Genomic DNA, 57671 nt, shown 5'->3' with positions numbered 1-57671 from the left:
GCCGAACTCATGAGAAGCTTTTAAATTCCAGACTAATGTTACCCAAATGTTACCCTTGACGATATAAAATAATACAAACTCCTTATTTATAAGGCATTAAATACTTTTTACGTATACCTGCCATATATCCGTTACAAATACCAAGCCCAACACAATAAAAATCCTGACTGCATCCGCGATGATCATCAGCTTCTTGCGCTCTACTCTGTCGGCCAGCATTCCTGCCAGAGGACCACCCACCAGCATGGGCAGCATGGAACACAACATGATCATCGTAATCTGCCAAGGGGTTGCATGCCATTTCAGCCCGACCATCATTAAGAGCGCCAATAAATGCAGCCAATCCCCTAAATTGGATATAAGTTGCGAAGCCATCAAAGACATATAAGCACGGTTGTGCAGAAGTCCCTTCTTCTCCTGTGCGATATTCAAAGCCGCCATTCATCTCACCTGCCCATTTCGAAATTGTTGTCTGATTCAGAGCACCTATTGTGCAACAACAGTTGCCTTATAGCATCCATGCGTTCACGAACTTTTTCTACGACTCATATTAATACTTAAGGCATTTATATCCATCCGCCTCCAGAATGATATTGATCGCCAACTGAGGAAGGATTTTTGATGAGGTCCCAGGGAGGACAAACGGGGCAAAAACACAATTTTAAAAATAAATACCGAAAATTGTGATAAATTATATTTTTTTTAATATAGGCTTGATCTAAGATAACATTATTCCAAACAATTTTTAGCTCATTAAAATAATAGAACAAGGCGGGATGATAAATGTTGAAAACCGAGGAACGCGGAACCGATTTGTCACTGCATCTTTATCGCGTATTTTCGAAGTCCTTCAAGAGCGTCAACGAGCATGCCGTAACAGGAAGTAAAATTCAGGGCTTTAACCCTACAGCCTTCGCTGTTATGGAAGTCCTTTATTACAAAGGCCCGCAACCGATCCAACAAATAGGTGCCAAGCTGCTGCTTCAAAGCGGCAATGTTACTTATGTCATCGATAAACTGGAATCTGCCGGTTATTTGCACCGGAGCCCTTGTCCACGGGATCGTCGCGTAATTTTTGCCGAGTTGACTCCTTTGGGCAAAGAGCTGATGGATCGGTTGTACCCTGACTTCTCTGATCGAATCGATCATGCGCTAAGCGGTTTAAGCGAGGAAGAGAAGCAGACTATGATTGAATTGTTGAAAAAAATGGGACGTGAAGCGGAGAAATTAGCGCCTTTGGCACGCAAATAGTTGTTCCTCATTTCACATATTCATCACAAAGAAAGGCTGTCCGCTTCAGGACAGCCTTCTTTGCCTTACATTAATGTGATGGATCCATATCCGTCTCTTTATGGTGGTTGTGTACATCCCGGTGACGGCGGTCATTCGCTTTTTGCTGCGTCTGCTGCGCACTATGGCTGTTCACCGCTGATTGCTGCAGATCATCAGCCACGTTGCCGAGATTTTTGTCCCGACCATTGCCTTTAGCCATCTTACATGCCTCGCTTTCCTCAAGATGGATTCGTGATCCGGTGCAGAGCTTGCGCACATTCATGAAGATGGCGCACATAGTCGCCGGTCAGCTCCTGAAGACGTTCATTTTGCTCATTCACCGTCTGTCCGTCCTTCTCTACATCGACCAGTTCCACCTTGACTTCCCGGGGGTCCATATAAGAACAATAAAAATCGAAGGAATAGAACTGGTGGCCCGCTGCATTAATATGAACCCTAAGTCCTTGAGGGTTACTCTCATCAGCGAGCACCTCAGCCGAATCACCTGGCTCCAGAAATTCCGGAAGCTGCTCTTGCCAGGCATGGACTAATGTATTCTGATCTACATTGAATTCCTCTAACATCCATAACACCTCCCCTTACCATATAAGGTGCGGAGAAGGGCGAGGTTTTATTCCTCTTTGGCCTCAGGCGCCTGGCTGCGAAGCCCCAAGACCGAGAAGACACCAATTACAGCGATAACAGCCATTACGATGAACAAAATATGCAGACTGTCGCCCAGCACATGCTTCAGCTCACTCCACAATTGCTGCGGCAGAAGATGAACCTTCTCCGGCGAGAGCAAGTTGTTAATATCCTCCTGTGTGACCTCTGCCCCCGAAGTCGTACCTTTGGCCGTACGAGCGGCAATTTGCAAGTTAATCAATACGCCAAAGACAGCAACGCCAATCGTCTGACCAATCGATTTCACAAATGAGTTCAGAGCGGTCGACGCTCCTCGCAGATTGTAACCTACCGAGGACTGCGCTATGATCGTAAATACGGTAAAAGAAAAGCCGAAGCCTATTCCATACAGCGCATTAAATATTAACATCATAAACATGGGTGTTCCTTCGTGAACAAAGGCCAAACCGATGGCTCCTGCCGCGATAATCAGCATACCGATCAGCGAGGTGCTGCGTATTCCTCGGCTAATGATCCAACGGCTGCCCAGCACCGAGCCAAGCATCCAGCCGATCGACATCGGCGCAAGCACAAGCCCGGAGATCGTAGCATTCTTGCCAAGTACACCTTGTACATAAAGCGGCAGATAAGAAGTCAAGCCAATCAGCAGAGCACTCCCGAGCACACTCGCGATGTTGGAGTAAGCGATGTCCTTGATCTTGAACAGCTTGAGCGGAAGCAGCGGCTCCTCCACTTTTTGCTCCACAATAAAGAAAATAACCAGCGATATAACCGATACCGCAAAAATACCGAGCAAGAGCGGCGAGGTCCATTCCCATTGCTGTCCTCCGGTCGCCAGACCAAACAGCAGCGCAGTTACCCCGATGGTAAACGTAATCGCTCCGGCATAGTCGATCTTCACATCCCGCCGCTTGACCTCTTCTTTAAAATAGCGAATGATCATAAATAAAGAAATCAGCCCAAATGGCAAATTAAAATAAAAGATCCAGCGCCAATTCAGAGAATCTACGACATATCCGCCGAGCAGCGGACCAACGAGCGACGAGATGCCCCAGACCGAGCTGATCATCCCCTGAACCTTGGCACGCTCCTCTATAGAATAGATATCCCCGATGATGGTAAAGGTAACCGGAAGCAGCCCACCGGCGCCGATCCCTTGGATTGCCCGAAAAATAATAAGCTGCTCCATACCTGAAGCAAAGCCGGACAACATCGATCCGGCCAGAAACAGAACCGATCCGATAACAAATACGAGCTTACGCCCATATAAATCACTGATTTTCCCGAAAATTGGAGTCGCTACTGACATCGTCAGCAAATAAGCGGTAAATACCCAGCTCAGCAGCTCCACACCACCGATATCTCCGACAATTCTCGGCCCTGCCGGACCGATAACCGTCCCTTCAATCGCAGCCAGAAATGTAGATAATAACAGCCCGGCCAGTATATAATTGCGTTTTAATGTTGCGCTCACTCTCTTTCTTCCTCTCTCTCTGTCTAGACATGCATCATTAAATTATAAATGACCCCCTATTAAAAGAAAAGACGAACAAGCAGAATTATATAGGCATAGTTTGCCACATCTGCTTGTTCGCTGATTCATTCTTCTACTTTGACTTCATTTAAAAAAATGAAGCTGGTCTTCCGTCTCCAGACTTCCCTGATTCATCCGCCAAGTCGCTGCCTGCTCCCCTGCGAACAATTCCGGCTCGTGGGTAATCATGACCAGCGCTGCTCCGGAGGCCACAGCCTCCCTGCAGAGAGCGGCCAGCCTGGCTGCTCCGTGCAAATCTGTGCCCGCTGTCGGCTCATCGAGAATATACAGCTTCTTAGGCACGATCATAGCTGCGGCTACGCTCAGCAGCCGCTTCTCCCCTCCGCTAAGCATATAAGGAGACAGGCGTTCCTTGCCTCGAAGTCCTGCAATGGCAAGCAGGGCCTGAGCCCGCTCCAACATCGGCTCCGGCGTCCGTTCGCGAGGAGCGAGCCCATGAACCGCACGGGGACCAAAGAGAAGTTCTTCCAGCACCGTATTAGCCACGAACTGATGCTCCGGCTGTTGAAAGACATAACCGATATCCTGGGCCATATCCGATAAGGATAAGCGCGCAATATCCTGTCCCCGCCACCATACTTTCCCTTTTGGGGGATCAAGCAGGCCCATGAATAGGCGCGACAATGTCGTCTTGCCCGATCCATTCTCCCCGCATAAGAGCTTCCACTCCCCTGCGTACAGAGACAGACTGATATTCTTCAGAACATTCCCCTTGTTCAAATCATAAGCATAGGACAAATTATTGATTTCCATTAATAGCTTATTGGAAGGGGCCTTTTGCGTATGAACTTCAGCTTCAGCCTCAATCTCAATCTCAACTTCAAACTCGGCTTCTGCTTTTAGCATTGACGAAGCTCTTCGCTCAAGCCCAGGCTGCATTCGATCAGACAGGAGGCCCAGCTTGACCAGATTTATTCTCTCCTGCTCCAGCAGGCGCTCGCTGGGCCCATCCAGGGCAATGTTCCCATGCTCCAGCACGATCAATCTTCCCGCCGCTACGGCGAATTCATCGATCCTTCCGCTAAGGGTCACAATGGTGCGACCTTGCTGCTGCAGCTTGTCCAGCAGCAGGAGCAGACGTTCCTTCGCTGCAGCATCCAGACTCGCCGCAGGCTCATCAAGCACGAGTATGGGCGTCTCCATGGACAGCACGGCGGCGATGGCCGCGCGTTGACGCTGGCCCCCAGACAAATTATGCACATTATCCATGCGGTAATTGCTAAGCTCAACCGCAGCCAGTGATTCCACAATCCTTCGTTCGATTTCGGACAGTTCACAGCACATATTTTCCGGCCCAAAGGCGACCTCATCTTCTACGCGCCCTTGTACCAGCTGGGCATCCGGATCCTGAAATACGACACCGATTCGCTCGGCGACCTCACGTATTGCTCCTTCTCCAGCCGGATCTACTCCGTGGACAGATAGCTCTCCACTGCGGATTCCGCCTCCCGTTCGGGGCAAATAGCCGCAGAGCAGCTGGGCCAGAGTAGATTTGCCACTGCCGCTGTCTCCCGTGATATGAACCCATTCACCAGATGCAGCGAAGAGCGAAATCGCTTGTAATGCCGGCTTGGCATCCTCCGCATAGGAATAAGCAACATTACGCAGTTTAAGCGGATAAATCGATGCTTCTGCAGAAGAACTCATTAATTTGCTCTTCTACCACTGTTGACTGCAAACCGCCGCAGCAGACCGCTACGGCTCAGCACATCGCCCAGCAGCTTGGTCAGTATCCCGCACATCACGATGCCGCTTAGAATACGAACTCCAAGAGCCATGAGCAGCACATCCGTTCCCCATGCCATATAGCCGAACATCCTGGCTGCGAAGAAGAACCAGATCGGAACCATCGCTCCCCCAACCAGCATAAGTACAGGCAGATTCCATTTCTTGTACCGAACCGCAGCGAATATAAGCTCGGCAATCACCATATAACATGCTGCAGCTACGAAGCAGGAAGCGATTCCGTATGCCGATCCCATAAAGGACTGAACGACCGCTCCAATACCATAGGTAATGACCGCCGTTCCCGGTTTGCGGATAATGTAATACGCAAGCAGGCCATAAATCATATATAAACCAGTAATCGTAGACGTCGCTATTGGTCCGCCCAGTCCATTCAAGGCCTGATTGAGCGGTGAGAGATAAATCGTTATTACCCCATTGGCCGCCGCCAACATCGCCATAAGTACAATTTCAATCGTTGTAAATGCTTTGAATACTCCATTACCTGAAGATTGATTCATTTGTTTCGTCATCCTCTCTCTAATTGTTAACCAATAATTTAAATTTAGGTTAACAATTAGAACGCGTCAAGTCTTTTTTTTAAATGAACCATAAACAGGCCGTCACTCCAACACTTATCACCATCAGAACATATCCGGCAATCCCAATCTCCACGCCCCTGAGGAAAGTGCGCACCGGGTAAGCGCCGAAGCCCTTGGACTCCATTGAGCCGGCCGTCTGCTCCACACGTCTTATAGCCCCGGTGAATATAGCCGCAAGATTGCCGCGCCACATCCGCAATCTCTCACCCATGCCGCGAGGCTTCCTGCCGAATCGCAGCTGGCGCGCTTGCCTTGCTACCCGACCTTCCGATTCAAGCAACGGTAGAAAGGTTAACGCCATGGATATGCCAAAGACGAAGCGATAAGGAAGCTTCAGGCGTGTAGTCAAAACGGTAACGAAATCCTTGGGATTTGTGGACTCGATGTAAAGGATTGAAGATAAAAACAGACAGAACATGCGCAGTGTAATCGCCGCTGCATATTCGGTGCCTTCGATTGTAATCTGTAGAGGCCCCCAGCTGGCAAATGCTTCCCCCGCTGGAGCCGCGATGCTGGTGATGATGAACAAGGGCAAGCCAAAGACGGCAATAAACCGCAATCTGCGCATTAGGCGCAACCAGCTCATTCCCGCACCATAACGGGCCAATCCGACGAACAAGGCCAGCATGATCAGCAGCGGTATCGGCTTGTCCCAATGCATCGCCAGAAGCGCAGCACAGAACAAAGCGACCAGCTTGCTGAGCGGATCTATAGATTTCAGCCCGAAGCCCCGCCTGAGTGAATAATCTGGATGTAACTGGTTCACAAGTATTTCCCCCCTGAATCATAGTCTCTACGCAGCAAAGAACAAATAATCAGATCAACGAAGCCCTCCTCGGTTCGCTGGTACTCCCGCAGCAGCCCCTCCTCATGGAAGGCAAAAGATTGCAATATGCTGCGAGAGGCACTGTTCCGTGGATCGACCAGGGCTTCAATCCGGTTCAGTCCCATCGTCATGAAGCCGTAATTCAGTATTAAACGAAGCGCCTCTGTCATATAACCCTGTCGCCAGTAATCACGCCCTATATCGTAGCCGATTTCCCCGCGATAGGCCCCGGACAGCTCCCACGTATTAAAGCCGCAGCTTCCAATCAGCCTTTGCTCCTGCACCAGCTCGATTCCCCAGCGCATCGTATCCTCCGTCTCGGACAAGCCGTTGAGGAAATCGATCATCTCCGCTGTCTCTCCCACAGAGGTAAACACGGGGACATTCATATATTTAACGACCAGCGGATCACTCCAATAGCGGAACAGATCTGCGGAATCCGCCTGCTCCATCCTTCTTAGGCGTATCCTCTCGCCTTCCAGCACCGGAATCTTGCCACCGCATTTAAACACAAGCCTCATCTCCTAACCTGCGCAATCAGTTGTTTTTATATAAGCACAGAACAGGAGCCGGAGTCAAAGCGAAAAAATAAGCCCGGCACTTGTCCGGACTTTATCCTATCAGGAGTATTGTATTTTCAGTTCATAGCTTGCTCATTGCAAGCCCACGATACATTTTTGCAAAGTCTCACGGATGGCAGCCCGCACATCGTCCTTCCTGTACTGCAATACTGGCATCGTATCCTCTGGATCAAGATATGCGTCGCGATTCTGAATCTCCATCGTATCCGCCAAATGAATACCATGCTCTCTTCCAGCCGCCAGTTCTGCCGCATCCATCTGTTCCATCGCCGATTTCATCGTCTCTAATGGAACTACAATGACCTTCGTCTCCGTCTGCCCCAGCATATCAACAATCATCTGATTGAATTCAGTAAATTTCATATTGGTGTCACTAATCGCATAACAGCTGCGATGAGTCCCGTGTTCAATTGCGCCTGCAGCCGCTTCAGCCACTTGCTGTACGGTCACCATAGCAGTGCCCCCGTCCAGTACGGGTACGGTGTCTTTGCCTTTTACCTGTTCCACGAACATCGTCCACAGAGGCATACGTCCAGGCATCACTCCGAAAATATAAGGCAAGCGCAGCGACATCACATCCATCGTCCCTTCACCTTCCATAAATGCAACTTCTTCCTGAAGCAGACGTGTCCGAGGATAGCCATTGTTCCGCTTTAAATCCAGATCCGTCCAAACCTCGGCAAAATGGGAAAAATACGAGCCGAAGACCACAAATTTCTTCACGCCGGCCTGCTTGGCAAGACGAGCCATGCGTTGAGTCGGCAAGACATTAGCTTCATAGAAAAATTTCATCGCAGGTGGCGCCGGAACGACACGTTCATCTGCACCAGCCGCATATATAAACGCATATTTGCCTTCCAGCATTTTTACAACCTGTTCATCCGTCATCTCATTGATATTAGCCAATGTGCATTGAACTTCAGAGGGTAGTAAATCCTCTGCAGGCATGGGTGGAAGCGCCACTGTTGAGACGCGGTAACCTCTCTTTAGCAGTTCTTTGGTTGTATAAAAGCCCAGAAACCCCGTGCCGCCAAGTACAAATACTTCTTTCATTTACTACATCTCCTTTGCACCCATAATAAAATGATAGTGTCACTATCAATAATAGTATTTTGCTATATTTGTACATGTGAATGAAATCACAATATTAAGCGATATAAGGCGTTTTTTCATAAATTATTTTTAGTTAATCCCCAACCGCCCAAATTCACAATATAATGCAGCATATTCATCCGGCGGATCGGCAGATAATATAAACCACATTCTCTGGATGTTCCACCAAAGTCCGACAGTTAAGGAGGTTCACTCGCATGACAATTTATTTGATGATTACTCTGTTGGCCATCGCTGCGATTGGATCAGGAATTGTCGCCTTCGCCTTCCAGCAGCTGACTCACATGAAATTGCAATCCACTTATCATCTGTTTCAATATTTGGAGAAATCCGGCGTCTACAGCCGGGAGCGTTTCGACTGTCTGAAGAAGCAGGAAGTTGATATTCTCTCTGAGGACGGTTTGCGCTTGTGCGGCTATGTCATAGAAACCGACCCATCGTCCAAACAATGGGTAATTATCGTCCATGGCTATACCGTCTCTATGCTCATCTCCACCCAATATATTGATCTTTTCCAGCGCGAAGGCTTCAATATTCTGCTCATTGACCAGCGCCGCCACGGAAATAGTCAAGGGAAATATACAACCTACGGCTTCTATGAAAAATACGATGTTGCTGCATGGGTCAGATGGCTCTTACATAACTACGGTACCGATTGCAGCATCGGCCTTCATGGCCAGTCACTCGGCGGAGCGACCGTGCTTGAGTATTTGAGCATCGCCCATTCCAACATCAAATTTGTAATCGCAGACTGCCCGTTCTCCGATTTGACACAGCTTCTGCATCATCAAGCGAGAACGATCTATAAGCTTCCACCTTACCCGCTCTTGCCTATCGTCAATAAGCTTCTGAAACGCAAAGCCGGATTCACCATGGAACAGGTTAGCCCACTACAGGCGGTAGAACACTGCCATCTCCCCGTTCTTTTCATCCATGGGACGAAGGACAACTATGTACCCACCTATATGAGCGAACAGCTGTACAAGCGCAAGCCCGGACAGAGAAGCCTGCTCCTGGTAGATGGCGCGATCCACGGCAATGCCTATGCTGTAGCCCCCAAAGAATATAGCGAAGCAGTCCGCATATTAATACATCAAGCGCTCAAGGAGGAAGCGGTGCCAGCCCTCACCACCATCCCCATCGAATTCACCACGTCTACTGAGCCTGCCGTATTGCCACTATCCACCTGAGTGGCTCTGCTTTATACGGCCAGGCATTCATAATATAATAAGGCGTAATAGTTCGTGAACAACCTCTAAACAGATAAAAGGGAGATGGGCATATGTTCCATACAATCAGCTACACGGGTTCCCGTGAAGAACAGCATAATCAAGTCGTATCGCAATTAAAATCACTAATCTACGAGGAGCCAGACAGAATTGCCAATCTAGCCAACGCTTCTGCTCTATTAAACTTCTATCTATCGGACATTAACTGGGTGGGCTTCTATATGTTCGATGGCAAGGAGCTTGTGCTCGGCCCGTTCCAGGGACTGCCGGCTTGCATCCGCATCCCGCTTGGCAAAGGCGTATGTGGGACAAGCGCAAAAGAACGCCGTTCCCTACGAGTAGATAATGTACATGCTTTTCCAGGTCATATTGCCTGTGATGCCGCATCGAACAGCGAGATTGTCATTCCAATGATCAAGAATGGCGAGCTGATCGGTGTACTCGATATGGATAGCCCGCTGAAATCCCGCTTCGACGAGTTGGATCAAGCTTTTCTGGAGCAATTCGTCCAGGTTCTAACGGAGCATCTCTAGTTCTATAATCGATATAAATCCCATACAATAATCTTCCGGTAACTTTTCAGAACGTGAACAATTCCACTGCTTTCTAATTACCGGTCTGGCATCATAGATATGTGAAGGGTCTGAAAAATGCCAATTTAAAGCAAAAAACAAAGTGGAGAAGCGGTTTAATCCCTTTTAATGCCATTTACTGTTAAATAAGAGAAATTGAACGATTTCCTTCTTCCCCTTATTTCAGTTATGATATTAAAAGTGTATGTTCAAGAATTCGCTTACTCCACTATTTATGAAAGGAAGGGTCGCACCATGTCAGCGTTTCAACGAATCCGGCCTGGGAATCTCAAGCCGTTCGTATTCTTTACCGTGATTATGATCCTGAAAAGCTACCTTGCCTGGATCACGATATTCGATCAAATGCCGGTCTGGGGACCGTTGATCAAGGAGCTCCCGTTTATCCTGATTCTGTTCTGTCTAATCGAGGTCTTCTCCTCCAGGAGAAAATTCGGAATTTATCTGAGCGTCAACCTGATTGTTACTGCCGTCTTCTTTGCAGCTATTATGTATCATAAATATTATGGCGTTATCGTCACCTATCATGCGCTTCAGCAGGTTAATCAGGTGACCGCAGTTAAGAACAGCGTATTCTCTCTGCTCGCTCCATATTATCTGCTTATTTTCCTTGATATTGTTGTCATCGGCTTCTGGCTAATGCGCAGGAAGAGAGCGGAGAAATTCAAGAGATTATTTAATTTGAACCGAGTCAGCAAGACCTTTGTAGGCGTTGTACTCGGAATTTCACTCGCTCTTTGCATATTCAATATTTGGCCGAATCGGGCCAGCATGAATGAGATCAAGCAAGCCGAGCAAATGGGGATTCTGAGCTATGAGACCTATACCATTCTATCGAACAAAGAGGAAGATCTCGTAGACAAAGATGAGATTTCCCAAGCTAAAATCGACAAGATCAAAGGGATTAATAAGCAGGACAATCCGCAATTCTTTGGCGCAGCCAAAGGCAAGAATCTGATTATTATCCAGTTAGAGTCATTCCAGAACTTCCTGGTCGATCTGGAGATTGATGGTCAGGAGATTACTCCCGTCATGAATTCGCTTGTTAAAGATAATTTCTATTTTAAGAATTTCTATCAAATGGTAGGGCAAGGGAATACATCGGATGCCGAGTTCGTAGTAAATACATCATTCTATATTCCTTATAACGAAGCGGCAACGCAGAATTATCCGAATAAAGAGCTGCCTAGCCTGCCTAAACTATTAAAATCAAATGGCTACGATACGGCTACCTTCCACACCAATGTGGTAGATTTCTGGAATCGCGGCGAATTGTACAAAGCGATCGGATGGGACCGCTATTACGACCAAAAGTTCTTCGGTCAAGAGGATACCGTATTCTTCGGACCTACGGACGAAGTGCTATACAAGAAAACGGCTGAAGAATTGGGTAAAATGCAAGCGACAGGTCTCCCATTCTATTCACAGGTTATTTCAATGACCGCGCATCATCCATTTACCATTCCACACGAATTGGACCGGATTACGCTGCCGGAGCGTTACGAGAACAATATGGTCGGCGATTACCTTCGCTCGCAAAATTATGCGGATTATGCCCTTGGCTTATTCATTGATGATCTGAAGCAGCGCGGAATTTGGGACAACAGTGTGGTTGTCGTCTATGGCGACCATCTGGGACTGCCGAAATTTTCGCTCGATAAGCATGGCCTGGAACTTATGAGCGAAATTTACGGTCGCGACTACAGCTACCGTGATATGTTGAACATCCCGCTTGTCATCTCGATTCCAGGACAATCGGAACCAAAAGTTTTGGAGAATGTCGGCGGACAGGTGGATATTCTGCCGACCGTCGCCAACCTGCTGGGTGTTTCGATGAACGATCAGATCCATTTTGGTGAAGATATACTGAATCATAACTATAATTTATTGCCACAGCGTTACTATTTGCCTTCAGGTTCGTTCATTAACGACAAAGCCGTGTTCATGCCGGGAACCTGGTATGAGGATGGGACCCAGTTCCCGTTGGCCAAGGACAGTGTTAGTCAGGCCCTCACTACGGAGGATGAATATAACCGGGCGCTTGATCTGCTGCGCTTATCTGACAGCTATGTACAACAGCTCCCGGATCGTGAGAAGGATCAAGAGTAAATCTGCTTTACAAAAAAACCAGGCTGCCTCAATATTAGGCTGCCTGGTTTTTGCTATATTATATGTGCTTCCTCTATCCAACCCATCGGTTTAGTTCTGCAGCACACCTGGTCTTGGTGTCACACCAAAAGCTTGAGCCAAATCAAGCAGCTCTCGATCCGAGATTGTCTGCTGCTTGCCGCCTTGTGCACATACTATCGTATAGACCTGCGCAGCCTTCTCCGCGGTCTCGATCAATCCAAAGGCCTCATCCATCGTCGTACCTGCTCCGAACACGCCATGATGCGGCCACATCACAATTCGCACACCCTTCATGCGCTCTGCGGTTGCTTCGCCAATCGCATCTGTACCTGGCACCATCCACGGAATAATTCCAACGCCTTCCGGGAACACAACCAGACATTCTGTACACATCTCCCATAGAGTTTTCGTAAATTCAATCTCATCCAGGTTATGTGTAAAGGTCATGCCAATCAGATGGGTTGCATGGCAATGCATAATGACTCGGTGCTTAGGATCTACTACTAACCGCTGCATATGATTCATCAGGTGAGTTGGCAGCTCGCTCGTAGCCACTCCCCCATCGGCAAACCCCCATAAAATCTCATAGCTATGCCCATCCTGGCCTATCCGGATCACTCCAAGGTTCACTGCCGGGTCCTTGATAACATTCTTGAAGTATTTGCCCGATCCCGTGACAATGAAGTACTTCCCTGCCAATTCAGCGGCATCAAAGCTCATCGGCACAGTGCGCTCTACTTGCGAAATATCCAGATAATCGCTTACTTCCTCCTCTGCGATTAGATAGCTAATATTTCCTCCATTGCGTTCGTCCCATCCCAAACGGTACAAATTGGCCGTAGTATCGCACATTTCCCGAAGAAACGGTGCAGTCCGTATATCCTGAAGCATGCTCTTCACCCTACCCTTGCTGTTAATATAAATAAATGACTTTTCCAATAAATTATCCATTTTCTTTGTTTCCAACATTATGATAACATGAAAACAAAATAATTCAACGTCATTTAATAGTTTTATTTTTGTTTTTCACATTTAACCTTTAATATCAAAAACAAAAAAAGATTTTATTTGGTTTTTCGTAGTTTGTTTTTTTGTTTTTCTTCTAAATTTAGGTACAATAGAATTATGTTCACTCTGGGAGAGGCGGGTTCAAATGAAGGCTTTTGAGCGGAAAGAAAAAATTATTCAAGAATTACATAGACATAAAAAAGTACTCGTCTCACAGCTGGCTGACAGCTTCAAGGTTACCGAAGAGACAATTCGCCGCGATCTGGAGAAGCTTGAGCAGGAAGGGGTCGTGACCAGAAATTATGGCGGGGCCGTTCTAAACAATCATATCCAGGACGATCTGCCCTATCAGATGAGAAATACGCGAAATATCGAGGAGAAAAGAGCCATCGCCAGCTTACTGCTCTCACTGATTAACGACGAAGATACACTGATGACCGATACAAGCTCCACCGTATTTGAAGCGCTCAAGCTCCTCGAGTCTGAACGCGACAATCTGACGATTATCACAAATTCTGTGATTATCCTGAACGAGTTCAATCAGACAAGCCATACGATTATTTCCACCGGCGGTTCACTTCGGCCCAAGGCAAGCTCGTTGATCGGACCGGTAGCCAGACAGACCATTCAAAATTATAATGTCGATATTGCCCTGTTCAGCTGTAAAGGCATATCCATGATGAGCGGCATCACCGATTCCAATGAGCCGGAGAGCGAATTGAAGCAAGCGATGAGTCAGCAGGCCCGGCAGACCATTCTGCTCATCGATTCAAGTAAATTCGATTTGATCGGCTTCGTCAAAATGCTTGAGTTCAAGCAGATCCGTTATATCATTACCGATCGAAAACCTTCCGACGAGTGGATCTCATTCCTGGAAAATCAAGATATTACATTGCTCTATCCCTGATTTACACTTTTGTACTCTTGGTTTAATACCCATTGCTCATAACTGCAAATATAAAAAAACAGGCCCCTGGCTTAAACAGGCGGCCTGTTATCGTAACATACACTCCTATGAGACAAAGGTTATCGATTTGACCGTGCCACCCTCGAAATCCTTAACGAGGAAGCTGCCGTCTTCCATAATACCGTAGGAGTTCGGATAATTCTCTTTGGGAAGTGCAATCGATCCGGGATTAAGCACAAATATGCCGTCTTTCATATCAGCTACAGGTACGTGAGTATGACCCTGAATGAAAATATCGTTCTCCAATAGCGGCGGCAATTGCTCTATACTGAAGCCGTGCCCATGCGTTACATATATGCGACGTCCCTCATGAAGGATTACCGTATAATCCGCCATCATCGGGAATTCGAGCAGCATTTGATCCACTTCCGAATCGCAGTTCCCGCGCACAGCCACGATATGCCGCTTGTACTGATTCAGCGTCTCTGCGACCTGTGCTGGGTTATATCCTTCAGGCAGCGGATTTCTAGGCCCATGATACATAAAATCGCCGAGCATAACGATCTGGTCAGGCCTCTCCTCCTTCACTTTCTCGATTGCCTTGTTCAGCCAGTACGCTGATCCATGAATGTCGGAAATAAACATCAATTTCATAATCCATCTTCTCCTTATTTAGTAGCGCTCTGTTCAATGTAACATAATCCTTTCATCCGGATCGACCTCATTATGCACAAGAGCCGCCCGCGCTAGCAAATGACGCTGCTGCGCGAACGGCTCTCCAATGAATCCATACCTATCTGTCTAATTAAGCTTAAGCTCTATCCGCCATTGGCTTCTTCCAAATACCGAGCACCAGGGCTGAGATCACCGAACCAATCGCTACTGCAAGCAGGAACAACAGCGCATGATTGGCCAGTGCAGCAACGAAGATTCCGCCGTGTGGAGCCGGGATATTAATCTTCCATAGCTGGGTAAGCCCGCCGGCCACCGCTGAACCGAGGATACAGGAAGTCAGGACACGAAGCGGATCAGCTGCCGCGAACGGAATCGCTCCCTCGGTAATAAAGGACAGCCCCAGCACATAGTTGGTCAAGCCAGACTTCCGTTCGTCTTCTGTGAATTTGTTCTTGAAGAAGGTGCTGGCCAGCGCAATCGCCAGCGGAGGAACCATCCCTCCGGCCATGACAGCCGCCATCATCAGTCCGTTTGTGTTGCCGCTGGATGCGAATACCCCGATAGCAAAGGTATATGCAGCTTTGTTGAATGGACCGCCCATATCTATCGCCATCATCCCGCCGAGTACAAGCCCCAGCAGAACCGCGTTGGCCGTCCCCAGATTATTTAATCCGGATACCAGCCATGTATTAATCGAGCTGAAGACAGGATCGAAGATAAAGTACATAATTGAGCCAGCGATCAGCAGCCCAAATACCGGATAGAGCAAAATTGGCTTAAGCCCTTCCAGCGATTTCGGTAATCCGGCGAACAGCTTGCGCAGCCCAATCACGATATAACCGGCCATGAAACCAGCGGCCAGACCACCAAGGAAACCTGCGTTCGAATTGACCGCCATCAAGCCGCCAACCATCCCTGGCATGAGCGCTGGACGATCCCCGATGCTCATGGCGATAAATCCGGCCAGAATCGGAATCAGGAAGTGGAAGGCCCCATCTCCCCCGATCGTCATTAGCAACTTGTACAGTGGATGATCCGGTCCGCCCACCTGTTCGAACAGGAAGGAGATAGCGATTAGTATCCCGCCGCCTACGACAAACGGCAGCATATGCGAAATACCGTTCATTAAGTCCTTGTAAATTTTGCTGCCAACGCTTTTCTTTTCTTCCCGCTCTGGTTCCTCAGCGGCTTTATTGCCGCCATGGTAGATCGGTGCATCGCCCTGGAGCGCTTTTTGAATCAGCTCCTTAGGTTTGCGGATACCGTCGCTAACGGGTCTTATGAGCACGGGTTTCCCATCAAATCTGGCCATCTCGACGTTTTTATCCGCAGCGACAATTACCCCGCTGGCCCGGCGGATTTCATCCGGAGTTAATACATTTTTGGCTCCTTCCGAGCCGTTCGTCTCCACCCGGATAGTTACGCCCATCTCCTTGGCCATCTTTATTAGAGCATCCTCAGCCATATACGTGTGGGCGATCCCCGTTGGGCAAGCGGTTACAGCTACAACCAAAGCTTCAGATTCCGCTGTTTCGGAAGAGGTCTCCTGCGCCACCGGATGGGTCTTCTCCCGACCCTCGCTATGCCCGGCTTCCTTGCTTCTGCTTTGCGCCTCTTCGTCGCCCTCAGCCTGCTTGGTGTCAAACAATGCCGTCACTTCATCAGGTGTTCTCGTGTTCATTAATTGGTCGATGAATTCGCTATCAATTAACAGCTTAGACAGCGTAGCCAGCGTGCGAAGATGCATATTGCCCGCCCCTTCCGGAACGGCAATCATAAAGAAGATTGTGGCTGGCTCTCCATCGATAGAATCGAATTCCACTCCTTTGGAGCTTTTGGCAAATACAACAGTCGCTTCGTTAACCACATTTGTCTTCGCATGGGGCATGGCAATTCCCCCACCGATCCCCGTACTCGCTTCTGCTTCACGTTTCAGAATCTTTTCCTTGAACAGCACTGGGTCGGAGATTCGATTATGCTTATACAGGCTTGCGATCAGCTCATCGATTGCCGCATCCTTCGTCTGCGCCTGTAAATCCATGATCATCGTCTCTTTGATCAACAAATCGGTTATTTTCATGGTTAACACCCCTTTAGTTATTCGTTTACCCAACCAGCCTGAATCTATCGGTTATTAATAACGACCTGCGGCAGCAGTTGATTGATTTGATCTCTGGTGGCAAGATCATCCGCAAATGCCGTAGCGCTGCCTGCAGCGACCCCGGTGCGGAATGCTGCGAGCGAATCGCCGGTTTGCACCAGCGTACCTACGAAACCCGCAATCATCGAATCACCGGCTCCCACCGAGTTCTTGACTTGCCCCTTCGGCACCACCGCATGATACACAGCGGACTCGGTGATTAGCAGAGCCCCTTCAGCCGCCATAGAGACGAGGACATTTCTCGCTCCATCCTCCAGCAGCTTGCGTCCATACACGACGATATCCTCCACGGAATTTAGCTCGGTGTCATACAACTCAGCGAGCTCATGGTGATTCGGCTTGACGAGCAGTGGATGATGCTTGAGTGACTGGAGCAGCGCTTCACCAGTCGTATCGATTACAAACTCGGCATCTCTTTGCTTGCTAACCCGAATCAAGCGTTCGTAAAAATCCTCACCGAGCGATGGCGGAACGCTGCCCGACAGGATCACGATGTCATCCTTTTGCAAGGCGGATAACTTCTGTAGCAGCTGCTCCGCCTCCGCTTCGCTAATGTCCGGCCCGAGGCCGTTAATCTCCGTCTCTTCGCCATGCTTCAGCTTGATATTAATCCGCGTATCGCTTGCTATTGTTACAAAGTCGGTCGACATGCGCTCTTCCTGCAATCTATCGTTCACGTACCGGCCAGTGAATCCTCCAAGGAAGCCAAGCGCCGTGTTCTCGGCACCAAGCTGGTTCAATACGCGTGACACGTTAATTCCCTTTCCCCCCGGAAGCTTCAAATCCCGCTTCATCCGGCTAAGGCCGCCTATGTTAAGCTCGTCAACCTCTACGATGTAGTCCACAGACGGGTTAAGCGTTATTGTATATATCATGATGCTGATCCCTCGATTATTTTTGTTTTATGTGCGATGCCCTTCCGCAGATGGGGAGGTACGCTATCTGTAATCAGGATCGCCTCGTTCAGATCCAGCAGCTTGGCGAAAGTGACCTCGCCGATCTTACTGGAATCCGCTAGAACATAGGTTTGACCCGATAACTGATGAGCCCGCCGCTTGATAAGCGCTTCCTCAGGGTCCGGGGTGGTATATCCCAGCTCCAGATCAACTCCGTTCGTCCCAAGGAAGCATCGGTCGAATCGGAAATTATCCATGTTCTGCAAGGCAATGCTACCGATGACAGCCTTGGTATGAATCTTCATCATTCCGCCAAGCAAATAACTGCGGATTCGTTGGTTAACCAGAGCTTCGACATGGGACAGTCCGTTAGTCACAACCGTCACATTCTCCGCTTCAATATATGAGATCATCGCTAGAGTAGTAGTTCCCGCATCTAAATAAATACATTCATTATCCCGAATTTCGCGAGCGGCAAGGCGAGCGATAGCATCCTTTTCTTGAATGTTTTTGGATGTTTTCTCATCCATCCCCGGCTCCTGACTCCTCTGATTCAGCAAGCTGGCTCCGCCGTGAATTCGCTTCAGCAGATGGCGGCTCTCCAGATCGACCAAATCCCGACGGATCGTCGATTCCGAAGCTCCGATAGCTTCAATAAGCTCCTGCAGCTTAACAACACCTTGACTTTGCAAGCGCTCTAATATTAGGTTGTATCGCTCTTCTGTCAACATAGCCATCCCTCCATCTGTTCTTATCATAGCACATAGCGCTCATAAATCAATCATTTTCTTTCACAAACATTCATATTCATCCAAACTCATTTACCCTTTACTCCCCACGACCGAACTATACCCGCCAAGTTGCGTTTCAAAACACAAATATGCTTACTATCCGATCCCCACATTGTAAAGAAACTGATGATCGTTATTTACGCCAAAAGGCGATTCCAAACTCTAACGAAACTGGGCATCGCTATTTACACCAAAAAGGGCGATCCACAATTCTAACGAAACTGGGCATCGCTATTTACACCAAAAAGGGCGATTCACAATTCTAACGAAACTGGGCATCGCTATTGTAGCAAATAAGGGGCTAAATAGCGGGTTTTTACCCAAATAGCGTTATGGTGTTTCGTTAGAGTTCGATACCCCTCATTTTTGTGTAAATAACGATATGGTGTTTCGTTAGAGTTTGCGGGAGTTTGCGGGAGTTCCACAGTGAGTTCTATTAGAGTTCCCTCGGGAGTCCCCGCAAAAAGTTTGACCAGAGTTTCGTAAGACTTCCTCGCCCTTTTCCAATAGTCCGATTATCGCTTTTTTCAACAGTTTCGATTATCGCAGGAGCTTACCCGCTCGCCCAAATTGTTATGTTGCCAAAATCCCAGCACTATTGTATCTTTTCACGAAGAAGTATAGGAACTGTACACTATATAAAAAAAGAAACCCTCGTCTAAAAGACAGGGTTCCTATAGTTGCGGCAAAGTGAGCGAATCAGAAATCTAACGAAACTGGGGATCGCTATTTACGCCAAAAAGGGCGATTCACAATTCTAACGAAACTGGGGATCGCTATTGTAGCAAATAAGGGGCTAAATAGCGGGTTTTTACCCAAATAGCGTTATGGTGTTTCGTTAGATTTCCATACCCCTTATTTTTGTGTAAATAGCGATACGGTGTTTCGTTAGAGTTTGCGGGAGTTTGCAGGAGTTCCCACATGAGTTCTACTAGAGTTCTACTAGAGCTCTACTAGAGTTCTAGTAGAGTCCCCACGGGAGTCCCCACAAAAGTTTCACCAGAGTTTCGTAAGACTTTCTTGCCCTTTTTCAACAGTCTGATTATCCTAGGAGTTTACCACACTATTGCCCTTTTCAACAGTTCGATTATCGCAGGGGTTTACCCGCTCGCTCAAATCGCTATGTTGGCGAAATTTCAGGTTCCAGGACAATTACAGCGCCAAGCGGACCTCGGCCGCGCATTGCTCCCCCTGTTCTCTTTGTATCTCTTCTTCTTTCTTGCGCAAATATTTACGCCCTCTCCAGCGGAAGTAGGAGAATACCCCGCGGATATACTCATCCGCAATCATGCATGAATAGATAGCGATGATCCCCCAGCCTAACGATACCCCCAGCAGGTAGGAGCAGCCCGTCGCTACCACCCACATGAAGATCAGGGAGATCTTCATCGTATAACGCGTATCCCCTACGGCGTTAAGCGAGTTGCCGAGCGCCATATTGACCATTTTCCCCGGCTGAAGCATAAGGTTCATCCACAGCAATACGGCACAAAGCGCCAATATATCGGTATCCTGTGTGAACAAACCAAGCACATGCCTGCCGAAGACGACGAGAATGAATGCATTCACTGCCACCAGCGGCAACCCAACGGCCAGCACTTTATAGGCAGCCCGGTAGGCTTCTCCCGTCTTCCCGGCCCCATACAAATGAGCGATCTGAATCTGTGCAGCCAGTGCGAGAGAGAAACCAAGCAGGAAGCAGAACGATTCCAGCGTATTCATATAGGTTCTGGCCGCCAGCTCCGTCGAGCCGAGCATTGCCAGGAAGGAGAAGATCGCCAATTGCGAAAATACCCAATTCGCTGAATTGATGCCGAGCGGCCAGCCGATCTGCAGCACTTCCTTGAACAACCTGCGGTCAAAGAGGCGGAAATCGCTGAATTTAATCTTGCGCTCGAACGAGCCTAGAAAGATGACGAACAGGACGACCGTAGCGATCAGGCGGCTGGTCACCGTCGAGATTGCAACCCCGGTAAGCCCCAATTGCGGGAAGCCATATGCGCCAAAAATAAAGCCGTAATTCATCACAATATGAATCACATTCATGCCGACGGCGATGATCATCGGTCCTTTCGTATTTCCCGTATTGCGGATCGCCGTACCCAATACGGCAATAGCAGCGATAAGAATCATGCCCCCGCCAACGATAGGGATGTAGGTATCCGCCAAGGGCAGCAGTTCATCCGGAAGCTGCAGCATTTTGGCAATCGGACGTGAAAAAGCAATTAACAATACGCTTAACGCCAGCCCGATCGCGATGGTTACTTTAAAAGAGATAATCCCGACCGTTCGGGCATCCTCCTGCAGGCGGGAGCCAATCTTCTGAGCAATCACAATCCCCGCCCCGCTGGCTACCGTTGCAAACAACGTCGTAAGCGCATTAAATAGCTGATTGGAGAAACCGACAACGGCTACCGCATTATCAGATATCCGGCTCACCATCAGGGTATCGACGGAGCCGAGCAAAAATTGCAGGAATTGTTCAATAAATATAGGCCAAGCGAGCAGCCAGAGGTTAAATTTATTGCTCTCGTTGGTCTTGGATTTCTTCATTATTACAACCTCCTGAAGAACGGAGACGATGCTACGCTCCTGCTCTTATTAAACTTATTGACATGAATCACATTATAGATGCATTATTAGAAATAATGTATCAAATAATCAACTCAATCTTTCATAATTCAAACCTATATTTAGCGCTCCTGGAGGTGGATATATGTCTCAAATTATCGAAATAACCGCTCCCCCGCTGCCGCAATATATTATTAGCGGATCGACGCATATGTCATATGGCGGCAAACACCTCAGCCGCAAAAATATCGGCGTATTTGATCTGCTTGTCGTCTCCCAAGGCTGCCTCTACGTGGGCGAAGAGAAGCAAAATTACGAAGTCTCCGCAGGCCACGCCCTCATCCTTCGCCCGGATTGCTACCATTTCGGTTTCTCAGGCTGCCAGGAAGAGACGGTTCATCATTGGCTTCATTTCCAGGTATCCGGGAACTGGCGTGTCATCGAGCTGTCGGAATACTGCAAGCAGCATTTGGCTCAGGAAGGCGAAGACGGAGCGTATATGTCGCTGCATCCCTTCACCACAACGCCCTTCACGCTGGCTGTGCCGCAGTTCACCTATCTTCCCCAGCTACAGAAAATGATCGACACCATCGATGAATTAACAGAGATGAACCGGGCATCTCATCATAGCAGTGTACGGCTGAAGCAGCAGGCCTTGTTCCAGGATGTCATCGGTCTGCTCGCCGCGTCTCTGGAGACCGCTGCCCCCTCCCCAGGTTCAGTCTGCGCGGAGAAGGCAGCCGCTTATTTGCGTGAGCATTTCCGTGAACCCTTCTCCGCCAAAAAACTCGGTGAGAGCATTAATTTTCATCCCGTCTATATTGCCAGGTGCATGCAGAAGGTATTCGGATGCTCGCCGGCCGCATATATGCTGCTGATCCGGATCGAGCACTCCAAGCTGCTGCTCGTTCAGACCGATATGCCCATTGAACGGATCGCAGAAGAAGTTGGCTTCAACCATGCGGCCTATTTCACCGCTTGCTTCACCAAGCAGGAGGGCTTGTCCCCGCGCAGGTTCCGCCAACATTTTGCCTGGAACAGGGAATCCTGATTTAGGCCATAGCCGTAGGAGTAATTACCAACGGTATACTTTTTGCTTCTGTCCCGCTTCTCCTCTATAATGCAGATAAAGAACCAATTACACCAACACTGGAGGAAATGCATTGACACAAGTGAAAATTTTCGCGGACAGTATCTCCGATATCCCACAATCCTGGATCGACCAATATGACATCGGGATTGTACCGCTGTATGTAGTGTTTGGCGAGACTGCCTATAAAGACAGACTTGAGATCACTACCAACGACATCTACAAAAGAGTCGAGGCGACTGGAGAATTGCCCCGTACTTCTGCCCCGTCTCCTGCGGATTTCATAGCGGCCTTCTCCCCATGGATCGAGCAACAAAATCAAATTGTGTTCATCAGTATGTCATCCAAGCTCTCATCAACTTACCAGAGCGCTATGATCGCCGCAGCCGAGCTACCGGAAGGCAGTGTACATGTCGTTGATTCACTGAACGTGTCAGGGGGCATCGCCCTGCTGGTGATGAGGGCTGTCATGGCAGCCAAGGCAGGCATGAAGGCAGAGCAGATCGCCTCCATGCTCCATGAGGAGCGGGATCAGGTAGAAATTGAAGTGCTTGTCGATACGCTCGATTACCTGCATAAAGGAGGCCGTGTCTCCAATCTGCAGCATATGATCGGGAGCCTGCTCAAGATTCGCCCTATTTTGCGGATTAAAGAAGGCGTCGTCATCTCGGCTGATAAATACCGTGGCAAGACGGAAAAAGCCGTCGAACGCATGCTGCATCACCTCACGGAGAACTTCCACAAGATCGACCGCGATCTGATCATCGTGGCGCAGACGCTTGCGGACAAGACTGCGGAATATATCAAGACAGCATTGCTGGAGCGGACAGCTGTCAAAGAGGTTGAGATTATTGAAGGCGGCTGCGCGATTTCCTGTCATTGCGGACCACGCACCGTCGCTATCATGTATAAGAAAAAACAGCTATCCTACTAAATCATAATTTTTGCAGATTACTGCTCATCATAGAACGAAAAAATGGCCATCTTCCAGGCGCAGGGCGCTTGGAAGATGGCCATTTATAATGCTATTTTTTGCCCGGGTCGATATCCTGCGGGCGCAAGCCCTCCCAGATATTCGGAATGTTCACTTGCTCCGGATGCTCAAATACGAGGAATGCGGTTGGCAAATAACGTTCGCCATACTCAGATGAAGGCTTGTTGACAATCTCCCCGCCCTTAGTCACTAGCACGGTCGAAGAGCCGCCATCCAAGTTCGCCGCGAGCACTGCGCCGTGATCCAGCATGATCTGCTGTACATCGTAAAGGCTGGCCCCGATGCTGTAACCAGGCTGACGCCCGTCGATAACGACGAACAGGATTGCCCCGTCCTCGCGCTGCCCCATTGCCGTGCGTGGCGCGATGCCCCAGCCTTCCTTCTGACTCTTGATCTGGCCTTTGCCGTTCACGATAATTCGCGGCTGGAAGGTAACAGCCTCCTGGATCCCCATATCCTTCAGTTCATCCAAAGAATATTTGCCGGCCACCATCTTTCCTTGCTTGTCGATCCCAACAATTTGGGTGGAGGATTTCTTGGAATCCAGTCCGTTATAGTATAGCTTGCCTTGCGAGATAACAACACCGATAGGCTTGAAACCATTTCCTTTCCAGTTCGGATCGGCGAAGCCTCCCCCGTTAATTCCCGCAACAGCGCCAGTCCGTTCGACCATACTGGACACTTTCTCACCCTTGCCCCGTTTGGCCGGAACACCAAGCCTGATCTTCGTCGGATCATTGACGGTCACCACATACCCGCGGTATCCAGTACCCGATACCTCCTCGATCTCCATTAACGGCTTTGGCTTCTCTTCCTCTTTATCCCCTGCCCCTGCAGTCCCTGGCTGCGGCTTGATTGTATGTGTATCCTTCTCTTCTCCCATTTCATCAAATTGCTTCTGGTAGGCGGCTACTCTTCGATCCAGCTCCGCCTGTCCAATGAGATATTTGGCCCAGTGCCGATGCTGGGTTGTAATTAAGGTATCTGCCATCAAATAGAGCATTTTATTGCCGGATGGCGTTAAATAGAGCCACACCTCGCCTATCGCAGCCAGCAAGATCAATACCATCAGAAATCTTCCGACCGTATGGAAGAAGCCCTTCTTTTTGCGTTTCCGCTTCTTGGAAGGTTTGCGAGTCGCTGTGGAACTGCCTTTCTTCCCTGCTCCTCCTTGTCTCGTTGTAGAACGGCTAGGCAATGATGATACCGGATCCATAACATTTCCCCTAACTATCCAGATTTGCATACTACTCCAGAGGTCCCTTTTGAACTCTCACTTCTAGTAAACGCTTGGGAGGGGGATAAAGTTTCGTTCTCGCAATAATGCAAGACGCCCCCATCCGTTAAATCAACGGATGAGGGCGAGTCCATAATCTATAGTCCATAGTCCACTAATCCAACTGCGCTTCCTGACGAATGCGTTCCAGCAAAGCCTGGCAACCCCTGCCGATTAATTCGTAGACCTCTTCAAAGTTGCCGGTATAATAGGGGTCCGGCACTTCTTTGTTCATTATACCTGGCACGAGATCAAGCAGCTTGACAATTTGTGCATGCTCGCTCTGCGATAACCGTCTCAAATCCTTCTCATTCTGGACATCCATGGCGACAATGTAATCGAATTCCGAGAAGTCCTCGATTGATACTTGTCTTGCTTTCAGGCCTTCATAAGAAATCCCATACTCATCAAGTATCCCTCTTGTGCCATGATGTGGCGGCTTGCCGATATGCCAATTCCCCGTGCCTGCAGAATCAATCAGAAAGCGATCATCCAACCCCTCAGCAGCCACCCTATGACGAAACACAGCCTCCGCCATCGGCGAACGGCATATGTTGCCGAGACATACAAATAGAACTCCTATTCTCTGTTTTTGCTCCACCTCATCCTCACCTCAACCCGATACTACATGATTGAAGTTGCCGTGACAAGCCTCTCCTGGATCTCCCGATTAATCCGGTTGCGCATATCGATAATATACTGCTCCTTTCTAGGATATTCGGAGAAGGTAATCGGTTCAACCGCAGCCTCCTCGATGATGCTCATCACAAATTCCTTAGAGCTCAAGCTCTCCAGAAGGTTCATCGCCCGGAGGTCATACAGCGCCTCGCGGAATACTTTGAGCCGGATGGAAGTGACCGGGCTTCCCTCTGCTCCCGGGTACACCAGAAAGGCATCGCCGGAAGGGAATCCGCAGCCCGCGTCGGTCACTGCATAAGGATTAATCGCGTGAATGGAAAACTGCGTATACCAGAAGTTGTAGCCCCAATGCAAGAAGCCGGCAATATCAAATTTATAGAGCTGGGTAGCGATGATGCGATTGCGGCGGCTTGGCATAGACATGAAGCGATTGCTTACCTTGTTATGCTGGGCGCAGCAATAATAAGTCCACAAATTCGGCACCTTCGCCTCAATAAACGCATCGATATGATCATTTGCCGGAATAGGGGTCTGGATCAAGCCTTTCTCATAAAACTCATAATCGGATAACGCATCGATCACCTTATATCCCCGCAAATGCGGCTCCATGATCTCACAGGCGCGGCGGTAACTGTCCAATTGCTCCAGGTTCGGCTCATCCGATATATGAAAATAACAGCGCTCCTGAATTCCCCATTCCTCCAAAACCGAGGTCAACTGCGGCAAAAGTGAGCTTAGGAATTTACGGTAAGCATCTCCTCCGGCATCGGTATCCCAACCGAATATAGCCCGTTCTTCCCCAGCAATGCTGGCTATAATCTTTGGAGCGGAAACCGCTCCCCACTGCGTAAACAAATGGGACATCTCGAAATATTCCATCCCCGTTCGCAATGCCATATCTATGAACCTTTTTAATCTCTGAAAATCAAATAAATAATTACCTTCAGCATCGACATGAACCTTAACGAGCTGAACGGCAGGGCGTTCGCCCCCGATCTTTGTATCAAGAGGCGGTGTGAACAAAGGAGTCAGAATCATATTCATCCCGTGCTCGGCCGCTGTCCTCATATAGTCTTCTATCAGTGTCCAATGGGACTCGCTCAATTCCTCCACCCCGTAATGCGTGCTTAGACAATCATAATGGAACCAGCCGGTATGAATTAACGTCTGCTTAGGAAGCACCGCATCGATCAACGAGATGGTATGGCTGACCTCAGCCAGCTTTGTTCCATCTTCATGCAGGAAACGAATGATTATAGCCGCGTCCTGTACTACGGCATCTTCTGCGAACTCCGCTTCCACCCAAATGCTCCGCCACTGTCCCGGCAGCACTTTGATATTGTCGTCCGTCAGCTCCAGCAACGGATCAGGAAATAATCCGGGGTGCTTCGTCAAATAATCCGCATCCGTCTTCGGATAAGCTGGCATTTCGGAAGGTACCACTCCTACCCTGCTCATCTTCACATTGATTCCCGGAGATGGCACTGCCTTAACGTGAAGATATTGTGCCACCTCGGCCTCCTCGGGATCTATGTAGTAAGCGATCTGATACGAATATTTCTCGCCGCGCAATACAGAATCAACCAAGCTACAGGCTGCAAGCGGCTCTTCATGAAGGAACACTTTCTCCAGAGAGGATAGTTTCTTAACCTTGAGGTTCATAGATTCGAACAGCCTCCAGTATGAAGTATTTTCTATCTATCGTTAACCCTAATGGTACTCTCCGATAATCGCAATGTAAACGTTCTATATTGACTTTTCAGGGGCTTCGCCTGCTGCTGCTATGCGAAATAAGGCCTACTCCCCCTTATCGATTAAGAAGGAATAGACCTTAGTTTAATTTACTGCAATCTCAAGGTTTCTTAAATCTTGTAAGCCTTCATCGCCTTGCGAAGCTCCTTGATGGTTGGGCGCTTGCCGTATAGCAATACGCCTGTGCGATAGATCTTCGCAGACAGCCATCCGAAGACATAGATCGCAATGAGCAGCACCACGATAGAGACGGCGATCTCCCAGGCTTTCGGCGTTCCCATTCCGATACGAACGATCATACTGATCGGAGAGAAGAATGGAATGTAATTACATACCTTCATCAAAAGTGAATTTGGCGCACTCATGCTGAAGCTGCCGATATAAAACGCGGCCAACGACAACATCGTGATCGGCATAACCGCTTGACCCAGCTCCTCTGTGCGGCTTACTAACGAGCCAACCGCAGCGAACAGCGTCGCGTACAAGAAATATCCCAAGATGAAATACACCAGCCCAAGAATAAGTACAGATGGATCCAACTGCGAGAAATCAAGCTCATACCCTTCCAAGGATGCGCGATTGTATGGAAGCGATAGATTCGCAGCTATAACTACGGCAAAGACGAGGATTTGCAGCAATCCGATCAAGAACATGCCGATAATTTTACCGAACATTTGCACCAGCGGGGACGTGCTTGTAATCAGTAGCTCCATAATCCGCGAGCTCTTCTCGGCAGTTACCTCGGCCGCTATCATATTCCCGGTCATCATAATCGTCATGAAGAAGAGAATAATGAGCGCGTACATTACAACGAAGTTGGCTGGCGAGAAATCGCGCTCCTTGCCGGATTCTTCTCCATTCTGGGCGCCGCCTTGTGTATTTTCCAGCTTGTGTATATTGATCGATACAGGAGCATTCAATTCAGCCACCTGGGCATCCGATAGCGAGCCTTTGGTAATGAATTCAGTCTTCACACTTTGCAGGGCAGCCTGCAATTCGGTCTGTACTCCGCTGTTGATATTATCATTCTTGGAGACATAATTCACTTCCGGGAAGCTCTCTGCTTCTGACTTGTTGAACTGCAGATAACCGGCGATTTTACCCTCCTCCAGATCCTTGTCCAACGATGTGTCAGCCTGCTCATACTTGGTGAACTTCAGGCCTGACGCGGCAAGACGATCATGGTATTTCTCCAAAGAACCAGCCAGTTCGGGGTAGTCCGAATACACGAGCCCCACTGTCACCGGGCCGCTTTCTTTTCCTGTGAATTTATCAATGAAATAAGGAATATGAATACCGATTGTCAACAATATGGCCAGCACCAGTGTTGTGATCAAAAATGATTTTGTTCTCACCTTATTCATAAACGTGAAGCCTATAACTGTACTAAGCTTATTCATGAACCTCACCAACCTCTCTAATAAAGATCTGATTCAATGTTGGCTCTTTTATCTCGAAATGCTCTACTTCGCTCTCATCCATCGCCTTACGCAAAATGGCCTTCGCTACGGCCACGTCGGATATGCGAATCGAATACCCTCGCTCCTTGCGCTCCACCTTCTCGACTCCATCGATCGCTTCCAGTCCGTTTACTTCACCTGTCGTATAGAGAAGGACCTCTTCACGCGGATAGCGCTTCTTAATTTCGCGCAGATTGCCTTGCAGAACTGTATTGGAGCGATCCAAAATCGTAATATTGCGGCATAGTTCTTCAACATGCTCCATCCGGTGTGTAGAGAATAAAATGCTGGTGCCTTCATCGCGCAATTCTTTGACCGTCGCTTTGAGCAGCTCGACATTAACCGGGTCCAAACCGCTAAAGGCTTCGTCCATAATGACGATTTTGGGTTTATGCACAACCGCGGCAATGAAGCCCATCTTCTGCTGATTCCCTTTGGAGAGTTCTTCAATCCGCTTGTTATAATAATCCGGTACATCAAACCGTTCCAGCCAATAACGAAGACTCTTCTCCGCCTCAGATTCCGACATGCCCCGCAGCTTGGCTAAATATTTAATTTGGTCGCTGACTTTCACTTTAGGGTACAGACCGCGTTCTTCCGGCAAATAACCCATGTTGCTCTGCAGCTCTTTATTGAAGGGCTTGCCATGATACATAATGCTGCCTTCATCAGGATAGATTAGTCCAAGCACCATTCGCATCGTTGTTGTCTTTCCCGCTCCGTTCGCGCCGAGCAGACCGTAGATTTCCCCGGCATCCACTTGCAGCGAGATCTCGTTAACCGCGGTCTTCTCGCCAAATTGCTTTACAACCTTCTCCAGCACTAAAGGTTTTACCATCTTTCGTTATCCCTCGCTTCACTTATTCAAAATTTATACATCTATGGCATAACAGGCATTTACACTGACAATTCCTCTGGCTTATGCCCTTCGATCCACAACCTCAATATCTCTTCAAGCTCAAGTGTACGTGATTTCACGACCTGTAAATCCGCTGCCGCCAAATACTTTTTCCACTGTTCATTATCCCGAACCGTAATCCGTGTTAAAGACGGACCGTCCGGATTGCATTTGACGACTCCCGGCAGCTTGCCGAGCGCGCCTGCATCCCCTTGTACCCAAAGTTCCTTCCAGGTCCCGTACAGCGAATCCTTCTCTGCTATCCCGAGAATCCGTCCTTCATCGACCAGAATGATATAGTCCGCCAATCGCTTGACCTCATCTACAACATGAGTCGATAACACGATCGTCACCTCCTCATTCTCCATCGATGCCTGCAGTTCATCGATCATATCGCCCCAAGCGAACGGATCAAGTCCTGAAGAGGGCTCATCCAGCAGCAGAAGCTTGGGACGGGCGGCAAGCACAGCCGCGATCTCGAACTTGCGTCTCTCCCCCTTGGACATCCGGTTCAATCGCTCATTACGCGGCACGCGAAACCGTTGCATCAATTCCTCGAATCGCCCCTCATCCCAGCTTGGATACCAGTATGAGCGAAATTCCGCTACCGCATCCGCCGTAAGATGACTTTCCTCCGCGATCGAAGTCTCCGGAACATAACCGATCTTCTGTCTTAAGGATAACGGTATTTCGCCGTTGAACGTCTCCCCATACCAGCGGATTGACCCTTGGTCCGGCCTGGTCGTCTGCAGCATCATGTTCATCATCGTGCTCTTGCCGGCTCCATTGGCACCAACCAGTGCAACGATATAACCCTGCGGAATAGTCAGATCGATCGGTCCGATCGGGTGTCTGCGTCTTTTTTTAATTGCTCCTCTAAATTCAATCGCCATGCGCTCTGTCACGCTCCATCCCTCCCGCCATCTTTATGATATTTTTGCTTCAATATGTTTAGAAACAGTTGTTTCAGTTCTTCTTCTCCATATTGCACAGATATTCCAGTATCCACCGCCGTCTCGACAGCTTCCTGAACCACAGATTTCCGATATGCATCCCGTTCCCCGGTCCCTACCCTGGCCACAAAGGTTCCCGTCCCTTGCTTCGTCCTAAGCAGGCCTTCATTCTCTAAATCCTGATATACCCGTCTGATTGTAATGACACTGCAGCTTAGGCTCGCTGCTAATTCGCGAATGGATGGCAGAAGTGTGCCTTCTTCAATTTGCCCGCTTACGATCAATGATTTAAGCTGCGTCTCGATCTGATAATATAAAGGTTCTGCACTTTGCTCATCAATTTGTATCGGAATCCACACCTTTCCCCTCACCTCCGGTCTCAATTTGTCGGCTGCCCATTCATCAGACCAAATCCCGCTTGTTCAGCTTCCGCATAGTTTGAAGACCCATCCCATATGCCCCTAAAGCGCCGACTAAAAGAGTCCCCCACATTAGAGGCGACAGCAGAGCATAACGGGCAGAAACATCCATCGTGTATTTCAACAAATTGCCATGTAGAAGGGTAATAACAACGGAGATCACGACCACGCTGAGCATCAACACGCAGCTCAACCAAAAGTAAGTTTTGCCTTTATTCAGCAATTCCATATAAATATACAGTCCGTTTATAAGCAGTGCATATCCGATCCAGGTCAGAGCAAAGGCAATGTATTGGAACGGACCCAGATTAATGTCTAATCCGCCTAGCCAAAAGATAACGAATATCACTCCGAAGAAAAAGGTTCCGTTAAACAGAAGGGCTGCGATGAGCTGAAGGTAGCGACTCTTTATAATGGTCCTCACAGGGATCGGTAGGGTGTGATAATACCACAGCATTTGAGTGTAGGAATCTTCCCTCAAATAACTGAACGATCTGCGCGAAAAATAAAATCCGATCATCGGGATAAGCACTAGCATCAAGCAATCCGCTAATGAATGAAACGCATCATCGGAATGAACTACGGAATAGAGCATCGTACTGAACATTCCGCCGAAATATAACATGAACAGGACATTCCAGATCAGATAAAATCGATCTGAACATACGTCCTTTTTGAAGATGACCCAAGCATCCTTCCAGCCTTCCAATTTCATCATCCTTTCTCTTCTCTCCCTATGTACATAAACACTATTCTACTGTGCTTACTGTTTATATCTTTATACACAGTATATACTGTGCTTATTCTGCTCGTCAACCCAGAAAATCCATTTTTCAACTTACTGCCCAAGCCAATTGGATGATTAACGCTTGACTTTCACGAACAAATGTTCTAAATTGGATTGTTATTGGGGGAATAGACATGAGCGAATTGGCCTGTACACCACAGCCACCGTATTATGCAGTAATCTTCACCTCTGAACGGACAGAGGGAGACTACGGTTATGCCGAGATGGCCGAGGAGATGGTTCGGCTCGCCGCCATCCAGCCCGGATTTTTGGGAGTGGAGAGCGCAAGGGAAGGTCTGGGGATTACAGTGTCGTATTGGGAATCTCTTGAAGCTATACAAAATTGGAAACAAAATGAGAGGCATCTCATGGCACAAAGTAAAGGGAAGTCAGAGTGGTATCTCAAATACAAGACGAGAATTTGCAAGGTCGAACGAGATTACAAATATGAGCAATAGAACTCAAAAAGCCAACCATCATGATGGTTGGCTTTTTGTCTAGCAGGCTTTGCCGCATATTAGCTATAGGCAGCACCCTTTAACCAGAATCAGGCGCCCAGTATGACTTCCCATACCGGCTTCGTGTGTCCGCCAGGATACATCATATACAGCAGTACATATACAGCAACGCCGGTAATCGCCGTAAAAAACCAGATCACCGACGTTGTGCGTCCCCATTTACGATGCTTGGCATATTTTGCCTTGAATCCGAGTACTAACGTTGTAATCCCAAATATCGCCGCTACAGTTGCGAGAACAATATGGAAGATCAAGAAAATATGATAATACACCTTCAGATTATCCGGTCCTCCCCATGCTGTATTGCCGATAAATATCGTTCTGGACATATAAATGATGAAAAATAGCAATGCCGCAACCGCAGCCGCGATCATCGTCTTCTTATGCGCTTCTCGTCTCCCCTTAATAATCAGCGTCCAGCCGATCGCTACCAGCACAGCGCTAATTACGATGAACGCCGTACTGATCGTCGGAAATAATGTGTAAACGTCCATGATTTATCCTCCTGCTTGTTATATTTGTTTCAGCTCGCTTGAGGGAGCGTATTCTTCTGGCACAGGCACAGGTACAATCTCTTCATCTTCATTGCGGTTCTCCTGCCTGTACCAATGAAAGAACACATAGGCAAGCATCGAGGCGAAGATAATCTCCTGAATGAACTTCATCAAAATCCCGCCGACCTGCTGATCAACAACGGGTTCCAGATAACCGAAGAATTGTGGGCCGCCGAACTGGCTCAGCAGCATCGTTGTATCTCCAGGAATGCAATAGCCCATCGCCTTGGACCAGACGACCGGGTCACTGTACGTCGCATACAGGGGAGCCGTCGCGAAAATAATGAGTCCACACGCCGGTGTCAGAAGCACCATATTGAGAAAAATAAAGCCGACCTTCTTGACTCCCTTCCCCGCAGCCAGATCCGGCAGCGGATCCACTAGGGTCCACCACATTAGCACTGACGCAATAAACAACACGACATAATAGAGTCGGTGCACCCCAAAATGAAGCATGACGTAATCGTGAATCGCAGGGATGTGATAAAAAGAAAACAGCCCATTGAATACCAGCGCTGCAACGACAGGATGGGTGAAGAATTTGAGCATACGCAGCGGGCTCCTTCTGAGCCAAGATACAATTCCACGCCATACCCAGACAGGGATGCCAAGCATCAGAAGCGGCGGAGCGAGCAAATACGAAAGCGCCATGCTAATCATATGGAAGCTAAACATGATATGCCCGAGCAATTCTACCGGGCCACCCTGAGCCATATATAGCAAGGCCAGTCCAAGCAAGAACAGCAGCCTCCTGTTCAGAGATACCTTCTCCCCTTGGCCGTATTTCTCGCTAAGCGGTCCGATCAATATGAAGTATCCCGCCGTGATCAGCAGGACAAGCGCTAATACAATGGGACTCCACACCTGTGTAAATGTAAAATATTCTAATCCGAGCACACGAACCCCTCCTTCCTGGAGACTTCGATTCTGTCGATATGATGAACATTTTCACCCTTGTACCTGTCTGTAAACTTTCCACTAATACAAGTAAAAACGGTTCTCCCCCTGCCAGATGGGCGATATCCGTTTCCATTCACTATGTATGACATAAATCATACTCCCTCTATATTTATACATAAAAAGAGGGCTTGGAATCAAGCCCTCCTCATATTTGTTACCACCACATCCAGTATAACGCGGCGATAATCGCCAAGCCGGCAACGAAGAATCCACCGGCCATGAACAGAATGGGTATCATATGCCCTTTGTCCTTTAGATGCATCCAGTAGCCCAGCTGTACGAGCACCTGAAGCACAGCCATCACGAGCAAGAGCAGAACGGTAAAAGCCGTATTAACTCCACCCGCTGCAACGGAAGCGAAAGCGATCAAGGTTAGAACGATGGAGAAGATAAACGCAATGACATGCTTCTGCGGTCCTTCCTGGCGATGTCGATGTTTGATCGTTGTGCCGCCATTCGAATCGTGATTCGTCATGCTAATCTACCACCTTTCCAAGCAGGTATACTACGGTAAAGATAAATACCCACACGACGTCGATAAAGTGCCAATACATCGCGGACACATAAACTTTCGGTGCGGTTACCACGGTCAATCCCTTCTTGTATAACTGACCGATAATAACCGAAATCCATAAAATCCCGAACAGGACGTGCGCCCCGTGGAATCCGACTAGAGTATAAAAAGCGGAACTAAATGCGCTTGTCGTCATGCTATACCCTTCATGCATGTATTCCGAAAATTCATAGATTTCCAGCACCAGAAACGCCAGGCCAAGCAATACAGTAATACCCAGCCATTTCGCCAATGAACTGCGATTGCCACGGTGCAGCGCCTGAACTGCAAACACGCTGGTCAAGCTGCTGATTAACAGGATGAAGGTCGCTGCTGCTGTGATCGGCAGGCTGAACAATTCGCTGGCAGACGGACCGTCGGCCACTTGATTTCTAAGTGTTAAGAAGGTTGCGAACAGCGTGCCGAACAATACAGCCTCCCCACCCAGGAAGAGCCAGAAGCCAAGCACTTTATTGCGCCCCTCCAGCGTAGCTTTCTCCGGTTCATGGGGAAGGACGTTCGTCGCTTGCTCTGCGTGAGGTGTCGTCATGCTTTTACCCCCTTCTCATTCAATTCAGACGGTTCGATATGCCAGCCATGATCGTCATACAACGAGCGGACGAGCATACTTCCAAATGTAATCGCCAGGCCGATACCTGTAACGACATAGTTGCTGAAGATGAAGTTCATAAAGCTGCTGCCGAAATCATCGCTGGTGAACATAAATCCAAGGCCGGCGATGAACAGCCCCACTGACATAATAAACGGAAGAATCGTCGGCGAAGGCATATGGATGGAACCAACCGGTTCAGCCGGAGTCATCTCCTTATTGCCTGCCATCTTCTCTTTCCAAAATGCATCAAGTCCGCGAACAAGCGGGGTTTGCTTGAAATTGTACTCTGGAGGCGGTGAAGGTATTGTCCATTCCAGTGTACGTCCATCTTCCCAAGGATCATTCGAGGCATTTCTTGGCTTGGCAGCCGTGATTCCGATATTGATCAGGAATACGATGACTCCAACCCCCATCAAAAATGCGCCAATTGTACTGATCAGGTTCATCAGATCAAAGCCTTGGTTCGGCAAATAGGTAAATACCCGACGCTGCATACCGATCAACCCAAGGAAATGCTGTACGAAGAAAGTCATATGGAAGCCGATAATGAAGGTCCAGAACTCCAGCTTGCCCAGCTTCTCGCTAAGCATCCGGCCGAACATCTTAGGCCACCAATAGTGAAGACCCGCGAATAAACCAAGTACGAGACCGCCTACGATTACGTAGTGGAAGTGTGCAACAACAAAGTAAGTATCATGATATTGATAATCCGCCGGAGCTGATGCCAACATCACACCGGTAACTCCCCCCATAACGAAGGTCGGGATGAAGCCAACAGCGAACAGATTTGGTGTCGTAAAGCGGATTTGACCGCCCCACATTGTGAACAGCCAGTTGAAGATCTTGATTCCTGTCGGAACCGCGATCAACATCGTCGCGATGGAGAACAAGGCGTTAGCCACCGGTCCGAGTCCGGTCGTGAACATATGGTGAGCCCAGACCATGAAGCCGAGGAAGGCGATCAGAATCGTAGCGAACACCATCGAGCTGTATCCGAACAGACGCTTGCGCGAGAATGTACTTACCACCTCGGATATCATGCCGAAGGCCGGAAGAATCAGAATATACACTTCAGGGTGTCCGAAGATCCAGAAGATATGCTGCCAGAGTACCGGGTTGCCCCCGGCGCTGACATTGAAGAAGTTCGCTCCCAGAATTCGGTCAAACGTCAACAGTACAAGACCCACCGTCACTGCCGGGAAGGCAAACAGGATCATTGCTGATGTGACGAACGACGTCCAGGTGAACATCGGCATCCGCATATATGACATGCCCGGGGCACGCATGGTAATGATCGTCGCCAGGAAGTTGATCCCCCCGATCAAAGTACCCAAACCGGCAATCTGCAGGCCGATCGTATAGAAATCGACGCCATGCGTCAAGCTGTATTCCGTCGATGACAGCGGGGTATAAGCCGTCCATCCCGCATCGGGAGCCCCGCCTATAAACCAGCTGAGATTAAGCAGCAGGCCGCCGAACAGGAACGTCCAGAAGCCAAGGGCATTCAAGAACGGGAACGCTACGTCACGCGCACCGATCTGCAGCGGAATCACCGCGTTCATCAGTGCAAAAATGACGGGCATAACCCCGAGGAAAATCATCGTAGTACCGTGCATTGTAATCAATTCATTGAACTGCTGCGCCGTTACGAAATCATTCATCGGTTTCGCGAGCTGAACGCGAATCAACAGCGCTTCAATCCCGCCGATACCAAAGAACAGAGCACCAGCGACCAAATACAGAATAGCGATCTTCTTGTGATCGACTGTAGTCAGCCAGTCCATCAATCCCTTGTGCCGCTTAACAGTATGAGCGTGAGCCAAGGTTTGTACCCCCTTTAAGTTCCTTTGCCTTAGAATTGCCGTTCATGCCAGAAGTGGCATCGGATCAGTAAGATAATTTATAGTCAGCTAGGTACTGGGCGATCGCTTCGATCTGATCATCCGTCAGCCCTAAATCTTTAGGCGCCGGCATTTTATTGCCTGGCTTCACAGCTTGCGGATCCTCCAGCCATTCGACCAAATTATCCTTGACCGGTTTGCGATCCCCCGGTTTGCCTGAGGCCCCTTCATTCAGCAATATGCTAGCCACGCTCTCCCTGCTGCCGATACCCGTCAAGTTCGGTGCCGCCGGCCCTCCTTGATCGCCAACCGCATGACAGGTCAAGCATTGACTCTTGAACACTTCTGCAATTGCCGGGTCCTCCGGCAGCACAGCAGGAGCTTTCATCGCTTCGATCCAATTTTTGAACGAATCCTCGCTAACCGCCTTCACCTTGAACTCCATAAAAGCGTGGGACGGACCGCATAGTTCGGCGCATTTTCCGAGATATACGCCTTCCTTAGAAGCTTCCAACCAGGCCTTGTTAACCGTTCCGTCCGTATTGGTATCCGTCTTGCCCGCCAGAGACGGGACCCAGAAGGAATGCAGCACATCCGCCGTGCGCAGCTGCAAGGCAATCTTCTTGCCTGTCGGAATGATCAGATCCTGTGCCGTCGTTACGCCATAATCCGGATAAGAGAATTCCCACCAAAAGAGATGCGATGTCACATTAACCTTAACCGCATTTTTATCCTTGGAATAATCTTCACCAAAGGCAAATACCTTTTGAACCGTAGGTACCGCCAGAATCAATACAAGCAGCAAAGGGATGGCGGTCCACAGAACCTCCAGCTTAAAGCTCCCTTCTACCTGTTTAGGTACTTCATTCTGTCCTGGCTTGCGACGGAATCGGATCAGAACATAGGCAGCTATTCCGAATACGACGATCATCACCCCGATCATGATGGAAATCGCCAGCTTGATCAGTCCGAATTGTCCTTCTGCCACAGGCCCCTGCGGTCTAAGCGCAGATAAATCCTCACGTCCGCATGCGGAGAGCAGGAGCGAAATGCCGAGGAACAGGGGGACAAGCCGTTTAAAAGCCTTTCCAGGTTTCATCATTTTGATCTACCCCACTTTACGTTTTCTCCCGATATGTACGAGTACAAAGATGTTGCATTTCCAGTAACAAGACACGACTTTTAGCACAATAGATGCACTCTTGTCAATTATAACAATCACCTATTAAATATATGATCGAACCCATCTTTTGTCAATGAATCGCAGACAGTTCACAAAATGTTCAAATATCCGAAAAAGTGCATTGTATCAATGTTTGTCAACGTTTGCAAACCAAAAAACAGGCCCTAAAGGCCCGTTCGTTTTATCCTTATTCGCGCTCCATCCCAGCGTTTGACGCAATTCTGTCATTTTTGACATTTCGTTTAACATTATTTGAACATTGTATCAAAAAAGAGAGCTGAGCTCTCTTTTCGCCAAATTTATTTTGTTAAAATGACCGGTCCATCTTCCAGAACTGCCAAAGTATGCTCGAAATGCGCACCCAGGGTTCCATCCGCTGATCGGATCGTCCAGCCGTCATTGTCCCACAGCACCGCTCCTGTATCTCCAAGCGTAAAGATCGGTTCAATTGTGAATACCATCCCCGGCTTAATGATCATGCCGCTATGCGCACGTCCAAAGTTCGGCACGTCCGGCGCTTCATGCATTTTCCGTCCAATCCCATGGCCGATCAGCGCCTTCACTATCCCCATATTTGCTTCTTCCGCACAGCGTCCCACCGCATGGCCGATATCTCCGATACGGTTCCCCGGCACGGCCTGGGCAATGCCGGCATAGAGAGCCTGCTCAGTCACTTCCATCAGCCGCTTGGCCTCGCCGCTAATTTTGCCAACCGGGTAGGTCCAGGCTGAATCAGCCAGCCACCCCTTCTTGTTCACGACCAGGTCGATCGTCACGATATCGCCTTCGCGCAGCTCCTTGTTGGTAGGAAAGCCGTGGCATACCACTTCATTGACCGACGCACAGGTGGCAAACGGGAATCCCCGATAGCCCTTCTGCTCCGGAGTAGCCCCCCTATCGGCCAAATATTCCTCCACAAAAGCATCGATCTCCAATGTTGTAATTCCGGGAGCAATGATTTCAGAAATTCTTTTATGACAATCAGCCAGAATCTCTCCCGCTTCCTTGATCCTTGCAATGTCCTCCTTCGATTTCAAGCCTACCTTCACGTCAAGGCACTTCCTTTCTGCCCAATAAAATAATGGAGTATTTGTATAGAAGCTCAAGGCTCTACACTTGTTATTGTATTTATATGTTTCGGAACAGAAGAAAAAAACGTCCCGGCTATTATCCGCCAGGACGATTATATTCAGGAGTTCCTGATTAAACACGTGATAGCCTTCCTGATATGTAGTATCAGGAAACCGACGAATCCAATTTATCCAACTCATTCTCAACAATAAGAGTTAGTTCTTCCTCATAGCCCCCCATTATCCGGTACTTCCTGACATATTCCTTCACGAACTTCTTCGGATCCTTCGGCTTGAATATCCGGGTCATCTCCCGCAAGCTTTCCTTCACTTCATTATGACCTTTTGTAGCCATACTAATTCCCTCCCAGAACGCTTGAAATAAATGCCCCGATCATGAGAACTCTAAAAGCACGGTTGTAAAATCATGAAGTTATAAAGATTCTTTGCTCCCACCTTTGCGTAAGACACTGTAATTAGTGTGCCCCAATGAGATTCTCGTCAGATCAAGAACAGTGGAAAAAGCGTCTTGCAGTATACGTCAGCATCAACGCGGTGCAATGATTTGGAAAAAACCTCCTATCTATTCTATTGTAACATATTCAGCTTCATGTTTCAGCTTTCTTCCTAATACCTATTTTTAGCGTAAGTTCAAAAATTTCGGTTATAGCTCGAAATCCAGCGCAGCCAAGGCTCACATTTTCAACCGCCCCACTAAATAAAGCTAGAGGAACCTCTTTTTTGTGGATCATTCATTTATTTTACAATTGTAGGTTAATATAATGTAAGTCCCTTGTTAAAATATATTCAGGCCCGGCATATTATTAATACGTGTTCCAAAAAAAAGGCCATTTTCACCACAACTACCTCTATTAACATGCCAATCTTGGATCGGAGGAAAATAACCCATGAGCTCAAGAATGCCTAAAATCATCATTCTCTTTGCCAGCTATGGCGACGGGCATTATCGCGCCTCTCAAGCCATTGAGGCCTGCTTGCAGGCCAAGGGGATCAGTGAAGTCATCCTGCTGGATCTGATGGCCAAGTCCCACCCCTTGTTAAATGAGGTCACCAAATTCGTCTATATGCACAGCTATAAGTCATTGTCCTCTGTATATGGCTGGCTGTATAACTCTACCAAAGAATTACAGCCCGGAGACCCGCTCCATTCCTTGCTCCATTCCTTGGGAATCCGCAAGCTGCACCAGATTATCGAGCAATTTGAGCCTGACATCGTTATCCATACCTTCCCTCAGCTTACTATGCCCAGACTGCTCAAGAAGACCGGGAAATCTATTCCACTAATTAATATTATTACCGATTTTGATCTGCACGGCCGCTGGATTCATCCCGATGTCGATCGTTACTACGTAGCTACGGACGATCTGAAGCGGCAAATCGAATCGCGCGGCATTCCCGCTGAGCATATCCAGGTAACGGGCATCCCGATCCGTTCCAGCTTCTCTGAGGGCATGCAGCATTCCGCGCTTCAGGATATATTCGACACCGGCCACGCCATGAAAGATACAGGCTACCTCTATTCCGGCAAAAGGACCGTTCTGCTTATGGCCGGCGCTTACGGGGTAATGCAGGATATTCTTAACATCTGCGAACGGCTCCTTCGAGAAGAGAACATTCAGGTCATCGTGGTATGCGGCCGCAATACGGGCTTGTATAATGGGCTTAGAGCGGCTATGGGCAGTCATCCGGATTTATACTTATACGGCTATGTCACTCATGTCGCCACATTGATGAGAGCCAGCGATTGCATCGTAACCAAGCCCGGGGGGCTGACGCTAGCCGAAGCCATGGAATGCCGCCTGCCGATGTTTCTGTATCGCCCGGTGCCCGGTCAGGAGCTTAACAACGCCAAGTATCTCCAGGAGAAAGGGATAGCGCGCATCACGAACAGCCACAGACAACTCACCGCAGAGATTCTCTCTCTGCTGCATGATGAGAATCAGCTGTCCCTTGTCCGCCGCAAAATAGATGAGCTCCGCAAGCCAAAGGCCGCGGAGCTCATCGTAGACGATATATTAAATTTCTGGCACGATATCACCATCCGCCAGGAGGAATACTCTGTCATTTTGTAATCGCCCGTCCGAATCAAGGTTCTGTCCACCCCAGGCTCGTCATACATTTTATTGAGACAGGGACAGTCAGGTCGGGAAATGACAGCGAAGCATTTTACGATCAGCGCCTAACTTCCCTGCTAGCTCTTGGGAAGGAAGGTGCTTTTCTATGTCCCCGTTCAAATCATCTACCGGACTGTACGAGAACATAGCCGGGTTTCTCTGCTATTTATTCGCTTTTGTCGGCGGCGTTGTATTTCTCGTTATCGAGCGCAGAAGCAGATTTGTTCTCTTCCACGCGCTGCAATCGGTTATGCTCTTCGCAGGAATCATGATTGCCCATGCCGTAACCGGATTTATCCCATTTATCGGGCTTGTCGTTAACTTGCTTCTGACATTGCTCGGCGTCTTTCTGTGGATCATCCTGATGTTCACTGCCCTGCAAGGAAAATGGCTTAAGCTCCCTTGGATCGGTGAGCTCGCAGAGCGCCAGCTGAACCGGATGTAGAAACCGCCTGTTCTTTCATAACCATATGGATGAGGCAGTTAAGCCTGTAGCTAGTTCGTCTCTGCTTCCGTCTGGCTAGACGCTGCCTTATGTTTATGCCCGTTCAGGCCATTAAAGAGCAGGTTCATAATTATGGCTGTCACACTACCAGCGACAATACCGTTGTCAACCAGAATACGCAGCCAAGCGGGAAGACTCTCGAAAAGACCTGGCACCACGCTGACACCAAGGCCCATGCCTACGGAACACGCGATGATCAGCAAGTTCTCATGCCGGTTCAGATCGACCTGATCCCCCAGCATGCGGATGCCCGAGGAGAGCACCATGCCAAACAAGGCGATCATCGCTCCACCCAGTACCGAACTCGGTACAAGCTGAGTTAGGGCTGCGATCTTCGGCACGAAGCCGAGCAGAATCAGCAGGCCTCCGGCTACCACGATGACATCACGCGTCTTAACCCGGCTCATCTGGATCAGGCCAACGTTCTGCGAATAGGTGGTATATGGGAAGGAATTAAATATACCCCCCAGCATGATCGCCAAGCCTTCTGCGCGGTAGCCCTTGGTCAGATCCTCGGACTTGATGTCCTTATCCACGATTTTGCCCAATGCCATGAACACGCCTGTCGATTCAGCAACACTGACGATCGATACCAGGATCATGGTTAATATCGCCGAGACGTGGAAGGTTGGACGTCCAAAATAGAAAGGCTGTACCATATGGAACCAGCTCGCCTCTTTAAGCGGTGCATAATCGACCGCACCAAACCATCCGGCGATAATAGTACCGGCAATCAAGCCGACCAATACAGAGATGGAACGCAGGAACCCTGTTGTAAATCGATTCAGCAGAATAATAAAAATAAATACTCCGAACCCGAGGGCCAGGTTAAGCGGACTGCCGAAATCCGGACTTGCCGCATCTCCTCCGCCCAGGTCGGTAAGTGCAACCGGTATCAAGGTGACCCCGATAATGGTCACCACCGAACCGGTCACGACCGGAGGGAAGAACGCAATCAGCTTGCCGAATAAGCCGGAAAACAGAAAAATGAATAGGCCGGAGGCAATAATCGCCCCATAGATTGCTGATACGCCCAAGCCATCGCTCTGCCCGATTGCGATCATCGGCGACACCGCCTGGAAAGCACAGCCGAGCATGACCGGCAATCCGATGCCAAAAAAGCGATTACCCCATACCTGCAGCAATGTCGCTACACCGCAAGCCAACAGATCAATACAAATCAGGTAAGTTAATTGCTCATGACTAAATTCCAGCGCTCCGCCTACAATCAACGGTACGAGAACCGCTCCGGCATACATAGCCAATACATGCTGAATCCCCAAAGAAAACGTCTTGAAAGGATGTCTGTTTCTTTGAAAAATGCGTTCGTGGTGTTCCATGATTTTTACTAGTTCCTCCCCAGGCTCAACTTATAGAGGCAGTTCATTTGGTGCTGAAAACCAAATCCATTGAACGCCTCATTTATATTTATAGGTTTATATGATGGCTGCTTCTTATCAGACAGCCAGACTTATCCTTAGACGAAGGCTACCGTCCCGTTCTCAAGCGAAGCGATACGCACTAACGAATCCACGCGATATCCCGCTTCCTCAAGCAATCTAGCCCCTGGCTGGAATGACTTCTCAATAACAATACCGATGCCAACCACGCTGGCTCCCGCCTGTTCAACCACACGCGCCAAGCCGAAAGCAGCCTCGCCGTTAGCCAGGAAATCGTCGATAATAAGCACGCGGTCATCCTTGTTCAGAAATTTCTTAGATACCGTGATCTCATTCGTCTCACGCTTCGTGAAGGAATATACTTTTTCCACCAAAATATCGTCTCTAAGGGTCAACGATTTATGCTTGCGGGCGAAGATCATCGGAACATCCAGTTCCAGCGCCGTCATAATGGCCGGAGCAATACCTGAGGATTCGATCGTAAGCACCTTTGTAATCTTCTCCCCCGCATATAAGCGGGCAAATTCAGCGCCCACCTCTCTCATCAGCACCGGGTCCATCTGGTGGTTCAAGAAGGAGTCTACCTTCAGCACCTGATCACTTAATACGATTCCTTCGGTCATCACTTTCTCTTTTAGCAAATTCATAGAACTTATCCCCCTTATAAGTGTTAGATAACTTGCGATGTAGAATTTGTTAGCCAAGCCGGATTGCCATTTGCCAATAAATTCTATATCAAAAAACAAAAAGAGAGCTCACTCCCCAACAGGAAAATGAACCCACGAAGAAAACGCCCTGACACCGAAGAGAACCTTGTCTGAGCCTTGCCCTCAGACAAAATCCGGTATAGAGCCTTCTCCCGTAGTCCGATCATTTCCGGTGATCAGGTAGAGACATGCAGGCCGATCCCTGCACTTATACGAGAAAATCTATGAAAAAACGACATTATACACAATGTTTGAAGTATAACGCAAACTATGCGAGGAAATAAAGAGGTATTTCGTGCCTTTAATGAATTTTTTTCAAATTGCTGCAATTTTCACTTCGATTTTCAATTCTGATCCTGCAACAATACCCGGGGCGAAACCAGCCTTATGCATCACGCTCGCTCAGCCTTGAATCCGGCCTCAATCCTGTTTTTCTGATCATAAATGGACTTTTTGAACTTAAAGCCTTAAATAGGTCTGAAATCTTGCGGCATCAGATTACTGAGCACACTTCTAAGCTCGCCGTCCTCTTTATAGGTCTTCTCTCCTGTATCCAGCTCACGCACCCGAATCCAGTCATAATCGCTGCCTGACTCGGTGGAAACAAATATCATTTTATCGCGGTCATCCATTTTAAGCTTATATCCCATATCTTCAAACATCTGCAGCAGATCTCTCTCCGTCGGAATCTTTCTGTCTTCCTGAAGGAAAATCAATCCTCTCAGAGGCTTAATACCATCCTTGTGATGTACGTCAAAATGAACAATACATTCCATGAAACTCATCTCCCTAATGTACTCTTGTTTTTCAGCATTCCCCTGTCCATCGGGCGCCATTCACTCATAGAAAAAGGCACGAGGCATGGCCAGGGTTTCCCGACCATTCCGTGCCCAAAGGAAAAACCGTTGCCTTACTACTTACTACGTGAGATTCACCTACTAGTAAGGCATTATTTATTACAACTTAGTGACATTCTTCGTTCCCTTGCTATAGTTGCTCCGAACCGCAATGCGGACACCACTTCGTTCCTTTGACCAGCACCGAGGAACATATTTGGCACTTTACCGTTTGCCCCTCCGGATCGGATTCGGATTTTCTCGCATCAATTTCTGCGGAAGCTGATCTGTCCGGATTGGGCAGGTCTCTATAGCTCTTATCGGCATACGAGTTACTATCATCCGGCTTACCAACGTTCTCCTTCCAGGTACGAATCCGGCGATCCAGTTCTTCCTGGCGCTCCCGTTCGCGCTCTAGCTGCTGCTTGCGGCGCTCATCGAGCTCATCGCTGTCCTCATCCTGCTCAAGAACCGATTTCAAAGGCAAATCCTCAAGTATCTGCGGCTTATAGACCATCGTCTCATCGGAAACCGCGCTCTCCTCCGCTTGAAGATCCTTCAGCCCGCCTGGATTGCGATCCGCAATCTGACCGCTGCTCTTCTCCAGCTTGCTCCCGCAATAAGGACAGAACAGCGCATCCTGAGCGATGCTCTTGCTGCAGGCTCCGCATAGCCGCTCATTCTTCAGCTCGGCGATCTTCAGACGAATTTCGTCCCGCTCTTCTACCAACAGATCGCAGGTTTTAGCCAGTTCCAGCATCTCTTTCTCAGCCTCTGACATATCCTTGATACGATATCCTTCGTAGAAAACCTCACCCATTTTTTGATAATACAGTCCCATTTCACGTTCAATATTTGAAATTTGTGTATTCAAACGTCCGATCTCTACAACATTTTGTGCCCGATCGGACATCTTCCCAGCACTATCCTTTATTTTTCTGAAGAAATTCATAATTCCATTACCTCCCTACACTACTTTCTGAAGCACTAAGCTGCCCATTAATTATGAAAACATCATAACAGATTTTTCTCCGCGGTGAAAACTGTACCTAAGTCTTGTTTTGATTTTGACAAGTTATTCAAGTTACAATAAAAGTAAGTCTATATTACCTGTGTTATGATCCGGCACCAAGACAATACGATCGATATATTATAGATAAGCCTGACTTATGAAGGTTATTCAAAAAGCCCGCTTCTCATGCCCTGGCTTTATTCAACTGAACCGTTTACTAGGAACGCATGTTGGAAACATAAGCCCTGGTGTTGAAAATCGACCATTTTGAATATGTACTTAAGAAAGAACGGAAGAGGCAAGAGAATTTAAAAATATAGGAGTAGATTACCCTGAACAAGCCTAACAGTAAAGATAATCAAAGTGTCCTGCAGAAATTTAACCTGAAGGAATTGTATTGGGAAATCGATGAAGATGATCTGCGTAAATTCGAGGAATGGAAGAAGCTCCCTATACTTTATCAGCTTGCACTGGATGAATTGAAGAATAAGATCAAGCTTATTCAGACCGAATGGAAAATCGAGAACGGATACAGCCCGATCGAGCATATAAAAACGCGAATTAAAGAACCGAAGAGCATTATGGGCAAGCTGCAGCGCAAAGGATACGATATTACAGTCGACAACATGGTGAACAAAATTCACGATATCGCCGGAATGCGTATCGTCTTCTCCTTCGTTCAGGATATTTACAGTCTGCTGGAGCATCTCAAGCAAAGGGAAGACCTCTCGATTCTGGAGATTAAGGACTATATTGAGCACCCTAAACCCAATGGCTATCAGAGCTTGCATCTGATCGTGGCTGTGCCGCTTACTCTCCTGGAGGGACAGCGCTGGATGAAGGTCGAGATTCAGATGCGAACGCTCGCTATGGATTTCTGGGCCAGCATGGAGCATATTCTCTACTACAAGTATGAGAAGCAGGTTCCTTATCATGTTGTATAAGAGCTTACCGAGGCGGCCAAAGCCGCCGATGCCCTGGACAAGAAAATGTGCGGGCTGCGCAAGGAAATCATGGGCAGCTCCAGCTCCGATCCGGAGCATTCGAATCCCCCTAAACTGCTGACTTAGCTGCAAAATCCGTTTCGTTAGCTTGACATCAATAAAAACAGCTGCAAGGGGCATAAGCGCTCCCTGCAGCTGTTTGGCGTTCCGAGATTCCTGTGACTAGGCCAATCTTTAAGACTTGCTGGCCCGGAGAGGCTTGGCAAGCCGCTCCGCATTCCTGCTCGCTTGCTCTATCACAAGCGATAAGCCCTCCGCGACACCTGGAACGCCGGGAAGAAGCTTTATCCAGGGCTGTACCACGGTAGCCTGCGAGGCCAACCGCAGCGGGGTCAAGCTGACCTCTACATCATGAAGCTCAGGTCCGGGCTGATGCAGATGGCCGTTATGAGCCATCTCTGCCAGCCATTCTGCAAGATTCGCTTCGCCTTCCTTGCTTCGATACGCAGGTGTATCCAGACGGGCAGCAAAGCGCTTCAGCTCGGCCTCCGCATCCTTTCCGCCCAAACTGCTCGACCAGCAGTCCAGTACAGCATCCAATAAGGACTCTGCCGTCCAGCCGAGCCAAGCTAACCTATCTATCGCCGAGGCAGCCCTCCAGGAGCCTTCTGCAGTCTTCAAGGCCTCTTGAATATGATTGCAGCCGATTTGCCCGCAAGGGCAATCAGACTGGCTCACCATTGCGCTCAGTGGACGTTGAGGTTCCCTCTCCTCCGCATAAGGCATACGCAGCAGATCGGAGATGGCCTCGCCCCCATGCTCGCCAAGAGCAGCAAGCTGAAGGGAATCCCGCTTCAAATGCTCAATCAGCCGGCCGCTGGCCTCTTCAATCGGCTCCCGAGGCAGCTGGACGACCCAGTGGTGCGGTTCGGGCTCTTGGAATAGAAATGTCATTCGAAAGCCTGCAGCCGTCCACTGAAATTCTATATTTTCATCTCTAATGCTCGCTACACTTTTCTTCATCACGGGTTCCCCCATTAAGACCAGCCCTGCAGGGCGATCAGATTTTGCAGCTCCTCATTCGACATTTCCGTCAACCAATGCTCGCCGGAACCTACAACCTGCTCCGAGAGGGCTTTCTTTCGCTCGATCAGCTCATCGATCCGCTCCTCCAGCGTCCCTTGGCATATCAGCTTATGAACCTCTACATTCTTCTGCTGGCCAATGCGGAATACACGATCCGTCGCCTGATTCTCGACAGCAGGATTCCACCAGCGATCATAGTGGATAACATGATTCGCCCGCGTTAGATTGAGGCCAACTCCGCCCGCCTTCAGCGAGAGCACAAACAACGAGGAGCCCTGCCCTTCCTGAAAATCATGCACCATCTGATCGCGATCCTGCTTGGCAACGCTACCGTGCAGAAAAAACGGCTTTTCTCCGTATCTCGCCAGTAGCTGCTCCTGCAGCAAATCTCCCATTTGTACATATTGCGTGAAAATCAGGGCCGATTCTTTATTGTCCAGAATAAGATCAAGCAGTTCGAACAGTCGATCCAGCTTCCCGGACCGTTCCGCGCGGGTCATTGCTCCCTTGATGCGGGCCCCGGCCAGATGCGGGTGATCGCAAATCTGCTTCAGCTGTGTCAAAGATGAGAGTACAATCCCCTTCCGGGCGATCCCCTCGCTGCCGGAGATTCGCTCCAGCAAGCCATCGGTGACCGCTTGATATAATCTGGCCTGTTCCACAGTCAGACTGCAATACGATTTCAGCTCGATCTTCTCTGGCAGATCCTTGCGGATGTCCGGGTCGCTCTTGAGGCGACGCAGCAGGAAAGGGGCTATCAGCTTCCGAAGTTTGCCCAGTTCGGCATTTTGCCGCTCTCCATTGCTTGTGAAGCGAGAACGGAACGAGGCATTTGAACCGAGATATCCCGGGTTTAGGAACTGGAAGATCGACCACAGCTCACTCAGCCGATTCTCCACCGGAGTCCCCGTCATGGCGATCTTATGCCCTGAATCGAGCTTCATGACGCTCTGAGCCTGCTTCGTACCGAAATTTTTAATATATTGGGCTTCATCCAGCACGATCGAGCTCCAGGATACCTCCCTCATCTCTTTAGCATCCCTGCCGGTCAATTGATATGTCGTGAGCACAATATCATGGCCCCGGCACGCCGCCAGGAACTTCTCCCCATGCAGCCGATGGCTTCCATGATGCACATATACACGCATTTGCGGAGCGAATCTGGCAAATTCACGCTGCCAGTTGCCCAGTAATGACGTAGGGCAGACAATCAGGCTTGGTCCTGCCGATGGATCAAGCCCCTCCAGCAGCACGGAGATAACCTGGATTGTCTTGCCGAGTCCCATATCATCGGCTAGCAGTGCCCCGAATCCTAGTTGGCGCATCGAGGCAAGCCAGCGAAAGCCCCTCTCCTGATAAGGGCGAAGCGTCCCGTTCAAAGAGGACGGAACAGGCACATCCGCTGGCTTCGACAGAAGTGCGCCATCGCCATTCAACAGCAAGGACAGCATCCCTTCCGCTTCTATCGCATCAACGGGAATACCGTCAAGTTCATAACCGTCATCCGCCGAAAGATGCATCAGTTCGCGAAAAGTCATCTCCCCTGTTTCCCGACGTTTCATAAACTTAAGCACCTGTTTGATCTCCTTCACGTCGATCTCGATCCATTCCCCGCGGAACAGAACGAGCGATGACTTCGAGGAGGCCAGCTCTGCCAATTCCGAATAGGTTAAAGGACTCTCGTTCAAAGAGGCCTCCGCTTCGAATTGGACTAACTTATCGATGCCAAGCTTTGACGCTTCAGGCTGAGCACCCCCACTGCCTTCCGACCATCCTTCAACTTTCAGCCGGACACCAACACGACGTCTACCTTCCTTCGTCCAGCGTGTAGGCATTTGCACGGTGACCCCTTGCTTGCGCAGCAAGGATACTGATTTGCTCAAAAAAGTATACAGCTGCTGCGGATGCAAAATTACGGATTCGGGATGAGGACCGCCCATCGCTTCCCTGATCACAGCATCAATATGGGCCGCTTTGCTTAACCGCAGCAGCAAGTTTTGCTGGACATTCCGATATTCCCGTTCCAGAATCTCCATATCCCGTTCGGGGTAACTCCATATTAGTCCCGCGGGCAGAAGCACCCTTGGGTCCTCCACGCCTTCGGCCCAAAATGACAGCTTCCACATCGGGCTCTTGCCCCCGTCTAAGGCGAGCTTTTCCTCACTGGATTCCTCAGGTTCAATGCGCAGACACAAGCGGAATGAACCCGAACCTTTGCCCCCCGGATTCTGATCCTGATCACGCGGAGGCACTCCCCCTGTATCCGTAATCTCCTTAATCATTTGTCCTATTTCCGCCACTGGGCCTTGCAGATTGGAGGGGGTGCCGCTGCCCAGCAGTTCATTCCACCATAACTCCGTCATAGGAGAATAACCTCTCCTATATCGAGCCCGCGCCGGATGCAAGCTCCGTCCGAGCTGTTCATTGCTTCTACGTACTTCATAATCAATCATCGCTGTCAAAAAAGAGTACAGCAGGGTCATTCGCCGATTTAGAATAGAACCTTCCTCCTGCGCTGACCCGAGCTGCACCGCAGCCAGACAAATCGGCGGCATCGCTTCGGCCAGTTGACGAAAGCGAGCTTCATCCTCCTGTGCGGTAAGAGACGGTACCCAAACCGACTGAGCAGACACCTGGCCCGTACGCCTTCGACCGCTCGCCGTTCCCAGCCTGATTCCGGGAGCTATTCTGCCGCGCAGCATCAAATCAAGCGCGAACAGGGCCGATTTACTCCAATAATCCATTTCACCGCCGGCTTGAACCTGCTGACCGGCCAATGCTGCCCCATCCCAATTCAACAGCATTTCCCATGTATCTTGAACCGAGAGGGCCAGGCCTTCCAGGGTCCTCCCGATCAATCCTTTGCGTTCTGTAGCACCAGGTCTAGCCTGCACGGCTGAGGCTACCGGATATCTTACCTCCGCCAGCCGCAGGGCGGCTTGCTGAAACGGCCGGATCCCCGGCTCCAGCGTGAGCCGTCGTATAGCGGCTGTCCAGGCATCTACTCTGGCCTCCGAGATCTCCCCGGAGAAACAGAACATAACCTCACCAAGCCATATTCCAAAAAGACGTTGATTCATGCTGATCTCCCGCCATTTCTTAGTACCAAACATTCCCCATCCTTACTATCTTATACGAAAAACAGGCTAATATAAACTTGATTCAAACTTATAAATCCATTTTGTGCGTGTTAAAATTCAGACTCTCAGCCCTCGAAGCTTAGGCTTCCAATGCGCGTTATTTACAAAATGCTTTGGATGGATGAAGTTGGCTGGCAGTATTGCTTCGTGCTAAATATAAAATAATAAAAAAATCCGGGATGAGAAGGCGGCCCAGCTTCGGCCCCCTTTACATCCCGGCTCTCATTTCAAATCTGTTATTTCATAGCGATGACTTCGATCTCAACCAGTCCGTCCTTTGGTAACCGGGCTACTTCAACAGCGCTTCTTGCTGGATAAGGTTCGGCGAAAAATGAACCATAAATTTCATTAACCTTGCCAAAATCATTCATGTCCTTAAGGAATACGGTGGTCTTCACAACCCGGTCCAGACCGGAGCCTGCCGCTTCCAAAATCGCGCTCACATTCCGAAGCGACTGGGTTGTCTGTGCCTCAATGCCCTCCGCCAGCTGTCCTGTCTCCGGAATCAATCCAAGCTGCCCTGAGGTAAATAGGTAGTCACCAACTTGTACAGCTTGAGAATAAGGGCCGATCGCCCCGGGCGCCGATGCTGTTGCTATCGTCTGTTTTGCCATTTCAACCCCGCCTTTTCATTAATTTTCAATTATTGTATCCACTAACTGGTGTCTATGGCAACCCTACATTTCCTTCTCGGCTGCAAACTTGTTATTATAGTGCTATCGACTTTATTTTATCAGTATAATTCAAAGTTCAAAAAGGTCGGTTTCAGCACCGGGACTTAGGCTTCCATGATGTGCGTTTTAACTATTGAATGAAGCCTTGGCCTGAGTTGGCGAAGCTATATGTTTTCCAAGAAAACAACTCAGATCAGGTTTTCTTATCCAAAAAACTTTTGAACAATCTCTATAAGGTGGTGTATTCTTGCGGCAGTTTCTATCCAAATCCTATTTGCGAGCTTTATTATTCTCGGCTTCTGTTGGCGTGATGGGTTTATTCTACGGCTTGCTTAATCATGGAGGACACCCTGTTCATGTCCTCTCCTCACCCATTGATGATCGCCTGCCGCTTATACCGGCTATGGCTATTCCCTATATAGGCTGGTATCCCTATATCATCATCGGCCTCTTATATCTCTGTCTTAAGGACAGATCGGCCTACTACCGTACCCTGATTGTTATGAATATCGGGCTGATCGTCTGCTATCTGATCTATTTCTTTTACCAGACGACGGTTATACGTCCCGAGGTAATTCCGGACCGCTGGGACCGGAAGCTGCTGGTCGACTTTGTCTATGGCGTGGACAACCCGTACAACTGCTTCCCAAGCATTCATGCCCTGCACTCCTACGTTATAATGAGGGGAGCCTTGGCTGCGAAAACGATGCGCAAATCCGTTAAAGCCGCCTTCGTCATCGGGGCGATGACAATCATCGCATCAACGCTTTTGGTCAAACAGCATGTCATCTACGATGCATTGGGCTCCATGCTGCTTGGAGAGATTGCATTTATCCTCGTTACGAAAGTATGGAACTCTTATTCTCGTTCACGACAATCGCTCCTGCAGGCTTCGCTTAACAAGCCGCCCCGCCCTGAGCGAGACATTAATTTATGAAGCGTAGATATAAGAAAAACAAGTCCTTATGTGCTAAGGACTTGTTTTTCTTATATCAGGCGAATGTTCATCGAAACCGTCTTTTCGCATTTTCTCGACGAACAGTGTGACAAAATAAGGGTCCCACTGCGTCCCCCGGCCTTCCTCCAGGATATTTAAGGCCATCTCTCTATCCAATCCAGCGCGATACGGACGATCCGAGGTCATGGCGTCAAAAGCGTCTGCAACTGCGATGATCCTTCCGAACAGAGGGATATCCTCTCCCTTAAGGGCATCGGGATAGCCCCTGCCGTCGTATCGTTCATGGTGCGATCTTACCCCTGGCAAAATCAGAGCCATAAAGCTTGCAGGCTCAACCTGTCTCAATATCGTCTCTCCAAGCACCGGATGATCCTTGACCTGCTCCCATTCCTCGTCGGTCAGCTTGCCTTCTTTTAACAGTACAGAATCACGGATTCCGATCTTTCCGATATCATGCAGCAGGGCTGATTTGCGCAGTTCATTGATTTCTTCTTCACTCAGTTTGGCCAGCCTGCCGATCAGCACTGCATAATCCGCTACACGCAAGGAGTGTCCTGCGGTATACGGGTCCCTTGCATCCAGCGCAGCAGCTAAGGTGGCGAAATAACTCTCCACCAGCTGGTTGTTCCGGGCATGCTGTACATTGATTCCGCGCAACATATGATTAAATCCCCATATGAGACGAGAGAACTCATCGGAGAAGAGGTCGCTGGCACTCGTATGCGTATAGCCGATTTGCACATCGGACATCCGTTCATATAAATGCTGGATCGGCATGACAATCTCGCGAGTCAGCAATCGGGAACCGATGAATGAGAAGCCCAGTCCTAGGGTCAGCACCCCGATCGCCCAGGACCAGGAGGTCACTTTGCCTAACTCCCAGCCCTCTATCCCGAATTGAACGGACAGGCTATAGAGCAGCAGCGGGAATGCCCCCATCAGGAAGAAGCTCCATCTTAACTTGCGCTTCAACGGAAAGAATACTCGCCCACCGAGCGATAGTTCCTTGCCGAACTGTGCATAAGACCGTGCGGACAGTTCCAGCAGAACCGGACGAATAAAATAATAGGTCGAGTAAAATTCGATTAACGTGTGCATACCGACAATCAATACCCCAGTAACAAAGACCAGCACGATGTAATAATAAGGAATCGACAGTTTCCCCAAGCGGATGAATAGTACGGTTAAACCGACCATAGGCAGCATCAAGCCGAATAAATGAGGGCCAATGATCCGTTTGACGGAGAGCTCCGGGAAGCGATGTGTACGATAATAGACGTTCTGATAGGTTTGATAGCTCTCTATTTCTTCATGAAAGGCCATTTTGATGGGTCTTAGCTGAAGCCTGAAGACAAGCCATTCCAGGACCAGCATGCTGCATGTGGATACCACCAGGATGCCTATAATAATCTGACTTTCCTGACGTTCCAGACTGAATGGCATAAATATCATTAACCCACCAGCGGTTGCGATGGCTAACACAGTACCTATTGCATACATAAACAGAAGACGAGAGACGAATGTCTTATATATCGTCAAGGGAATGTTCATTCCTTCCATGTTTACTTGCCATCTTCTTCCTTTATTTATCGGCAAATGAGGGCCAACTTTTCATAACTGTATGCAAATAAAAAAAATCGTTTGTATAATAATACGGTAAGGACTAATAAAATCATGGAGGCAGGCTATGGATCTCACAACTATGACAAATTCCATCGTAATCCTACTGGCCAGCCTGTTGCTTATCGGTGTCTTCGCAACCAAATTTTCATCCCGCTTTGGCTTGCCCGCACTCGTATTCTTTATTGCTGCAGGAATGGTTCTCAATCGATTCATCTATTTCGATAACGCATTCTTGGCTCAACTGGTCGGAACCTTCGCCTTGATTGTCATCTTGCTGGGGGGCGGGATGCAGACGAAATTCCAAACGATCAAACCCGTTATCCCTACCGCGTTGTCACTGGCCACGTTCGGAGTCATTATCACCACGGTTGTTATCGGCATCTGCGCGATGTATATTCTTGATCTTTCCCTGGCGGAGGCGCTGCTGTTCGGCGCTATTGTTGGATCAACGGATGCGGCTGCGGTATTCTCTGTACTTAGCGGCAAAAATATTAAAGAACGCATCTCTTCGACGCTGGAAGCGGAGTCCGGCAGCAACGACCCTATGGCTGTCTTTCTTACCGTTACGCTCATTGAATGGATCGATCGGCCCGATCACGCGATCCTGCCGCTAATCTTCAACTTTATCCGCGATATGGGACTGGGGCTAGTATTAGGTCTTCTCCTCGGCTGGATCGCTGTAAAGACCATCAACAATATGAACTTCAATTCTGCCGGCCTCTATCCGGTGATGGCTATTGCCTTCTCGATTCTGACCTACGGCGTTACCGCCTTACTTCATGGCAGCGGACTGCTCGCTGTATATGTCATGGCCCTCGTGCTGGGGAATAGCGATCTGACCCATCAGCAGTCGATTCTGCAATTTAACGAAGGCTTTGGCTGGATCATGCAAATTACGATGTTCACCCTGCTCGGACTGCTCGTCTTCCCAAGCCAGCTGCCGACAATAATGCTTCCGGGCCTTGCCCTCTCTATGCTGCTCATGTTCGTCGCCCGTCCGATCGGGGTATTTCTCAGCACGCTCTTCTCCAAACTCCCTTTCAAAGAGAAAATACTGCTATCCTGGTCGGGACTGCGCGGGGCTGTTCCGATTGTATTGGCTACATATCCGCTGATGAGCGGACTGCCTCATGGTGCGTTATACTTCAATGTCGTCTTTTTCGTCGTACTTACCTCCGCGGTCATTCAAGGGGCAACGATCTCTCCCTTGGCCGAGAGACTTGGTCTAACCGACGCAACGAAGCGCCCGAATTACTCCCTGCTTGAACTTGTCGCACTGGGCAAGACAAAAGCCGAGATCAACCATTTATATGTTCTTCCGGAAATGAGTGTCGTCGGCAAAGAATTGCAAGAACTCGATCTGCCGGAGGAGGCGCTTGTCACGGCAGTCATTCGCGGTGAACAGATTGTGACCCCACGCGGCAATACAACGATTTGTGCCGGTGATACACTTTATGTACTTGGACCGAAGGCGCTTCGAGAGAAGATCAAAAAGATTTTTATATAAAAACGATCATCGCTTTACATGAAGAATTAGCCTATAATTCGGAAAGCTTCTATTAAATGGAGAAAAAATCTTTGTCCTAAAAATATTTAAAAAATAAATTAAAAAATTATTTAAAATCAAAGTAATCGTTTCCAACCCCTGAATAGTGCGGTATGTCTGATTTTGTCCGCATATGGGGGGTTGTTTTATGTCACATACTCAGTGACATTTTTCACATTGCAACGTATGTTTATATGCTAAAATTCCATCGAACAAAGCTTTTGTGATTACATTCACTAAGCCTGGGATACTACATCCCAATGCTTCATTATTAAAATGTCCAAAACATTTTAATATAAATCTTAAATACAAACTGGAGGTCATTATCATGAAAAAAGCTTCTATTATCTTGCTTAGCAGCGTATTGTTGCTCGGTCTCCTTGCAGGCTGCGGCTCTAGCAACAAGAACGATGGCGGCAATGCAGCAGCAGGTAACACAACTACGAACAACAGCAGTAACAATGCAGGTACTAATGCAGAAGCAGGCACTTATAAAGATGGTGTATACTTCGCCAAAGGTGAGGTTGACGAAAGCTCTGGTTGGCAATCCATCATGACCCTGACTGTATCCGGCGGTAAAATTACCGATGTGAAATGGAATGGAATCAGCGAGAAGGCTCCTGTAGACAAGATCACTTATTCTAAAGACGGCAAATATGGCATGAAGGCTGGCGGTGCTTCTTCCGAATGGCACGAACAAGCTGAAGCACTCGATAAATTCCTGATTGAAAAACAAGACCCGGCAGCGATCACTTTGACTGATGAAGGCAAAACGGATGCTGTATCCGGCGTATCTATCCATGTGGGAGATTTCGTTAACCTGGCAAAAGCTGCTCTTGATGCGGGTCCGGTTGAAGTAGGTCCTTACAAAGACGGAACTTACCATGCTGAAGGCGACGCTTTTGGAAAGACTGGCTGGAAAGATACAGTGGATATCGTTGTAGCTGCGGGTAAAATTGTAAAAGCTAACTTCAGCGGTGTAAACGAAGCTGGCGAAGACAAGAAACAAGCTTCCATGGATGGCAAATACGACATCAAATCTGCTGGCGGTCAAGCTGACTGGCATGAAGAAGCAGCAAAAGCTGAGCAATACCTCGTTGAAAATCAAGACTCTTCTGCTCTGGCATTCAACGAAGAAGGCAAGACCGATGCAATCTCCGGTGTATCGATCTCTGTACAATCGTACTACGACTTGGCTAACAAAGCGCTTGAACAAGCAAAATAAGGCAATGCAACAATTCGCCTTGTGCGATTAATTACTATATAAGAAGGTGACCCTTTTGAAGAAAATTGTCGTTCTTGGCGGCGGTTACGGCGGCGTTACGACATCCAAACATCTTGCGAAACTGTTCAAGAAAGATAAAGATGTTGAGATCCAACTGATCGATCGCAATCCTTACCACACTCTGCTAACTGAATTGCATGAAGTTGCAGCAAACCGGGCTCCAGAAGATTCGGTAAAAATTGAGCTGAAGAAAATCTTCCAAGGCCAAAAAGTAGATGTCGTGCTCGATTCCATCGACAGCATCGATTTCAATGCCAAACAGCTTCACTCGGCTAACAACACCTACAAATACGATTATCTCGTCATCGGTACTGGTTGTAAGCCTACCTTCTTCGGCATTCCAGGCGCTGAAGAGCATTCCCTCACATTGTGGTCCTATGAGGATGCCGTTCGTCTGAAAGATCAAGTTCGCCGCATGTTCAGCGAAGCTGCTAAAGAGACGAATGCTGCCAAACGGAAAAAAATGCTCTCCTTCATCGTTGTGGGTGCCGGGTTTACCGGTGTGGAACTGATCGGTGAATTGGCGGAGTTCCGCGATGAGCTCTGCAAGGAATTCTTCATTGATCCTAGCGAGGTTAAGCTTACTGTTGCCGATATGGCTCCAAAGATCCTGCCTATCCTTCCGGATAAGCTGATCGAAAAAGCAGCTAAACGTCTGCAGAAGATGAACGTTGATATCGTTACAAGCGCTAAGATCACAGGCGTTAAACCATCCAGTGTTGTTCTGGGCGATAAAGAACTTGAAGCGGACACCATCGTATGGACCGCTGGCGTTGAAGGTTCTGAGCTCGTCGGCAAGCTTGATGTGAAGCAAGAAGGCCGTAAACGGATCGTTACGAACGACAAGCTTCAAAGCGTAGATCATGAAAATGTCTACATCGTAGGGGACAATATCTTCTATATTCCGGAAGGCGAGACTCGCCCTGTACCACAGATGGTTGAGAACGCCGAGCAAGCAGCACCGGTAATTGCTCACAACATTT

General features: G+C 48.7%; 54 protein-coding genes, 1 pseudogene and 1 riboswitch (2 of these 56 cut by a window edge). Of the genes and pseudogenes, 16 read left to right on the top strand and 39 right to left on the bottom strand.

Annotated features, from left to right (window positions below; translation table 11 throughout):
* Positions 1-24: the final stretch of a tyrosine-type recombinase/integrase gene (locus BN1360_RS09445; protein WP_068779625.1), read on the top strand. Its footprint begins 1203 nt before the window's first position; only the last 24 of its 1227 coding nucleotides appear in the window; its start codon lies beyond the left edge, outside the window; the stop codon is at positions 22-24.
* Between the two features lie 72 nt (positions 25-96).
* Here the strand turns inward: BN1360_RS09445 and BN1360_RS09440 are convergent, their stop codons facing one another.
* Positions 97-441 carry an MFS transporter gene (locus tag BN1360_RS09440; protein ID WP_068779624.1) on the bottom strand — a complete coding sequence of 115 codons (345 nt, stop codon included), beginning with the start codon at positions 439-441 and terminating at the stop codon, positions 97-99.
* Between the two features lie 342 nt (positions 442-783).
* Between BN1360_RS09440 and BN1360_RS09435 the strand changes: the two genes are divergently transcribed.
* Positions 784-1251 (top strand): MarR family winged helix-turn-helix transcriptional regulator, encoded by a 468-nt coding sequence (locus tag BN1360_RS09435; RefSeq protein ID WP_068779623.1) that lies wholly within the window; start codon positions 784-786, stop codon positions 1249-1251.
* Between the two features lie 70 nt (positions 1252-1321).
* On the opposite strand, the gene BN1360_RS09430 is transcribed toward BN1360_RS09435, so the two are convergent.
* The 8 genes from BN1360_RS09430 to BN1360_RS09395 form a co-directional block, all read right to left on the bottom strand.
* Positions 1322-1492 carry a hypothetical protein gene (locus tag BN1360_RS09430; RefSeq protein ID WP_179016035.1) on the bottom strand — a complete coding sequence of 57 codons (171 nt, stop codon included), beginning with the start codon at positions 1490-1492 and terminating at the stop codon, positions 1322-1324.
* A gap of 19 nt (positions 1493-1511) precedes the next feature.
* Positions 1512-1856 (bottom strand): hypothetical protein, encoded by a 345-nt coding sequence (locus BN1360_RS09425; protein ID WP_068779622.1) that lies wholly within the window; start codon positions 1854-1856, stop codon positions 1512-1514.
* Positions 1857-1903: 47 nt separating this feature from the next.
* Complete coding sequence (locus BN1360_RS09420) at positions 1904-3391, bottom strand: MDR family MFS transporter (RefSeq protein ID WP_068779621.1); 1488 nt, start codon at positions 3389-3391, stop codon at positions 1904-1906.
* 144 nt (positions 3392-3535) lie between these two features.
* Positions 3536-5119 (bottom strand): ABC transporter ATP-binding protein, encoded by a 1584-nt coding sequence (locus tag BN1360_RS09415; protein WP_068779620.1) that lies wholly within the window; start codon positions 5117-5119, stop codon positions 3536-3538.
* Positions 5119-5718, bottom strand: coding sequence for an ECF transporter S component (locus tag BN1360_RS09410; RefSeq protein ID WP_068779619.1), 600 nt, complete (start codon positions 5716-5718; stop codon positions 5119-5121). Before BN1360_RS09410 ends, BN1360_RS09415 begins: the two co-directional genes overlap by 1 nt.
* Positions 5719-5797: 79 nt before the next feature.
* A complete protein-coding gene (locus tag BN1360_RS09405) occupies positions 5798-6565 on the bottom strand; it encodes an energy-coupling factor transporter transmembrane component T family protein (protein WP_068779618.1) in 768 nt (255 codons plus the stop codon).
* A complete protein-coding gene (locus BN1360_RS09400) occupies positions 6562-7137 on the bottom strand; it encodes a GNAT family N-acetyltransferase (protein ID WP_229520945.1) in 576 nt (191 codons plus the stop codon). Before BN1360_RS09400 ends, BN1360_RS09405 begins: the two co-directional genes overlap by 4 nt.
* Before the next feature lie 141 nt (positions 7138-7278).
* Complete coding sequence (locus BN1360_RS09395) at positions 7279-8259, bottom strand: NAD-dependent epimerase/dehydratase family protein (RefSeq protein WP_068779616.1); 981 nt, start codon at positions 8257-8259, stop codon at positions 7279-7281.
* Between the two features lie 257 nt (positions 8260-8516).
* On the opposite strand from BN1360_RS09395, the gene BN1360_RS09390 reads away from it, so the two are divergent.
* The 3 genes from BN1360_RS09390 to BN1360_RS09380 all read left to right on the top strand — a co-directional run bounded on the left by BN1360_RS09390 (position 8517) and on the right by BN1360_RS09380 (position 12247).
* A complete protein-coding gene (locus BN1360_RS09390) occupies positions 8517-9509 on the top strand; it encodes an alpha/beta hydrolase (RefSeq protein WP_068779615.1) in 993 nt (330 codons plus the stop codon).
* Between the two features lie 92 nt (positions 9510-9601).
* Positions 9602-10081: a GAF domain-containing protein gene (locus tag BN1360_RS09385; RefSeq protein ID WP_068779614.1), complete on the top strand. Its 480-nt coding sequence runs from the start codon at positions 9602-9604 to the stop codon at positions 10079-10081.
* 294 nt (positions 10082-10375) lie between these two features.
* Positions 10376-12247, top strand: coding sequence for an LTA synthase family protein (locus tag BN1360_RS09380; protein WP_068779613.1), 1872 nt, complete (start codon positions 10376-10378; stop codon positions 12245-12247).
* Positions 12248-12337: 90 nt separating this feature from the next.
* Here the strand turns inward: BN1360_RS09380 and rhaD are convergent, their stop codons facing one another.
* Positions 12338-13159, bottom strand: coding sequence for a rhamnulose-1-phosphate aldolase (gene rhaD / locus BN1360_RS09375; RefSeq protein WP_068779687.1), 822 nt, complete (start codon positions 13157-13159; stop codon positions 12338-12340).
* 262 nt (positions 13160-13421) lie between these two features.
* Here rhaD and BN1360_RS09370 point away from each other — a divergent pair, with 262 nt between their 5' ends.
* Positions 13422-14183 (top strand): DeoR/GlpR family DNA-binding transcription regulator, encoded by a 762-nt coding sequence (locus tag BN1360_RS09370; RefSeq protein WP_068779612.1) that lies wholly within the window; start codon positions 13422-13424, stop codon positions 14181-14183.
* A 105-nt stretch (positions 14184-14288) separates the two neighbouring features.
* On the opposite strand, the gene yfcE is transcribed toward BN1360_RS09370, so the two are convergent.
* The 5 genes from yfcE to BN1360_RS09345 all read right to left on the bottom strand — a co-directional run bounded on the left by yfcE (position 14289) and on the right by BN1360_RS09345 (position 21259).
* Complete coding sequence (gene yfcE, locus BN1360_RS09365; protein WP_068779611.1) at positions 14289-14837, bottom strand: phosphodiesterase; 549 nt, start codon at positions 14835-14837, stop codon at positions 14289-14291.
* Between the two features lie 157 nt (positions 14838-14994).
* On the bottom strand, positions 14995-16938 hold the full coding sequence (locus BN1360_RS09360) for a PTS fructose transporter subunit IIABC (protein ID WP_068779610.1): 1944 nt from the start codon (positions 16936-16938) through the stop codon (positions 14995-14997).
* Positions 16939-16982: 44 nt separating this feature from the next.
* On the bottom strand, positions 16983-17894 hold the full coding sequence (gene pfkB / locus BN1360_RS09355; protein ID WP_068779609.1) for a 1-phosphofructokinase: 912 nt from the start codon (positions 17892-17894) through the stop codon (positions 16983-16985).
* Positions 17891-18646, bottom strand: coding sequence for a DeoR/GlpR family DNA-binding transcription regulator (locus BN1360_RS09350; RefSeq protein WP_068779608.1), 756 nt, complete (start codon positions 18644-18646; stop codon positions 17891-17893). The genes pfkB and BN1360_RS09350 overlap by 4 nt, the downstream gene beginning before the upstream one ends.
* Before the next feature lie 1212 nt (positions 18647-19858).
* Positions 19859-21259: an MATE family efflux transporter gene (locus tag BN1360_RS09345; protein WP_068779607.1), complete on the bottom strand. Its 1401-nt coding sequence runs from the start codon at positions 21257-21259 to the stop codon at positions 19859-19861.
* Positions 21260-21422: 163 nt separating this feature from the next.
* Here BN1360_RS09345 and BN1360_RS09340 point away from each other — a divergent pair, with 163 nt between their 5' ends.
* Complete coding sequence (locus tag BN1360_RS09340) at positions 21423-22328, top strand: AraC family transcriptional regulator (protein ID WP_068779606.1); 906 nt, start codon at positions 21423-21425, stop codon at positions 22326-22328.
* A gap of 121 nt (positions 22329-22449) precedes the next feature.
* Positions 22450-23301: a DegV family protein gene (locus BN1360_RS09335; protein WP_324254258.1), complete on the top strand. Its 852-nt coding sequence runs from the start codon at positions 22450-22452 to the stop codon at positions 23299-23301.
* Between the two features lie 91 nt (positions 23302-23392).
* Here the strand turns inward: BN1360_RS09335 and BN1360_RS09330 are convergent, their stop codons facing one another.
* The 8 genes from BN1360_RS09330 to BN1360_RS09295 form a co-directional block, all read right to left on the bottom strand.
* Positions 23393-24430 (bottom strand): phosphodiester glycosidase family protein, encoded by a 1038-nt coding sequence (locus BN1360_RS09330; protein WP_229520956.1) that lies wholly within the window; start codon positions 24428-24430, stop codon positions 23393-23395.
* A gap of 322 nt (positions 24431-24752) precedes the next feature.
* On the bottom strand, positions 24753-25238 hold the full coding sequence (locus BN1360_RS09325; protein ID WP_267490882.1) for a low molecular weight protein-tyrosine-phosphatase: 486 nt from the start codon (positions 25236-25238) through the stop codon (positions 24753-24755).
* Positions 25239-25261: 23 nt separating this feature from the next.
* The gene (locus tag BN1360_RS09320) at positions 25262-26938 is read right to left on the bottom strand and encodes a DUF4091 domain-containing protein (protein WP_068779603.1); all 1677 of its coding nucleotides are present in this window, start codon (positions 26936-26938) and stop codon (positions 25262-25264) included.
* 200 nt (positions 26939-27138) lie between these two features.
* A complete protein-coding gene (locus BN1360_RS09315; RefSeq protein ID WP_068779602.1) occupies positions 27139-28428 on the bottom strand; it encodes an ABC transporter permease in 1290 nt (429 codons plus the stop codon).
* Positions 28421-29326, bottom strand: coding sequence for an ABC transporter ATP-binding protein (locus BN1360_RS09310; protein ID WP_068779601.1), 906 nt, complete (start codon positions 29324-29326; stop codon positions 28421-28423). The genes BN1360_RS09315 and BN1360_RS09310 overlap by 8 nt, the downstream gene beginning before the upstream one ends.
* Before the next feature lie 59 nt (positions 29327-29385).
* Entirely contained in the window at positions 29386-30291 is a 906-nt protein-coding gene (locus BN1360_RS09305; protein ID WP_229520943.1) for an ATP-binding cassette domain-containing protein, read from the bottom strand.
* A complete protein-coding gene (locus BN1360_RS09300) occupies positions 30288-30698 on the bottom strand; it encodes a GntR family transcriptional regulator (RefSeq protein ID WP_068779600.1) in 411 nt (136 codons plus the stop codon). Before BN1360_RS09300 ends, BN1360_RS09305 begins: the two co-directional genes overlap by 4 nt.
* Positions 30699-30741: 43 nt before the next feature.
* Positions 30742-31476 carry an ABC-2 transporter permease gene (locus BN1360_RS09295; RefSeq protein WP_068779599.1) on the bottom strand — a complete coding sequence of 245 codons (735 nt, stop codon included), beginning with the start codon at positions 31474-31476 and terminating at the stop codon, positions 30742-30744.
* Between the two features lie 203 nt (positions 31477-31679).
* On the opposite strand from BN1360_RS09295, the gene BN1360_RS09290 reads away from it, so the two are divergent.
* Positions 31680-32003, top strand: a complete 324-nt coding sequence (locus BN1360_RS09290; protein WP_068779598.1) for an antibiotic biosynthesis monooxygenase family protein — start codon at positions 31680-31682, stop codon at positions 32001-32003.
* An 89-nt stretch (positions 32004-32092) separates the two neighbouring features.
* Here the strand turns inward: BN1360_RS09290 and BN1360_RS09285 are convergent, their stop codons facing one another.
* The 8 genes from BN1360_RS09285 to BN1360_RS09250 form a co-directional block, all read right to left on the bottom strand.
* Complete coding sequence (locus BN1360_RS09285; RefSeq protein ID WP_068779597.1) at positions 32093-32557, bottom strand: DUF420 domain-containing protein; 465 nt, start codon at positions 32555-32557, stop codon at positions 32093-32095.
* 18 nt (positions 32558-32575) lie between these two features.
* A complete protein-coding gene (gene ctaG / locus BN1360_RS09280) occupies positions 32576-33514 on the bottom strand; it encodes a cytochrome c oxidase assembly factor CtaG (RefSeq protein ID WP_068779596.1) in 939 nt (312 codons plus the stop codon).
* A gap of 217 nt (positions 33515-33731) precedes the next feature.
* Positions 33732-34052, bottom strand: a complete 321-nt coding sequence (locus tag BN1360_RS09275; protein ID WP_068779595.1) for a cytochrome C oxidase subunit IV family protein — start codon at positions 34050-34052, stop codon at positions 33732-33734.
* A gap of 1 nt (position 34053) precedes the next feature.
* Positions 34054-34680 (bottom strand): cytochrome (ubi)quinol oxidase subunit III, encoded by a 627-nt coding sequence (locus BN1360_RS09270; protein ID WP_068779594.1) that lies wholly within the window; start codon positions 34678-34680, stop codon positions 34054-34056.
* On the bottom strand, positions 34677-36527 hold the full coding sequence (gene ctaD, locus BN1360_RS09265; protein ID WP_068779684.1) for a cytochrome c oxidase subunit I: 1851 nt from the start codon (positions 36525-36527) through the stop codon (positions 34677-34679). Before ctaD ends, BN1360_RS09270 begins: the two co-directional genes overlap by 4 nt.
* Positions 36528-36630: 103 nt before the next feature.
* On the bottom strand, positions 36631-37686 hold the full coding sequence (gene coxB / locus BN1360_RS09260) for a cytochrome c oxidase subunit II (RefSeq protein ID WP_068779593.1): 1056 nt from the start codon (positions 37684-37686) through the stop codon (positions 36631-36633).
* Between the two features lie 380 nt (positions 37687-38066).
* The gene (map, locus tag BN1360_RS09255) at positions 38067-38816 is read right to left on the bottom strand and encodes a type I methionyl aminopeptidase (protein ID WP_068779592.1); all 750 of its coding nucleotides are present in this window, start codon (positions 38814-38816) and stop codon (positions 38067-38069) included.
* Positions 38817-39003: 187 nt separating this feature from the next.
* Positions 39004-39192, bottom strand: coding sequence for a hypothetical protein (locus tag BN1360_RS09250; RefSeq protein WP_068779591.1), 189 nt, complete (start codon positions 39190-39192; stop codon positions 39004-39006).
* Positions 39193-39745: 553 nt separating this feature from the next.
* On the opposite strand from BN1360_RS09250, the gene BN1360_RS09245 reads away from it, so the two are divergent.
* The gene (locus BN1360_RS09245; RefSeq protein ID WP_068779590.1) at positions 39746-40930 is read left to right on the top strand and encodes an MGDG synthase family glycosyltransferase; all 1185 of its coding nucleotides are present in this window, start codon (positions 39746-39748) and stop codon (positions 40928-40930) included.
* 148 nt (positions 40931-41078) lie between these two features.
* Entirely contained in the window at positions 41079-41417 is a 339-nt protein-coding gene (locus BN1360_RS09240; protein ID WP_068779589.1) for a DUF4870 domain-containing protein, read from the top strand.
* A gap of 50 nt (positions 41418-41467) precedes the next feature.
* Here BN1360_RS09240 and BN1360_RS09235 read toward each other — a convergent pair whose 3' ends face one another.
* The 4 genes from BN1360_RS09235 to BN1360_RS09220 all read right to left on the bottom strand — a co-directional run bounded on the left by BN1360_RS09235 (position 41468) and on the right by BN1360_RS09220 (position 45372).
* Positions 41468-42817, bottom strand: coding sequence for a nucleobase:cation symporter-2 family protein (locus BN1360_RS09235; protein WP_068779588.1), 1350 nt, complete (start codon positions 42815-42817; stop codon positions 41468-41470).
* A gap of 137 nt (positions 42818-42954) precedes the next feature.
* Entirely contained in the window at positions 42955-43524 is a 570-nt protein-coding gene (locus tag BN1360_RS09230; RefSeq protein ID WP_068779587.1) for a xanthine phosphoribosyltransferase, read from the bottom strand.
* 195 nt (positions 43525-43719) lie between these two features.
* Positions 43720-43820: riboswitch (purine riboswitch) on the bottom strand.
* Between the two features lie 231 nt (positions 43821-44051).
* The gene (locus tag BN1360_RS09225; RefSeq protein ID WP_068779586.1) at positions 44052-44360 is read right to left on the bottom strand and encodes a hypothetical protein; all 309 of its coding nucleotides are present in this window, start codon (positions 44358-44360) and stop codon (positions 44052-44054) included.
* A 211-nt stretch (positions 44361-44571) separates the two neighbouring features.
* Positions 44572-45372: a zinc ribbon domain-containing protein gene (locus BN1360_RS09220; protein ID WP_068779585.1), complete on the bottom strand. Its 801-nt coding sequence runs from the start codon at positions 45370-45372 to the stop codon at positions 44572-44574.
* A gap of 392 nt (positions 45373-45764) precedes the next feature.
* Here BN1360_RS09220 and BN1360_RS09215 point away from each other — a divergent pair.
* Positions 45765-46502, top strand: a pseudogene (locus tag BN1360_RS09215) (GTP pyrophosphokinase).
* A gap of 108 nt (positions 46503-46610) precedes the next feature.
* On the opposite strand, the gene BN1360_RS09210 reads toward BN1360_RS09215, so the two are convergent.
* From BN1360_RS09210 to BN1360_RS09200, 3 genes are all read right to left on the bottom strand, one after another.
* A complete protein-coding gene (locus tag BN1360_RS09210; protein ID WP_068779584.1) occupies positions 46611-47399 on the bottom strand; it encodes a hypothetical protein in 789 nt (262 codons plus the stop codon).
* A 14-nt stretch (positions 47400-47413) separates the two neighbouring features.
* A complete protein-coding gene (locus tag BN1360_RS09205) occupies positions 47414-50542 on the bottom strand; it encodes a DEAD/DEAH box helicase (protein ID WP_068779683.1) in 3129 nt (1042 codons plus the stop codon).
* A gap of 296 nt (positions 50543-50838) precedes the next feature.
* Entirely contained in the window at positions 50839-51216 is a 378-nt protein-coding gene (locus BN1360_RS09200) for a RidA family protein (RefSeq protein WP_068779583.1), read from the bottom strand.
* A 307-nt stretch (positions 51217-51523) separates the two neighbouring features.
* On the opposite strand from BN1360_RS09200, the gene BN1360_RS09195 reads away from it, so the two are divergent.
* The gene (locus BN1360_RS09195) at positions 51524-52213 is read left to right on the top strand and encodes a phosphatase PAP2 family protein (RefSeq protein ID WP_068779582.1); all 690 of its coding nucleotides are present in this window, start codon (positions 51524-51526) and stop codon (positions 52211-52213) included.
* Positions 52214-52246: 33 nt separating this feature from the next.
* On the opposite strand, the gene BN1360_RS09190 is transcribed toward BN1360_RS09195, so the two are convergent.
* Positions 52247-53794 carry an HD-GYP domain-containing protein gene (locus tag BN1360_RS09190; protein WP_229520941.1) on the bottom strand — a complete coding sequence of 516 codons (1548 nt, stop codon included), beginning with the start codon at positions 53792-53794 and terminating at the stop codon, positions 52247-52249.
* 127 nt (positions 53795-53921) lie between these two features.
* Here BN1360_RS09190 and BN1360_RS09185 point away from each other — a divergent pair, with 127 nt between their 5' ends.
* From BN1360_RS09185 to BN1360_RS09175, 3 genes are all read left to right on the top strand, one after another.
* Positions 53922-55364, top strand: coding sequence for a potassium/proton antiporter (locus BN1360_RS09185; RefSeq protein WP_068779581.1), 1443 nt, complete (start codon positions 53922-53924; stop codon positions 55362-55364).
* A 367-nt stretch (positions 55365-55731) separates the two neighbouring features.
* Entirely contained in the window at positions 55732-56628 is an 897-nt protein-coding gene (locus BN1360_RS09180; RefSeq protein ID WP_068779580.1) for an FMN-binding protein, read from the top strand.
* 55 nt (positions 56629-56683) lie between these two features.
* Positions 56684-57671: the 5' portion of an FAD-dependent oxidoreductase gene (locus BN1360_RS09175; RefSeq protein ID WP_068779579.1), read on the top strand. 890 nt of this gene lie beyond the right edge of the window; 988 of the gene's 1878 nt are visible here — the first part of the coding sequence; its start codon is at positions 56684-56686; its stop codon lies beyond the right edge, outside the window.

Source organism: Paenibacillus sp. GM2, assembly GCF_900069005.2.
GTDB lineage: Bacteria > Bacillota > Bacilli > Paenibacillales > Paenibacillaceae > Fontibacillus.
Note: the sequence above shows the minus strand (reverse complement) of the source record. Positions and strands in the feature narration are given on the sequence as shown.

Coding starts and splice junctions, on each gene's coding strand:
- BN1360_RS09440 (WP_068779624.1), bottom strand. CDS start 441: ATGGCGGCTTTGAATATCGCACAGGAGAAGAAGGGACTTCTGCACAAC.
- BN1360_RS09435 (WP_068779623.1), top strand. CDS start 784: ATGTTGAAAACCGAGGAACGCGGAACCGATTTGTCACTGCATCTTTAT.
- BN1360_RS09430 (WP_179016035.1), bottom strand. CDS start 1,492: ATGGCTAAAGGCAATGGTCGGGACAAAAATCTCGGCAACGTGGCTGAT.
- BN1360_RS09425 (WP_068779622.1), bottom strand. CDS start 1,856: ATGTTAGAGGAATTCAATGTAGATCAGAATACATTAGTCCATGCCTGG.
- BN1360_RS09415 (WP_068779620.1), bottom strand. CDS start 5,119: ATGAGTTCTTCTGCAGAAGCATCGATTTATCCGCTTAAACTGCGTAAT.
- BN1360_RS09410 (WP_068779619.1), bottom strand. CDS start 5,718: ATGAATCAATCTTCAGGTAATGGAGTATTCAAAGCATTTACAACGATT.
- BN1360_RS09395 (WP_068779616.1), bottom strand. CDS start 8,259: ATGAAAGAAGTATTTGTACTTGGCGGCACGGGGTTTCTGGGCTTTTAT.
- BN1360_RS09390 (WP_068779615.1), top strand. CDS start 8,517: ATGACAATTTATTTGATGATTACTCTGTTGGCCATCGCTGCGATTGGA.
- BN1360_RS09385 (WP_068779614.1), top strand. CDS start 9,602: ATGTTCCATACAATCAGCTACACGGGTTCCCGTGAAGAACAGCATAAT.
- BN1360_RS09380 (WP_068779613.1), top strand. CDS start 10,376: ATGTCAGCGTTTCAACGAATCCGGCCTGGGAATCTCAAGCCGTTCGTA.
- rhaD (WP_068779687.1), bottom strand. CDS start 13,159: ATGCTTCAGGATATACGGACTGCACCGTTTCTTCGGGAAATGTGCGAT.
- BN1360_RS09370 (WP_068779612.1), top strand. CDS start 13,422: ATGAAGGCTTTTGAGCGGAAAGAAAAAATTATTCAAGAATTACATAGA.
- yfcE (WP_068779611.1), bottom strand. CDS start 14,837: ATGAAATTGATGTTTATTTCCGACATTCATGGATCAGCGTACTGGCTG.
- BN1360_RS09360 (WP_068779610.1), bottom strand. CDS start 16,938: ATGAAAATAACCGATTTGTTGATCAAAGAGACGATGATCATGGATTTA.
- pfkB (WP_068779609.1), bottom strand. CDS start 17,894: ATGATATATACAATAACGCTTAACCCGTCTGTGGACTACATCGTAGAG.
- BN1360_RS09350 (WP_068779608.1), bottom strand. CDS start 18,646: ATGTTGACAGAAGAGCGATACAACCTAATATTAGAGCGCTTGCAAAGT.
- BN1360_RS09345 (WP_068779607.1), bottom strand. CDS start 21,259: ATGAAGAAATCCAAGACCAACGAGAGCAATAAATTTAACCTCTGGCTG.
- BN1360_RS09340 (WP_068779606.1), top strand. CDS start 21,423: ATGTCTCAAATTATCGAAATAACCGCTCCCCCGCTGCCGCAATATATT.
- BN1360_RS09330 (WP_229520956.1), bottom strand. CDS start 24,430: ATGGTATTGATCTTGCTGGCTGCGATAGGCGAGGTGTGGCTCTATTTA.
- BN1360_RS09320 (WP_068779603.1), bottom strand. CDS start 26,938: ATGAACCTCAAGGTTAAGAAACTATCCTCTCTGGAGAAAGTGTTCCTT.
- BN1360_RS09315 (WP_068779602.1), bottom strand. CDS start 28,428: ATGAATAAGCTTAGTACAGTTATAGGCTTCACGTTTATGAATAAGGTG.
- BN1360_RS09310 (WP_068779601.1), bottom strand. CDS start 29,326: ATGGTAAAACCTTTAGTGCTGGAGAAGGTTGTAAAGCAATTTGGCGAG.
- BN1360_RS09295 (WP_068779599.1), bottom strand. CDS start 31,476: ATGATGAAATTGGAAGGCTGGAAGGATGCTTGGGTCATCTTCAAAAAG.
- BN1360_RS09290 (WP_068779598.1), top strand. CDS start 31,680: ATGAGCGAATTGGCCTGTACACCACAGCCACCGTATTATGCAGTAATC.
- BN1360_RS09285 (WP_068779597.1), bottom strand. CDS start 32,557: ATGGACGTTTACACATTATTTCCGACGATCAGTACGGCGTTCATCGTA.
- BN1360_RS09275 (WP_068779595.1), bottom strand. CDS start 34,052: ATGACGAATCACGATTCGAATGGCGGCACAACGATCAAACATCGACAT.
- BN1360_RS09270 (WP_068779594.1), bottom strand. CDS start 34,680: ATGACGACACCTCACGCAGAGCAAGCGACGAACGTCCTTCCCCATGAA.
- ctaD (WP_068779684.1), bottom strand. CDS start 36,527: ATGGACTGGCTGACTACAGTCGATCACAAGAAGATCGCTATTCTGTAT.
- coxB (WP_068779593.1), bottom strand. CDS start 37,686: ATGATGAAACCTGGAAAGGCTTTTAAACGGCTTGTCCCCCTGTTCCTC.
- BN1360_RS09250 (WP_068779591.1), bottom strand. CDS start 39,192: ATGGCTACAAAAGGTCATAATGAAGTGAAGGAAAGCTTGCGGGAGATG.
- BN1360_RS09245 (WP_068779590.1), top strand. CDS start 39,746: ATGAGCTCAAGAATGCCTAAAATCATCATTCTCTTTGCCAGCTATGGC.
- BN1360_RS09240 (WP_068779589.1), top strand. CDS start 41,079: ATGTCCCCGTTCAAATCATCTACCGGACTGTACGAGAACATAGCCGGG.
- BN1360_RS09235 (WP_068779588.1), bottom strand. CDS start 42,817: ATGGAACACCACGAACGCATTTTTCAAAGAAACAGACATCCTTTCAAG.
- BN1360_RS09230 (WP_068779587.1), bottom strand. CDS start 43,524: ATGAATTTGCTAAAAGAGAAAGTGATGACCGAAGGAATCGTATTAAGT.
- BN1360_RS09225 (WP_068779586.1), bottom strand. CDS start 44,360: ATGGAATGTATTGTTCATTTTGACGTACATCACAAGGATGGTATTAAG.
- BN1360_RS09220 (WP_068779585.1), bottom strand. CDS start 45,372: ATGAATTTCTTCAGAAAAATAAAGGATAGTGCTGGGAAGATGTCCGAT.
- BN1360_RS09210 (WP_068779584.1), bottom strand. CDS start 47,399: ATGAAGAAAAGTGTAGCGAGCATTAGAGATGAAAATATAGAATTTCAG.
- BN1360_RS09205 (WP_068779683.1), bottom strand. CDS start 50,542: ATGAATCAACGTCTTTTTGGAATATGGCTTGGTGAGGTTATGTTCTGT.
- BN1360_RS09200 (WP_068779583.1), bottom strand. CDS start 51,216: ATGGCAAAACAGACGATAGCAACAGCATCGGCGCCCGGGGCGATCGGC.
- BN1360_RS09190 (WP_229520941.1), bottom strand. CDS start 53,794: ATGGAAGGAATGAACATTCCCTTGACGATATATAAGACATTCGTCTCT.
- BN1360_RS09185 (WP_068779581.1), top strand. CDS start 53,922: ATGGATCTCACAACTATGACAAATTCCATCGTAATCCTACTGGCCAGC.
- BN1360_RS09180 (WP_068779580.1), top strand. CDS start 55,732: ATGAAAAAAGCTTCTATTATCTTGCTTAGCAGCGTATTGTTGCTCGGT.